Origin of the sequence: Sphingomonas sp. CCH5-D11 (genome assembly GCF_001557395.1) — a bacterium.
In the GTDB taxonomy this organism is placed as follows: Bacteria; Pseudomonadota; Alphaproteobacteria; order Sphingomonadales; family Sphingomonadaceae; genus Sphingomonas.
On sequence record NZ_LSKH01000153.1, the window covers coordinates 1 to 43,698 of the forward strand.

The window sequence follows — 43,698 nt, forward strand, 5'->3', positions numbered from 1 at the left end:
TCGGCGAGGCCGCGTTATCGGTGCTCTAGGGGGACGCCCGATATCGCGACCTCGACGCCTTTCTATACCCTACTAAATACATGGGCAATCACTTCGATCCCGGTCGAAGACGGAACGCCTGCCGCTTGCGACGAAGCGCGACGACAACGATAAGCGGGCCATGCCCAAGTGCCGTGCAGACCAGTTGCTCGTTGATCGTGGACTCGCGGAGTCGCGCACCCGCGCGCAGGCGCTGATCATGGCGGGCCTTGTGTTCACCGGCGATCGCAAGGTCGAAAAGCCGGGGCAGACGCTTTCCGAAGGCGCGACGCTCGACGTGCGCGGGCGCGACCATCCCTGGGTGTCGCGGGGCGGCATCAAGCTTGCCCATGGACTCGATCATTTCGGATGGGATGTCACCGGGGCGACGGCGATCGACGTCGGTTCCTCCACCGGCGGCTTCACCGATGTGCTGCTGACGCGCGGTGCGGCACGCGTCTATGCCATTGATAGTGGGACCAATCAGCTCGCATGGAAGCTGCGACAGGATCCACGGGTGGTGGTTCACGAACAGACCAGCGCACGCGTCCTCACGCCGGATCACGTGCCCGAGCCGGTGGATCTGATCGTTTGTGACGCAAGCTTCATCGGCATCGCCAAGGTGCTCGACGTACCGCTTGGCTTCGCCAAGCCGGACGCGCGGGCACTGACGCTCGTGAAGCCACAGTTCGAGGCCGGGCGAGAGGAAGTGGGGAAGGGCGGCGTGGTCCGCGACGAAGCGGTGCGCCAGCGGGTGTGCGACGAAGTGGCCGCCTGGTTTGTCAGCAAGGGATGGCAAGTTCAGGGGATCGTTGAAAGCCCGATCACGGGCCCCGAGGGGAACGTGGAGTTCTTGCTGGCGGCTGTCCGCATTTGAGCCAATCGCCTGTCACTCGGGCAATTTCATACATTTACCCGTTCCCTGCACCGGGATTATGGCGCCGCGACGGTCAGGGAGGGCTTGTGGGGGGCATTGCATCTAGAGAGCAGCTGCGGATGTCTTTTGCGCGCTGGGCGCTGTTCTGCGTGCCGCTCATCCTGCTGCTTGGATTTTTTTCCGGCCGCAGTGTTCCCGCTGGCGACGATAGTCTTTGGTATCAAAGCCTTGCCAAGCCAGCTCTGACGCCGCCGGGGTGGATGTTCCCCCTGGTCTGGGCGACGCTCTACGTCATGCTGGGACTGGCGCTTGCCATTTTCCTGAATGCGCGGGGAGCGCGTGGTCGCCGGCTCGCCATCGGCCTGTTTGCGGTGCAGTTCGGCCTGAACCTGGCCTGGACTCCGCTGTTCTTCGGCGCACATCGGATCAATTCGGCCACCATCGTGCTGATCCTGATGCTGGCGCTGGCGATCGCCACAACCGTCGCCTTTGGCCGCATCCGGCCGCGCGCTGCCTGGCTGATGGTGCCCTATCTGGTCTGGATCAGCTTCGCAGGCGTGCTGACGTGGCGGATCGGGCAGCTGAACATGGATGCGCAAGCCCTTGTGCCGGGCGCCCGAACCTCCCAAGTCATCGGTTGATTCTCTACCCGAAAGGCTTGGCCCCATGCAGTCCGAAAACCGGCTGTTCGACGATCTGGTGAAATTCGTGAACGGGGCCGCTGGCACGGTCGCCGGCGTTGGCCGCGAGGCGCAGGCCGGCGCGCGGGATCGTGCGCGCGAGTGGATCGGCGGTCTGGATTTCGTCAGCCGCGAGGAGTTCGAGGTCGTCAAGGCGATGGCGGTGGCGGCCCGCGACGAGGCAGATGCGCTGCGCGCGCGACTGGACGCCCTTGAGGCACGACAGCAGGGCGCTGCGCCCGCAGCCGACTGATCCGCGCGCTTTGCGTCATCACCCATTCCCGTGCGATAAGGCGTTAATGCTCGACGAAGCCGATAACGAACAAGAACCCGAAGCCCCGCTCGACATGCTCGAGAGCTATTTCTCGGCGCATGGCTGGTCTTATGACCGGCACGAAGACGAGATCAGCGCCCGCATGAAAGGCAGCTGGACCGACTATGAGCTGCGCGCGCTCTGGCGGGACGAGGATGGCGTTCTGCAGTTCCTCGCCTTTCCGGACGTGAAGGTCGCGGAGCATTCCCGTGCAGCCATTTACGAGACGATCGGTCTGGTGAACGAGCAGCTCTGGCTGGGTCATTTCGAACTCTGGTCGTCCAGCGGCATCCTGCTGTACCGGCACGCGACGCTGGTCGATCAATCGGAGGACGACGCTACCTTGTCGCTGGAAGCGGCGCAGGTGCTGGTCGAGACGGCGATCGACGAGTGCGAGCGTTTCTATCCCGTGTTCCAGTTCGTCCTGTGGGGCGGAAAATCGCCGCGCGATGCGATCGCTGCGGCGCTGATCGAGACGCAGGGCGAGGCCTGACACCATGACATTGCCGAAGTCGCTGTGGCTGGTGGGAGCCGGCAACATGGGCGGCGCGATGCTGCGCGGCTGGATCGCCGCCGGCCTTTCGCCCGATGCGGTGACAGTCGTTGATCCCGGATCGCCGGCCGTTCCCCCGGGCGTGCGCGTTCTGGCCGCGCCAGAGGGACCGGCGCCGGAGGTGATCGTGCTCGCCGTGAAGCCGCAGTTGCTGGATGCGGTGGCGCCATCGCTGGAGCAGGTTCACCCTGCGTTGCTGCTTTCGATCCTGGCTGGCGTCGAAGAGGCCGCACTTGCACAGCGCATACCGGCGGACAGCATCGTTCGCGCGATGCCGAACCTGCCGGTGGCGATCGGAAAAGGCGTGACGGCACTCCACGCGGCCGCCTCCACCGAGGAGGCGCGGGCCACGGCCGAAGCGCTGGTCGCGCCGCTTGGCCAAGTCGAGTGGATCGGCGACGAGGCAATGTTTGACGCGGTGACGGCGCTGTCCGGCTGTGGCCCGGGCTTCGTGTTTCGCTTCGTCGACGCATTGGCAGCGGCTGGCACCGCGCTGGGCCTGCCGGCCGATCAGGCGGCGCGGCTCGCGCTGGCGACGGTGGAGGGCTCGGCGGCAATGGCGGCCGGGGCAGGGGAGAGCCCGGCTGTTCTGGCCGATCGGGTCGCCAGCCCGGGCGGATCGACGCGCGAAGGGCTGAACGTGCTGGATCGCGACGGGGCGTTGCAGTCGCTGTTGAAGGCGACGCTTGCGGCCAGCCGTGAGCGCAATGCGGAGCTCGCCGCGGCTGCCCGGGGCTGAGTCGTGCCAGTGCCTCGGAAAGCCGGGGCGAGGCTCGCCACGGTTTGCGAGCGCTGACAGCAAACCTCAGGCGTTCAGGTTGCGGAACAGGGGTGCCCGGCACAGGCCGCGATGAGGCAGGTTGTCGGGCAGTCGAGAGTGCGAGTGCCCGAATTGCGCCGTTAGACGGCAAGCTGACGAAATCAAACCCTAGCTGCGCAGGGCCTCGACCCGCAGGCGTTCCTCTTCGGGCACCAGGCCTTCCAGCACCGCCCAGAAACCGCTCACCGCGCCTTGGCCGGCTTCCGAATAGGCCGCCGCAAATCGCTCGCGCAACGCGTTGTAGAGATCAGCCTCAAATGCCTCGCCCTCCTTGGTGAGGCGCAACAGCCGCTGACGCCGATCCCGCTCGCCCGGACGCGCTTCCACATAGCCACGATCGGTAAGCTCCCCCAGCACGCGCCCAAGCGATTGCTTGGTGATGCCGAGCAGCGCCAGCAGATCGGACACCGCCATGTCCGGCTTCCGCGCAATGAAATACAGCGCACGATGATGGGCGCGGCCCAGCCCCTTGCGCGCCAGACCCCGGTCGATCGATCGGGTGACTCGGGTGCTTCCGAAATAGAGCAGCTCAATGCCGCGGCGGATTTCGGGCTCCCGCAGGAAGAGCGGGGATGCAGAGGAGGGTGTGGCAGCCATGTTGACCGGCATTGCCATCCGCCCTACCCGACCGCAACCCTCTCAACGGTGCGCCTGTCGCACCCTCCAGGAGCTCCATCTTGTCGACCCCCGCGCCCTTCGTCTTCGAGCCTAACACCGCCCCGGTTCCGGCAACCGAGCGAGCAGGCCGCATTGCGGATCCGCTGTTCGGGCGCGTCTTCACCGATCACATGGCGATCGTACGCTGGTCGGAGGAAAAGGGCTGGCATGATGCCAAGATCACCGCGCGCACGACGCTGACGGTCGATCCGGCAACGGCGGTGCTGCATTACGCGCAGGAAATCTTCGAAGGCCTGAAGGCCTATCGCCACGATGACGGCAGCGTTGCCCTGTTCCGCCCCCATGCCAATGCCGCGCGCTTCCGGGATTCGGCGCGGCGCATGGCGATGCCGGAGCTGCCCGACGACCTGTTCATCGGTTCGATCGAAGCATTGGTGAAGGCCGATGCCGACTGGTTTCCCTCGGTCGAGGGCGGCTCGCTGTATCTGCGCCCGTTCATGATCGCGAGCGAGGTGTTCCTGGGCGTGAAGCCCGCGGGCGAATATCTCTACATGGTGCTGGCCTCTTCGGCGGGTTCCTATTGGAAGGGCGGGGTTCGGCCCGTCTCGCTGTGGGTAAGCCACGATTATTCGCGCGCGGCGGCGGGCGGCACAGGCGCCGCGAAGTGCGGCGGCAATTACGCCACCAGCCTGGTGGCGCAGCAGGAGGCGATCCGCCGCGGCTGTGACCAGGTGGTGTTTCTCGACGCGGCCGAGCGCCGCTGGATCGAGGAACTGGGCGGCATGAACATCTTCTTCGTGTTCGACGACGGATCGATCCAGACGCCGCCGCTTACCGGCACGATCCTTCCGGGGATCACGCGCGATTCGATACTGACCCTGGCGCGCGATGCGGGGCTTACCGTGCGCGAGGAGCTGTATTCGATCGATCAATGGCGCGCGGATGCGCAGAGCGGCCGGCTGACGGAGAGCTTCGCCTGTGGCACCGCCGCCGTGGTGACGCCGATCGGGCAGGTGTCCGGCCCCGACTATAGCTTCACCATCGGCACTGGCGGCACGGGTCAGACGACCAAGCGCTTCCTTGACACGCTGACCGCAGTGCAGCGCGGCCAGGCACCCGATCCGCACAATTGGCTTCACCCGATCGTTTGAGGTGATTGCACTTCGCGCCGGCTCGTTATAGGGCCGCGCGCTCTGCTGGGGCGTCGCCAAGCGGTAAGGCACCGGTTTTTGGTACCGGCATTCGCAGGTTCGAATCCTGCCGCCCCAGCCACGTCTCCCTTGTTGCGATCTTTACACCCCAGGCGCTCCCGCGGTGTGCTGTTCTTCTTCAAGCCATTGCGCCGCAAAGGTGCCGCGTCTCACATAAAGGCTGGTGCCGCCGCCCGCGCATCTGTTATCGATCTGTCATAAAAAAAAAGGCGCGCAGCAGCAGGGACGGATCGGGACACATTCGGGGGCGCTATGAATCTCCGTCACATCGAAGTCTTTCACGCCGTCTATTCGGTCGGGTCGATCAGCGGTGCCTCGCGCCTGCTGAACGTCTCCCAGCCGTCGGTTAGCAAGATTGTGAAGCATGCCGAGTCGCGACTTGGATTTCCGCTCTTCACGCTGGTCCGCGGGCGGCTGACCCCGACCGAGGAAGCGCATATTCTGTTTCGCGAGGTCGACGATCTGCATAGCCGGATCGACACGTTCCAGCGTGCGGCGCGGAACCTGCGGTCGACGTCAGAAGGCAACATACGGGTCGGCGTGCTGCCATCGCTCGCGCTGGCGACCGCGCCGCATGCCATCGCCGCCTTCCGCCGCAAGCTGCCGCTGGTCACATTCGAGGTGTCGGCAATTCACCATGATGAGTTCCGCGAAGCGCTGATGTCGCGGGACTGCGATTTCGTGATCGGGCACCAGGCATCGAACGATCCCGAGATCGCCTCTGCGCGGCTGGGCACAGGACGTGTGGGCGCGTTGTTCGGATCGGGGCTTCCCTGCGGCGACCTGCCGGCCATTCCGCTGGAGGTGCTGCGGCAACATGAGATCATCGGCCTCGCGCCGAGCGTGGCGATCGCGGATCTCGTCTCGCCCATCCTTTCCCGCGCGACCGGCGGGGCGCGGGGCATCCAGGTCAAGTCGGTCTATATCGCCGCGGCGCTTGCCCGGAGCGGGGCCGGGGTCGCGATCGTCGACGAGTTCACGGCCGAAGCGTTTATCGGCGCGGACCTGTCATTCCGCCCGGTCGTGCCGGCCGCGACGTTCGAATTGTCGGTTCAGCACCTGGCGTCGCATCCGCTGTCGCGGCTTGCGCGGAGCTTCCTCGACCTCATGCGCGGGATGATCCAGAACCGGCCGGAAGCGGTTGCCCCGCACGTCAGTTGCCTTAACGCTATGGCCAGCTGCCAACACTGAATGCTTGTTTCCGGGCGCCGGTTCATGTGAATTTTGCCCGTCTGCTGAAAGCGGGGGAGCATATGAAAGAGCGCGCTTATTTCACCGGCATCGTTGGTGCCGCGATGCTTCTCGCCGGGCCGGCACAGGCCGGCCCGCTGGCGGCGGAGGCGCGCAATCAGGTGCTGGCCGGGGTGGATGCCAAGAAGGTCGAGACGGTCGGCCGGGCCGTCTGGGGCTTTGCAGAAACCGGATATCAGGAGCAGAAGAGCGCCGCGCTTCTGGCGAAGGAGCTGAAGGACGCCGGCTTTCAGGTGACGATGGGCGTAGTGGGCGAGCCAACCGCGTTTGTCGCCAGCTATCGCAGCGCGCCGGGACCGGTGATCGCGATCACCGCGGAATATGATGCGCTGCCGGGGCTGGCACAGCAGGCGGTGCCGACCAAGGCGCCGATCGCGGGGCAGGCGCATGGCCATGGCTGCGGCCACAATCTGCTCGGCGCCGCCTCGGTCGCTGCGGCGATCGCGGTGAAGAAGTGGATGGTCGCGGCGAAAGTGCCCGGCGAGCTGCGTGTCTATGGCACCCCGGCGGAGGAGGGCGGCTCCGGCAAGGTGTATATGGTGCGCGACGGCCTGTTCAAGGACGTGGACGCCGCGGTGCACTGGCACCCGTCGGGGGCGAACTCGGCCGCCCAGTCGATCAGCATGGCCAATACGAACGGCAAGTTCCGCTTCCATGGGCGATCCTCGCACGCATCCGGCAATCCCGAGGCGGGCCGCTCGGCGCTGGACGCGGCGGAGATCATGAACGTCGCGACCAATTACCTGCGCGAACATGTGCCGGATCGCACCCGCATCCATTATGTGATCACGAGCGGCGGCGGGGCTCCCAATGTGGTGCCGGATTATGCCGAGGTGTTCTATTACGTCCGTTCGCCCGACCCGCAGGTGGTGCGCTCGGTAATGGCGCGGGTGAAGAAGGCGGGCGAGGGCGCGGCGATCGCAACGGACACGCGGATGGAGTTCGAGCAGGTCGGGGGTGTTTACTCCATGCTGCCGAACGACACGCTGGGCCAGATGATGGACAAGAACCTGCGCTCGCTGGGCGGCATCGAATGGACGGCGGAGGAAAAGGCGTTCGCAGCCAAGATGCGCGAAAGCGTGCCGGACGCGCGCGGCACGATCGAGTCGGTCGCGCAGGTCCAGCCCTATGCCGTGCGCACCGATCCCGATGCCGCCGGGGGCTCGACCGACGTGTCCGACATCTCATGGGTGGTCCCGACCGTCGGCCTTGGCACTGCCACCTTCGTTCCCGGCATGCCCGGCCACAGCTGGCAGAATACCGCGGCGGCAGGGAGCAGCATCGGCACCAAGGGCGCCGTGCTTGCCTCCCGCACGCTGGCGCTGACGCTGGCCGAAATGATCACCAGCCCCGATGTCATCGCGACCGCCAAGGCGGAGATGGAGAAGCGTCGCGGGCCGAACTTTACCTATGTCGCCATGGTCGGCGACCGCGCACCCGCGCTGGATTACCGGAACAACAGTCGCGTGGACTGACGTTTCCACCTCGACAACGCGTAAGCAACAGGAGTTATCGCCATGAATCTCGCGCAATTTGCGCGCCGTCGCTACACGCCCGGCGCAACCGCGATCGAAGCCATGCCGCATCTGACCAAGGCGCTCGGCGGCGCGGAGCTGTTCATCAAGCGCGACGACCAGCTCGGCCTGACCGGCGGTGGCAACAAGACCCGCAAGCTGGAGTTTCTGGTGGCGGACGCGCTGGAGCAGGGTGCCGACACGTTGATCACGGTCGGTGCGGTGCAGAGCAATCACTGCCGTCTGACACTGGCGGCGGCGGTGCGCGAAGGGCTGAAATGCCGCCTGGTGCTGGAGCAGCGGGTGCCCGACAGCTACGATCCGCAGGCGTCGGGCAACAATTTCCTCTTCGACCTTCTGGGCGTGGAGGCCGTAACCGTGGTGAAGCTGGGCGACGACCTGCAGGCGGCGATGGATCAGGTGGCGGCAGACCTCGCGGCCGAGGGACGCAAGGGATACATCATCCCGGGCGGCGGCTCCAATGCGCTTGGCGCGCTCGGCTATGTCGCCTGCGCCGAGGAGATCCTGGCACAGTCGTTCGCCAGCGGAATGGCCTTTGACCGCATCGTGGTGGCGAGCGGGAGTGCGGGCACCCATTCCGGAATCGTCGCTGGTCTGGTCGGCAACAGTGCGGCCATTCCGGTGACCGGGATCAACGTGCGTCGGCCGCGCGCGGAGCAGGAGGGCAATGTCCACAAGCTGGCCGTTGCGGTAGCCGAGCTGGCCGGTGTGGTTCCCGAGATCACGCCGGATCTGATCGAGTGCCGCGACGAATGGGTCGGGCCGGGCTATTCGCTGCCCACGCCAGAAATGGTGGAGGCTGTCCGCATGTTCGCCTCGCTCGAAGGGGTGCTGCTGGATCCCGTCTATACCGGCAAGGCAGCGGCGGGCCTGATCGGACTGGTCCGGTCCGGCGAGATCGCGAAGGGTGAGCGCGTGCTCTTCGTTCACACCGGTGGATCGCCGGCGCTCTATGCCTATCAACCGGTGCTGACCGGCGCCGTGGCTGCCTGATCATGGACGTGCCGCTGACCATTGGCGTGCTCGGCGGCATGGGGCCGGCGGCCACCATCGATTTCATGACCAAGGTCCTGCGCCACTCCCAGGCGGGAGCGGCGCGGGAGCAGGACAATGTACGCCTGATCGTCGACAGCAATCCGGCCCTGCCGGACCGCAATGCCGCGATAGCAGGCACCGGACCTTCGCCGGGGCCGGGCCTTGCCGCCATGGCGCGCGGGCTGGAGGCCGCTGGTGCGCAATTGCTCGTCATGCCGTGCAACGCTGCCCATGCCTTCGCCGACGCGGTTCTCGAAGCAACGTCGCTGCCGTTCCTGCATCTGGTGGACGAAACCGTGTCGGTGGTCGCCAACGACTATCGTTCCGCGCGGCGGATCGGCGTGCTGGCGGTGAACGGGGCAGCGCAGGCACGGCTGTACGAACGGGCGCTTCAAGCGAAAGAGCTTCTGCCGGTCGTTCCCGACCAGCCGGCGCGCGCCGCCTTCATGGAGGCGATCTGGCAGATCAAGGCAGGGGATCTGGCGGCAGGTCGCGCCGGCGTGATCGGCACGGCGAACCGGCTGATCGAAGCGGGCGCAGAGGTCATCATTGCCGGGTGCACCGAAGTACCGCTGGTGATCGGTGCCGACGACCTAGCCGTACCGCTGATCGACTCAACCGACGTGCTCGCTCGGCGGGCAGTCGCGTTTGCACGGAGCGTAATTTAATTACGGTGATTAGCCATTGGGCATGGCTATCCAAACACTCGCTTGGTTTGGAGCGCAACAAAGCGTTCGTGCTCTAAAATCGTGTCGGTAGCATGACGTTCCGGGAGAGGACGGTTTTTCAAACCGACCGGCGGGACGAAAGAAAAGCGCGAAAACGCGCGGGGCAGGTGCCTGCAAGGTCATGACCAGGGGTACCTGAGCTATGCGCACGTTCGTACGTTCCTCGCTTCTGTTGTCCGTCTCCTTGCTAGCGATCGCGCCAGCCCATGCCCAAACGGCTTCGGGGCCGGAGGCAGCCGGCGCGTCGGCCATGTCGCAGGCCCCAGGTACCGACATTCAGCCGGCGCCAGCCGGCGCAAGCGAGGACAATGGCGAGATCGTCGTCACTGCCCTGCGGCGTGAGTCGACCGTCCAGTCAACGCCGCTGGCGATCACGGCTTTGGGCGATGCGGCACTGGCAAATCTGGGCGCCACGACGATTGCCGATGTCGTACGGCAAGTGCCTGGCCTGCAACTGACCGAGAGCGACTCCGGACGTACGCGCGTTTCGATCCGTGGTATCCAGGGCGCGGGCGAGAGCACGGTCGGCCTGTATTATGGCGACACGCCGCTGACTGGGCCGTCCGGCGTGAGTTCGGATCCTGCGGGCGCGACGCCGAACCTGAACCTGTTCGACGTTCAGCGGGTGGAGGTGCTGCGTGGGCCGCAAGGGACGCTGTACGGATCGGGATCGATGGGCGGCACCATCCGCGTGCTGTTCAACCAGCCCGACGCGACCCGGTACGAAGGCCAGGTCGAAGGGCAACTTGCCAATACCCGCTACGGCAGCTTCAGCTATTTCGCCAAAGGCGCCGTCAACGCGCCGTTGATCGAAGACAAGCTGGCGGCGCGCCTGGTGCTCTACAAGGAGCGGCAAGGCGGCTTCGTCGACATGACGTTGCTGGATCGACAGGACACCAACCAGGCGGATCTGGAGGGCGGCAGGTTTCTGCTCGCCTGGAACCCGGCCGATACGGTGAAGCTGTCCGGCATGGCGCTTTACCAGACGCAGGATATCGCGGGCACGTCGCAATGGTCCTCCGTGCTGGGTCCGTACCTGTCGGACGTGCGCGTGCATCAGCCCTGGAAGGACAAGCTGCAGCTCTACACGGGCACGGCGGAAGTGGATTTTGGCTTTGCCACGTTGGTGGCGATCACGTCCAAATATCGCTGGGACGTGGAGAGCACCAACGACAATGTGCGATCCTATGCCAATGTGATCGCGCGGGCCACATGGTGCCCGCTCTACACAAGCGTCGCGCTTGGCACACCCACCACCACCTGCACGGCGGCGCAGCAGGCCACCTATCGCGCCTATGCCAATTCCAAGCAGCCGATTGGCGCGTTCCAGCCGCGCTATGTCTCCAACTGGACCAATGAGGCGCGGCTGAGCTCCAACGGCAAGGGGCCGATCACCTGGACGGTCGGTATCTTCCTGGAAGACCGCACCGATCGGGTCGACACGATCGTTTTCCCCGGCGTGCCGGAGACGGGCGAACCGCGCAGCCCGGTCGAGAATCTGGGCGGTCGGTATGTCACCGGATCGGTGAAGCAGACCGCCTTCTTCGGTGAGGCCGGGTTCAGGGTTCTGGATCCGCTGACGATCACCGTTGGCCTGCGGCATTATGATTATACCAAGACCGTTGGCGGCGAATATCAGGGCTACAACTTCTTCAACGGACAGGAGCCGCGCGCCTATCAGGAGACCAGCGCGGATGCGACCGGATGGGTCGGAAAGTTTAATGTCGATTTCCAGCTATCCGACAACGTCCTCCTGTACGGAACGGCGGCGGAAGGCTTTCGCCCGGGCGGGGCGAACAACATTCCCAACCTGCCCGATGCTTATCTCGTCTACGGACCGGACTCGCTGTGGAACTATGAAATCGGCGCAAAAACCAGCTTCTGGGACCGGCGCGGCACCTTCAACGTCGCCCTGTATCGCACCGACTGGAAGGATGTTCAGACATCGGTGTCCACGCTTCAGACCGGCGGCGGCAACTTCAGCTTCATCTACAATCTCGCCGGTGTGACGGTGGAAGGCGTGGAGGTGGAGGGATCGCTGCGCCTGCCCGAAAACGTCCGGCTCAATGCATCGTACAATTACAACAATGCCCGGCTGGATGGCGATCAGGTGGATCAGACCGGCTTCATCGTGGCGCCGGGCCTGGATGGCGACAAGCTGGCCTATATTCCGAAGATGACGGCCTCGGCAGGCGCGGAATGGACCCCGCCGATCAATGACGAAGTCGACGCGCTCTTCCGCCTGGACTGGACCTATACCGGCAAGATGAGCACGGAGCTGCGGCCGACCAACGCATTCTACCGCGAGGTCGGCAACTTCAGCATCTTCAACGCGCGCGCCGGGATCAACACGGAATCGGATCTCAGCGTTTCGGTGTTCATCAACAATCTGTTCGACAAGCGCGGCCTGAACCGGGTCAGCGCCGCGACCGGCGTGCCGGATTTCTATGTCTCGACGCGGCCGCGGACGGTGGGCATCAATGTACGTAAAGGTTTTCGGTGAGGGGCTCGCAGACATGAATAGATTGATGACGCTGGCGCTGCTGGCGGCCACGGCGAGTGTGCCGGCACAGGCGGTGGCACAGAACCGGGACGCTGAGGCGAAAAAGCTGCTCGCCAGCCCCAAGTTCGCCGCCGCCAAGGCGAAGCTGGCAGCGGATCACGAACGGATCATCGCCGACGTGATCAAGCTGACCGAGATCGAGGCGCCGCCCTTCAAGGAAGCGACGCGTGCCGCCGCCTATCTGGAAATGCTGCGCGCCGAAGGGCTGACGGATCTGACGACGGATGCCGAGGGCAATGTGTACGGCATGCGCAAGGGCACGGGCGGCGGGCCGCTGATCGTCATCACCGCGCATCTCGATACCGTCTTCCCGGCAGGCACCAACGTAAAGGTGCGGCGCGAGGGCAACATGCTTTACGCGCCGGGTGTGGGGGATGACACGTGCAGTCTGCCCGTGCTGCTCGCCTTTATCCGCGCGATGAAGGCGGCGAACTATTCCACGAAGGCCGACATCATCTTCATGGGCAATGTCGGGGAAGAAGGCCCGGGTGACCTGCGGGGCACACGTTATCTCTTCACCAAAAGCCCGCTGAAGGACCGCATCAACTATTTCATCTCGCTGGAGCCCGGCCGAGCCGGTCGGATCACCAACGCCGGCGTCGGCTCCAAACGGTACAAGGTGACCTTCACGGGCCCCGGCGGCCATTCGATGGGCGATTTCGGCATCGTGAACCCGGCTTATGCCATGGCCAATGCAATGGTTGAGTTCGGCAAGATGAAGGTGCCGACCGAGCCGCGCACCGTCTATAACGTGGGGCTTCTGGAAGGGGGTACGTCGGTCAATTCCATTCCCTTCTCCACGGCCATGACCGTGGACATGCGATCCGCGGGCAAGGCAGCGCTGGACGCGGAGGAGCAGGCATTCCTCGCAATCCTGCCGCGCGCGGTGGATGCGGAAAATGCCGCCCGCTCCACCGCAAAGGGCAAGATCGGCTTCGAGGCCAAGAAGGTGGGCGATCGCCCGGTCGGCTCGACGGCAAAGGACGTCGACATCGTCGAAATCGCGACGGCGACGACCAAGGCAGCCGGGTTCACGCCGGCTTATGGCGTGGGATCGACCGACTCCAACATTCCGATGAGCATGGGCATTCCGGCGGTGACGCTTGGATCGGGCTTCCAGACGCAGCGTGCGCATTCGCTGGAGGAAGCCATGGTGATCGACAAGGACAAGGATGTCGACAGCATGGCGGTGAGCCTTGCCACGTTGCTGATGCTTGCGGGCGCGAAATAGGGGGGAGGAATCAACATGCGTGCATGGATGCTTGCGGCGACGGGAATGTCGCTCATCATGGCCACCGGAACGTCGATCGCGCAGTCTCGCCCGATCACCGATCCGGCCGCCGTGTTCAAGGTGAAGCCCGGATCGGATTACTTCCTGGCCAATTACAAGCAAATCACGGACTGGCTCCAGCGCGTGTCGCAGGAAAGCGACCGCATCAAGCTGGTGAGCATCGGCAAAACCGCCGAGGGCCGAGAACAATATATGGCGATCGTCTCCTCACCGGAGAACATCCGGAACCTGGAGCGATATCGCGGCATCTCGCAGCAACTGGCCCTGGCCAAGGGGCTGACCGACGATCAGGCCAAGGCCCTGTCAGAGCAGGGCAAGGCCGTCGTATGGATCGACGCCGGCCTGCATGCGACCGAAGTGGTCAATGCGCAGAGCCATGTTCAGCTGATCCATGAAATGCTGACCCGCAATGATGCGGAAACAACGCGCATCTTGAACGACACGGTTGGTCTGTACGTATTCGCCAACCCCGATGGACTTGATCTTGTCGCCGACTGGTACATGCGTCCGACGGACAAGGCCAAGCGGGACAGCGGCAGCATTCCGGTGCTCTACCAAAAGTATATCGGGCACGATAACAATCGCGACAGCTACGCGTCGCACCAGCCCGAAACAACCAACATGAACCGCGCCGCTTATCGCGAATGGTTCCCGCAGATCCTCTACAACCAGCATCAGACCGGGCCGGTCGGCACGGTGGTGTTCATCCCACCGTTTCGCGATCCATATAATTTCAACAACGAACCATTGGTGATCAATCAGACCGATGCGGTCGGCACGGCGATGCACGCACGGCTGATCGCGCAGAACAAGGGCGGATCGGTGTCGCGTTCCGGCGCGCCCTATTCGACCTGGTTCAACGGCGGCGTGCGGACCGTCGGTTATTTTCACAACCAGATCGGCATCCTGACCGAAATCATCGGCAATCCGACCCCGATGGAGATCCCGCTGGTGCCCGGCAAGCAGCTGGGCACTCAAGACGCGGCGATGACGATCGCGCCGCAGAAATGGCATTTCCAGCAATCGATCGACTATGTGAAGGAAATGTCGCGCGCGATCCTCGACTATGCGTCGCGCAATCGCGAGGTCGTGCTTTACAACCGCTATGTCATGGGTCGAAACCAGATCCAGAAGGGCAGCGAGGACAGCTGGGTCGTGACGCCCAAGCGCATCGAAGCGGTCAAGGCGGCTGCGGAAAGCATGAAAAAGGACGGCGAGGGCAGTCCATTGGACGATCTGGCCGGCTATAACAGCCGCGATATCGTGCCCACCTCGCTCTACAAGACAGTGCTGCAGGATCCGCAATACCGGGCACCGCGCGCCTTTGTCATCCCGGCCGACAAGCAGGCGGATCTTCCCACCACGGTGGCGTTCCTCAACTCGCTGATAAAGACCGGCATCGAGGTGGAACAGGCGCCGCAGGCGTTCAGCTACGGTGGCAAGCGCTATGCCGCGGGTTCGTACATTGTGCGGGCAGATCAGGCGTTCCGACCGCACGTGCTGGACATGTTCGAACCGCAGGATCACCCGCAGGACTTCGCCTATCCCGGCGGCCCGCCGATCCGGCCCTATGACATCACCGGCTATACGCTGGCCTATCAGATGAACGTCACGTTCGATCGATTGCTGGACGGCGCACCGCAGCACTTCCCGCAGGTGCCGGACGTGATCGAGACCCCGCCGGCGGGCAAGATCATCGGCAAAGGCGCGGCCGGTTATGTCGTCAGCCACGCCACGAACAACAGCTTCATCCTGACCAATCGCCTGCTGAAGGCCGGCGCGCCCGTATACTGGCTGAAGCAGGGAACGACCGTCGGCCGTGAAAGCCTTTCGCCCGGCGCATTGTGGATCCCGGCCGGCGGCGCGGCGAAGGGGATCGTCGACACTGCGGTGCAGACGCTGGGCATCGATGCCCATGCGGTAGCCGCCAAGCCGGCCGGCGACACGGTGAAGCTGAAACCCGTTCGGATCGGGCTGGTGGATCACTACGGGGGCTCCATGGCCTCCGGGTGGAATCGCTGGATCTTCGAAAAGTACGAATTCCCTTACACCCGCGTCTATCCGCAGGAGCTGGACGCTGGTGGCCTGAACGCCAAATATGACGTGCTCGTCTTCCAATCGGACGTGCTGGGGCGCGAAGGACGTCCGCCCCAGAGGCAGCCGGCCGCCGCCGACCTGCCGGCGCAATGGCGTTCCGCGCTGGGCCATGTGACGACCGAGAAGACGGTTCCGCAGCTTGCCAGCTTCGCCAAAGCGGGGGGCACCGTGATCGCCGTCGGCAATGCCACGCGGCTGGGGCCGGAGCTTGGCCTGCCGGTCTATAATGCGCTGTCCACGGCCGACGCAGCGGGGAAGCGGACGCCGCTGCCGGGCACCAAATTCTACGTGCCGGGATCGGTGCTTCAGGTGAAGGTCGATCCAAGCGACCCGCTGGCCTATGGCCTGCCCGACACGATGGATGTCTTCTACAACAACAACCCGACCTTCGCCTTCACGCCTGGCCAACCCGGTGTGCGCCGCGTCTCGTGGTTCGCCAGCGATGATCCGCTGCGGTCTGGCTGGGGCTGGGGCCAGAAGGCGCTGAACAACACCACGACCGTGGTCGATGGCACGTTAGGGAAGGGCCACGTTTACCTGCTCGCCCCCGAAGTGACGCAGCGCGGACAGCCATTCCCGTCGTTCAAGTTCCTGTTCAACGCTGCCCTGTTCGGGCCGACACAGGTTGGCGTGACGACGGCGGCCGACGATTGAAACGGTCTTCGCGGGACGCCGGTCTATCTCCCGGCGTCCCGCTTGGTCGATCAAGCGTGGCCGGAGCTCGGATAGGCGATGCTCCGCGCCAGGCCGCGCCGGTCGAACGGTTTCCAGTCATCCTCCGGCTGCGCCAGTCGATCGGCAATCGCGTACAGCACCGCAGCATTGACCGGCAGGCCGAAGTGGCTGCCGGATACCTCGATGTTGTCACTGGTGGCGCAATAAGGCTCCACGCAATTGGCCCAAGGCACGATCCCCTCGTTGCGGCTCCAGATCGCGGTGGCGGGCACCGGCAACGGCATGCCGCCTTCGCTCAGATAGGATAGCGACTGATCGTCATCGATGCGGTGGCCGGACAGCATTTCGTACAGCCGCCAAACGCGGGTCGCGCGCGGCGTACCGGCAAAGGGAGCGCCAAGGGTGATCACCTGGCGTACCTTGTCGGGCATCCGCCGGCTGATGACCCGGGCCATGATGCCGCCAAGGCTCCAGCCGACCAGGCTGACGCGACTGTGATCACGGCCATGGATAGCCTCGATCCGCTCGATCAGCTTCTCGCCCCCGTCACCGATCGTCCGCGGCCCGCGGTTGCGCCCGAGATCCCAAGTGTGCGCGTCATAGCCCATCTGACGCAGATAGAAGCGCAGGATACGGGTCGATCGATCCGATGCGTTGAAGCCGGGGATCACCAGAACCGGATGGCCGTCGCCGCGAGGCAGGCTGGCCAGCGCAGGCGCGGCGATCGGTAGCATCCCAGCTTCCATCAGGGCGCGCGGCAATTCCATAAGAGCCAGGAACGGGGAAGGTGGCTTGATCGAATAGTCCAGTGCGGCCGTCGCCATTGTAGATGGATCTCCTTAAAGTCCGCCGCACAACGTGTCGGAGGGCGCAAGGTTCTGGCGGCGGTAACCTTAACTGTTACTGTACCATGACATTATGATGGATGAAAGGTTACTGCCGGCCAGCCGGCTGTGGGGCGGGAACGGCACCGGTCGCCTCCACATCAAGTTGGGAATCCCCACCAAGCGTGCGGTACAGCGTCACCAGATTGGTTGCGCGCACCAGCCGGGTCTGCACGACCGATTGCTGGGCGGCGTAGAGCGACCGCTGGGCATCGAGCGTGGTGAGGAAAGTATCGATGCCGCCGCGATAGCGAGCCTCCGACAGGCGATAGGTATCTGCCGCCGCGGTGGCGAAGCGTTCGTTTGCCGCCAGCTCCTCGCTGATCGTGCCGCGCCGCGCCAAGGCGTCTGCCACTTCGCGAAATGCGGTCTGGATTGTCCCTTCATAGGTGGCGAGCGCCGCGCGCTGGAGCGCGGTCGCCTGCTCCACCCCCGCGCGATCGGCACCGGCACGGAAGATCGGATAGGCGATATTGCCGGTCGCCGTCTTGGTCAGCGAATCCGCCTCCAGCAGTGAGGAGAGCGCCGTGCTCGCGAAGCTGAACAGGCCGGTGAGCGAGATTGTCGGGAACAATGCCGCGCGGGCCGCGCCGATTTCCGCATTGCTCGCGCGCAGTTCGTATTCGGCCTGGACCACGTCCGGCCGGCGCAGGAGGATGCGGCTGTCGAGCCCCGCGGGCAGTTCCGCGACCGTCTTTGCCGCTTCTTCGATCGGCGGGGGAAGCAATGCCCGGTCGATCGGCGCACCGACCAGCAATTGCAGCGCGTTCACGTCCTGCGCCAGCGCAGTTCGCTGGCTGGCAATGTTTGCCTCCGCCGTGGCGAGGATTTGTTCAGCCTGACGCAAATCGGTGCGCGGCGCGACACCGCCCGACACACGCGCCTGGGTGAGCGACACGGAACGGCGAGCCGCAGCGGCAGTGTCCTCCGCAAGCTTCAACAGGCTCTGATCGGCGGCATAGGTGAGCCACGCGCCGGCGACGTCGCCGGTGAGCGTCAGGCGCACGGCGCGGGCGGCGGCCTCCTGCCCGTAATAGCGCGCGAGCGCGGCGTCGGTGAGCGAGCGGTTGCGCCCGAACAGGTCGAGCTCAAACGCGCTGACGCCGATGGTCGCCTGATACGTCGTCCCGCCAACAGCGAAATTGCCGCCTGCGGCGCTGGCGCCGATCTCCCGGCGCGTGGTCGTACCGCCGGCGTCGATCTGCGGGAACAGCTCGGCACGCTGAATTCGGTACTGAGCGCGGGCGGCGGCGATATTCTCGACGGTGGCGCGAAGATTGCGATTGTTGGCGAGCGCCTGATCGATCAGCTGCTGCAAGCGCGCGTCGAGGAAGATGTCGCGGTAGGTAACGCTGGGCAGCGTTGCCTCGCTCTGCCGGAGGTACGCGTCGCCGACCGGCCAGGATTGCGGCACCGGCAGTTCCGGGCGGACGTATTTGGGCGCCATGCTGCACGCCGTCAGCGCGGACGCCAGGAGGAGAGGAGCAAGTACCCGCATCACGATTGCTCCAGATGCGGTGTGCCGCCGGGCGGTTGGTTCCGCTCCTCAGGTGGGTGAAAGCCGGGCTCCTCGCCGCGGATCTTGGCCAGACCGTCGCGGAAGCCGCGGCGAACGATGACGAAGAACAGCGGGATGTAGAAAATGGCGAGGATCGTCGCCGTCAGCATGCCGCCGATCACCGCCGTGCCGATGGCGATGCGACTGTTCGCGCCGGCCCCGGTGGAAAGCGCCAGCGGCAGCACACCGAAGATGAAGGCAAGGCTGGTCATGAGGATCGGCCGCAGACGGATGCGGGCGGCGGTGAGCGCGGCGTCGATGACGCGTGCGCCCTTCTTTTCCTCCTGTTCAGCAAATTCGATCATCAGAATGGCGTTCTTTGCCGCCAGCCCCATGGTGGTGAGCAGACCGATCTGCAGGTACACGTCATTGGTGAGGCCACGCAGCGTCACGAACACGACCGCGCCGATCAGGCCGAGCGGAATGACGAGCAGCACCGCAAGCGGGATCGACCAGCTTTCGTAGAGGGCGGCGAGGCACAGGAAGACAACGATGATCGAAAGGCCGTAAAGCAAAGGGGCCTGACCGGAGGACAAACGTTCCTGATAGGAGATGCCGGCCCAGGCGACGCTGGTTCCGGGGATCTGGCTGGCGAGTTCCTCGATCCGCGCCATTGCATCGCCCGAGCTGCCGCCGCCGGCCGCCTGCCCCTGAAATTCAAATGACTGGATGCCGTTGAAGCGCGACACGGTGGTTGGCGCTTGCGACCAGTTGGTGGTGGCGAAGCTGGAGAAGGGCGCCATCTGCCCGTTCGAGCCGCGAACGAACCATTGGTAGAGCGACTCCGGATTGTCGCGATACGGCGCGTCGCCCTGAACGTAGACGCGCTTCACGCGGCCGCGATCCAGGAAATCGTTGACGTACCGGCCACCCCACGCGGTTGAGAGTGTGGTGTTCACGTCCGTCTGCGAGATGCCGAGCGCAGCGATCCGCTGAGCATCGGTGTTCACCCGAAGCGTGCCGATATCCGGTAGCTCACTAAGGCGCACGCCGGTGAGGCCGGAATCGGCATTGGCGAGGGCGAGAAGCTTGTCACGGGCGGCGGCGAACTGTTCCGTGCTCAGGCCGCCCGTATTCTGCAACTCCATGGTGAAGCCTTCGGACTGGCCTAGGCCGCGGATCGCGGGCGGAATAAGGGCAAACACCTGCGCATCGCGGAAGGCGCGGAAGGCGGCCGCAGCGCGCGCCACGATGGCGTCCGCCGTATTTTCCTCACCCTCTCGCTCGGCCCAGTCCGTCAGGGAGATGAAGCCCTGGCCGGTATTCTGCCCCGACGCGCCGCCACCACCGCCCGAGACGGTCAGCATGGTGCGGACGTTCGCCTTCTCATATTTCTGGAAGTAGCCCTCCACCGCCTTCTGCACGTCCTCGGTCCGCGTGCGTGTCGCGCCAGCGGGCAAGCGGAACTGGACGGACGCGCCGCCCTGGTCCTCGGTAGGAAGGAAGCCGGTGGGGAGCCGCAGGAACAGCACCGCCAGCAACGCCACAACGACGAGGTAGACGCCGAGGAACAGCCACTTGCGATCGACAACGCGCGCCACCCAGCCGACGTAGCGTTCCGTGCCACGCTCAAAATTGCGATTGAACCAGTCGCTTGCCCGTTCCAGCCGCGATGACACACCGCTGAACCGTCGTTCGAACCAGCCCCGATGCTCTTCATCACCGGTCCGGTGGTGCTGCTTGAGCACAGTCGCCGTCAGCGCTGGCGAAAGAATGATCGCCACGGCAACCGACAGCATCATCGCGGAGATGATGGTCAGCGAAAATTGACGGTAGATGACGCCGGTCGATCCGCCGAAAAACGCCATCGGCAGGAAGACGGCCGAAAGCACGAGCGCAATCGCGACGAGCGCCACGGTTATCTCGCGCATCGACTCGATCGTCGCCTCGCGCGGGGTCATTTCGGGATTTTCCTCGAGCAGTCGCTCGACGTTCTCCACGACGACGATGGCGTCGTCCACCAGCAGACCAATCGCCAGCACGAGCCCGAACAGCGTGAGCGTGTTGATCGAAAAGTCGGCGAGATAGAAGATGGCGAAGGTGCCCAGCAGCACCACCGGCACCGCGATCGTGGGGATCAGCGTCGCCCGCCAGCTTTGCAGAAAGACGAACATCACGATGACGACCAGGATGATCGCCTCGATCAGGGTCTTCACCACCTCCTCGATCGACAGCTTGATGAAGTCGGTCGAGTCATTCGCGTAAGCGACGCGGATGTTGGCGGGGTAGGTCTTCGCGATGCGCGCGATCTCAGCCTTGACCAGTTCGGCGGTCTTGAGCGCGTCGGCGCCCGGAGCGAGGAGGATGGCGATGCCGGCGCCCGGATGCCCGTTGATGCGGCTGCTGGCGTTGTAGTTTTCCGATCCCAGCTCCACGCGGGCGACATCCTCGACCCGCACCGTCGCGCCGGAAGGCAGAACCTTCAGGATGATGTCGCGAAACTGCTGGGGCGTCTGAAGCCGGGATTGCGCCGTCACCGTTGCGTTCAGCATCTGATCGGACGGCATCGGCTGACCGCCGATCTCGCCCGCCGCAACCTCGGTGTTCTGCGTCTGGATGGCGGAGACTACGTCGCCGGGCATCAGCTGGTAACTGGCAAGCCGCGCCGGATCGAGCCAGATGCGCATGGCATATTGCGAACCGAACACATTGGTGTCGCCGACGCCCTGAACGCGGCCAAGCGGATCCTGCAGCGTCGACGTCATCAGATCCGACACGTCGCGGTTGGTCATCTGATCGCTGCTGTCATAGACGCCGGCGATCATCAGAAAGTCCGGGTTGGACTTTCGAACCACAACGCCCTGTTGCTGGACCTGCGTCGGCAGGCGCGTGATGGCCTGCTGCACCTGGTTTTGCACCTGGACCTGAGCGATGTCCGGGTCGGTGCCTTTTTCGAACGTGGCGGTGATCGATACCGAGCCACGCGAAGTCGAGGAGGACGCGAAATACAGCAGCCCGTCGATGCCGGTCAGCTGTTGTTCGAGGATCTGAGTGACGGAGTTCTCGATCGTCTGCGCATTCGCGCCCGGATAGGTGGCGCGAATGGAAACCTGAGGCGGTGCAACGTCCGGATATTGGGCGATCGGCAAGCCCAGGATCGCACCCACGCCGGCCATCATGACGATGATGGCGAGCACCCATGCGAAGATCGGTCGATCGATAAATACGCGCGACACGTCAGCCCGCCTTGTCCTTGGCCTTCTGCTGCTGTTCCAGCTGCTCCGGCGAGGGTGGCTTGGGCTGCTGCGGCGCCGAAGCGGGTACCGGGCGAATTTCCGCATCCGGGCGAAGGTTTGCCGTTCCCTGCGTGATCACCTTGTCGCCCGGACGCAGCCCACCGGTAACGACCCAATTAGCGCCCTCGGCCCGGACCGCCTGAACGGTGCGCTGCACCGCCTTGTTGCCACTGCCGACGATCCAGACCGTGGCATCGCCCTTTGGATCGCGGGTCACGGCGGTCTGCGGGACGAGGAAGGCGTTAGTCTCAATCGCCTGTGCAAACACCGCGCGCACGAACATGCCCGGCAGCAGCAGTCCGTTAGAATTGGGGAAGCGCGCACGCAACGTGACGGTGCCGGTCTGTTGATCAACCACGACTTCGCTGAACTCGACCGTGCCAGTCGCGCCGTAGTCGCTGCCATCCTCCAGCTTCAGGCGCACCGTGGCGCTTGCCGGCAGAACACCGCCGCTCGCCAGGCGACGACGCAGCTGAAGCAGCGCGGCCGCGGACTGCTGAATATCAACGTAGATCGGATCAAGCTGCTGGATGGTCGTCAGCGGATCCGCCTGGCTAGCCGTTACCAAGGCACCGACCGTGAATAGCGAGCGGCCGATGCGGCCGGTGATCGGCGCGGGAACAGTGGTGAAGCGTAGGTTGATCCTGGCAGTTTCAAGCTGGGCGCGGTTCTGCGCGATGGTGGCTTCGGCCTGCCGCTGGGTGGCGAGCGCGTCCGTATAGTCCTGCTTGCTGACGGCTTCGATGGCGGCAAGCGGGCGGAATCGTTCAGCCCGGACGCGGGCCGCTTCGGCGGTCGCCCTGGCGCTGGCGACATTGGCGGTCGCCTCATTCACGGCAGCGCGATAGATGCTCGGGTCAATCTGGTAGAGCGGCTCTCCGCGGCGGACGATCGTCCCTTCCTCAAAGAAGCGTTTCTGGATGACGCCGCTAACCTGCGGGCGGACCTCGGAACTTTGGAAGGCGACAGTGCGGCCGGCAAGCTCCGTGACGAGCGGCACGCTGGTTTGCTGCACCACGACGAAGCCGACCTGAGCCGGCCCGCCGCGCTCCCCTCGCGCTCCTCGATCACCCGCCTGCTCGGCCTGATTGCTGCACGCGGCGAGTGCCGCCGCGCCGACAAGGGCAAATGCGCGCGCGTTCATGCGCGATCCGAGGCTTGCTTGCTCACCAATTCGTAGACCAACCCCGCGGCGCCGGGGCGCACGAACTGTCACGCGATGCATTATAACGTGATCTCCGCAAGGTGCGATGAAGAGGAGGACGGCAGGGCGCCGTTCCGTAGGGAAGGGCGGGTAGTCACTTTTGAGATGGCTTGCCACCCTCAACATGTCGCAACATGTCGCAGGCATACAGGTTCCGGTAGGAGGAAACCAATCCTCAAAGAAGGCGTTAGACGGAACGGGGTCGTATCGAAAGGTCGGGCGCCCCGAGTGGAAAAGGGGCAATCGTGAGTTTCAATTCGGGGTGTCACCGCTGGCTTGCCTTTGCGCTGATAGCCACCTCGTCCGCGGCGAACGCGCAGATGGCACAGCCAGGTACCGCGCCTGCGCGCGGGCCCGATGCGCCGCGCGAGGAGGTGAAGCGGGCGCCGACCGCCGATCCGGACGGAAACACTCCGATTGTGCCGGACGCCGCATTCGACGCTGCTCTCCCTTCCTTGTCCGACGATATCAACGCGCCGCTTGAGCCGCTGCCTTCAAGTGAGAGCCCCGGCACGCAGGCGCCCGTCGCTGGTTCGCCCGGCAGCATCCCACCCGCTACCAGCGTCGATCCCGAGCTTGCTCAGCCGCTGCAACCGCTGGCGACCACCAACACCGTGCCGTTGCAAACCGCCGAAGACGTGGCGGAGACCGATCGGCCCGAGATCCGATATGAGCTGGCGGTGCGCGGCCTGGAAGAAATCGGGCTGGAAGATGAGTTCAAATCCTTGTCCGCGCTGGAAGATGGCGACGGCAAGGCCACCAACGCCACGCAAGTGAACGCGCGCGCGAAAGAGGATGAACAACTCGCTGTCCGGCTGATGAAGTCGCTGGGCTATTATGACGGGGTCGCCAGCTCCGTAATCGAGACGGTGGGCACCGAGCCCGGGCGGCTGCGGGCGGTGCTGACGGCAACGCCTGGTCAACTTTACAAGCTGGGCGCGATCAACGTCGTCGCCGATCCTACCGATCCGCCCAATCTGGTGCGCGAACAATTGCCGCTGAGAACCGGCGACCCGATCGAGGCGGCGCGTGTTCAGGGTGCGGAAGCGAACCTTGCACTCGTTCTCCCGCAGCGCGGCTACCCCTTCGTTAAGCTCGGCGACCGGGACATTCTGCTCGATGATCAGACGCTTACGGGCGATTACACACTGCCGGTGGAAACCGGACCTCGCGCGTCCTTTGGTGTTTTGCGGACCGAAGGCGATGCCGTCTTCGATCTCGACCACCTGAGCGTCTTTCCGCGGTTCAAACAGGGTGAGTTGTACGACACGCGCAAGCGTGACGATCTGCGCGAGGCACTGGTAGCGACCGGGCTGTTCGACACGATCGGCGTGGAGCCCGTCCGCACGGGTCAGCCGGGACCCGACGGCACTGAGCAGGTCGACCTGCTGGTACGCCAAACCAAGGGGCCGTGGCGCAGCCTTGCCGGCAGCGGCGGCTATGGAACGGGCGAGGGCATCAAGGTCGAGGGAAGCTGGACGCACCGCAACCTGTTCCCGCCGGAAGGCGCCCTGATCCTCACGGCGATCGGCGGAACGCAGCAGCAGGGTGCCTCGGCGACGTTCCGTCGGCAAAATGCGGGGAAGCGTGATCGCTCCTTCTCTGCCGGTGTATCGGCCAACCATGCAAATTACGACGCCTTTGATGCATTCACGGGCACCGCGTTCGTGCGATGGGCGTATGACTCCACGCCGATCTGGCAGAAGCGCTTCACCTATGCTTATGGCGCGGAACTGACGGGCACAAACGAGCGGGTCTTCGACTTCGCACGAAACGAGGCAGTGCGGCGTACCTATGGCATCGCTGCCCTGCCGGCGCAGGCGGTCTGGGACACGTCGGACGATCTGCTGAACCCGACGCGTGGCTATCGCCTGAAGCTGAACGTCAGCCCCGAGACTTCCGTGCAGGGGTCGGTCCGCCCCTATGCGCGTACGATGATCGAAGGCACCTTCTATTATCCGGTGAACGACAAGCTTGTGATTGCCGGCCGGGCTCGGGCGGGCTCGATCTTTGGCATCGACCGGGACGATCTCGCACCCTCTCGCCGCTATTATGGCGGCGGTGGTGGATCGGTGCGCGGATATGGGTTCCAGCGCCTCGGGCCGTTTGAACCCTTGTCCTCGCTGGTCCCGAACGAGGACGGGGAGATCGACATCGGTGATCTTCGCCCGGTCGGGGGACGCAGCCTGAATGAGTTTGCGATCGAGGCCCGATACCGGTTTGGCAATTTCGGCATCGTTCCGTTCATCGACGCTGGCAATGCTTATGAAAGCACCTTTCCCAAGGGATCGGATCTTCGCTTCGGCGCTGGTATCGGTGGTCGCTTCTACACCAATTTCGGGCCGCTGCGCGTCGACATCGCGACGCCGTTGAACCCGCGTGAGGGCGACGGCCGTGTCGCGCTCTACGTCTCTATCGGGCAAGCGTTCTAATGGCTGAAGAAACCGCCCCCGTTCAGACGGTGATCGTCCGTCCGCCGCTGTGGCAGCGTATCCTCAAATGGCTGGGCATCGCCATTGCGGCGCTGCTGCTGCTGCTGCTGGCGATTGTATTCGGCATCAACACCGATCCCGGTCGCCGCTTCGTCGCGGATCAGCTTGGCGACTATAACACGGCGAGCGGCCTGAACATCAAGGTGGGCCGGATCGACGGCTCCCTATATGGGCGCATGGTGCTAACCGACGTCCGGGTCAGCGACCCCAAGGGCGTGTTCATCTCCTCGCCGCGGCTGGACGTAGACTGGCGGCCGTTCGCGTTTCTGAACAACCATGTCGACGTGAAGAGCTTGCAGAGCGAGCTCATCACCATGTCACGCAACCCGCAACTGATCCCGCAGCCGAGCGACCCAAATGCGCCGCTGCTGCCGGATCTGGACATCGATATCGATCGGCTGCGGGTGTCGCGCTTCGTCATGGAGCCACCGGTCGCGGGCAGCCGTCATATCGGCCGTATCGAAGGTGCCGCGCATATCGCCGACCGGCGCGCCCAGCTCACCGTCAATGCGGCCGCGTTGCGGGGCCCGGGCGTGGCGGGTGGCGATACGCTTCGTCTGCGCCTGGACGCCGTGCCGGAACAGAACAAGCTGGACGTGAACGCTAGGCTAGTGGCGCCCGCCGGCGGTCTGGTGGCGTCCATCGCCGGAACGAAGGCGCCGCTGACCGCGACAGTCAATGGCACGGGCAGCTGGGCCTCGTGGCAGGGCAAGGCACTCGCGACGCTGGGCGGCGGGCAACTCGCCAACCTCGACGTGCGTGCGCGCGACGGCCATATCGAGATGCGCGGTTTCACCCGGCCGGGCCTCTATCTTGAAGGACCCGTGGAGCGCCTGACCGCACCACAGCTTGATGTTGCCGTTGATACCACCCTGCAGGAACGACGTGCCGATACACGCATCAAGCTGAAGTCCGACGCGCTTGCCGTCGACGCGGGCGGCCTGATCGATCTGGCGAACAGCCAGTTCGGCAACTTCGCCGTGGACGCAGAGCTGCTCACGCCAGGTGCCATCGCGCCTAACCTGCGTGGGCGTGACGTGCTTGCGCGCGTGGTGCTGAACGGCGCCTTTGCGACGCCCACGGTGGACTACAAGGTGCGCGCTACCGCGCTGGGCTTTGGCGCCACTACCGTCGAGAACCTTTACGCCGAGGGCCTGGCGCGGGTCGACTCCGATCGGATCCTCGTTCCCGTGAAGGCGCGTGCGCGCCGTATCGCCGGCCTCAATCCGGCACTTGGCGGGCTGACGACGAATGCGCGGATCGACGGCGATATCGCCATCGATATGCCGACGATCCTGTCGGACAATCTGCGCATCCGGTCCGACACCATCGATGCGACTGCGATCATCGCCGCAAACATGGAGACCGGCCGATACACTGGCGCAATCAAGGGACGGGTTAACAACTTCCGCGTCGACGGGGTCGGCATTATCAATCTCGATACCGACGCGGAACTGGTAACCAAGCCCAACGGCGGCTTTGGCATTGTCGGACGCGTCGGCATTCAGACGCGCGAAATTTTCAATGAGGGCGCGCGCACGTTCCTGGGCGGCAACGCCGTGGCGGTTGCGAACATCGGCTATGACACCGACGGGCTGGTGACATTCCGCAACCTGAGAATGACGGCGCCATCGTTCCGGGTGACGCGCGGCAATGGCCGCTATGATCTGAACACTGGTGCCGTGCTGGTCGAGGCAGACGCCTATTCCGCCCAATACGGCCCGCTGTTCGCCCGCGTCACCGGCAGCGCAACAGCGCCCGTCGTCAACCTTCGCGCGCCGCGGCCGGGCCTGGGCGTCGGGCTGGCGAACCTCAATGCGCGCGTGGTTGGACGTGGCGGTGCTTACGCGGTGACGGCGACCGGCGGAACCACGTACGGTCCGTTCAACGCGGACGTGCTCGTGACCCCCGGCGCGCAGCTGGCGGTGGATATCCGCCGTGTCGTCTTTGCCGGCGTGAACTTCGCAGGGCGGGTCGTGCAGACGGCAGCAGGCCCATTTGCCGGACGCGTCCAATTCGCAGGCTCCGGCCTTTCAGGCGCGGCGCGGCTTTCGGCGCAGGGACGATATCAGCGGGCGGACGTGGATGCGCGTGCTTATGCCGCGCAGATCCCCGGCGAGATCGACTTCGTCATCGGGCGAGCGATCGTGAAGGCCAGCATGGTCCTTTACGACAATCCTCAGATCGTGGCGGACGCGCAGGTTGCGGATCTTCGCTACGGCCCGACCGTGATCCAGACGGGTCGCGTCAAGGTGAACTACGCTGGCGGTCGCGGTACGGCGCAAGCAGTGCTGACCGGTTCCAACAGCGTTCCCTTCCGCCTGGCGGCCAACGCCCGCCTGTCGCCGAGCGAGTATCTGATCGCGCTCCAGGGACAGGCGAACAACATCAACTTCCGCACCGGCAACCCGGCCCGGATCACGTCCGATGGCGGCACCTATCGTCTGGCGCCGACCCAGATCGTCTTCGATCAAGGGCGCCTGCGCCTGGCCGGCAGCTACGGCTCGGGCGTTTCCGCTCAGATGCGCCTCGACAGCCTGGACCTGTCGATTGCGAATGCGCTGGTGCCGAACCTCGGACTCGGTGGCAAGGCGACCGGTAGCCTCGATTTCACGCAGAGCAGCCCAAGCGCCTTCCCACAGGCGGATGCTCGCATGACGATCACCGGCTTCACCCGATCCAGCCTCGCGAGTGTATCGTTGCCCGTGGACGTCGCGGTTGCGGGCCGGCTCGTGCAGAATGGCGGCGAGATGCGCGCGCTGATCAAGCGTGGTGGCACCACCGTCGGCCGCGCGCAGGCGTTCCTCCGTCCGGCTGGGACGGGCGGCTCCTGGGCATCGCGGCTGATGGCGGCGCCGCTTAGCGGCGGCATACGGTACAATGGCCCGTCCGGCGTTCTCTTCAGCCTGGCTGGCTTGGCAGAGCAGCAACTGAGCGGGCCGATCGTGGTGGCCGCCGACTTTGGCGGGCGTGTCTCCGCGCCGCAATTGAACGGCGTCATCCGGGCGGACAGCCTGACCTATGACAACGAGACGTACGGAACCCGATTGTCGAACATGGCGATAAGGGCCCGGTTCACGGCCGATCGCCTGCAACTGGACAGCCTGACGGCGAAGGCCGGTGACGGGTCGGTCCGGGCACAAGGTTATGTCAGCCTTGCCGCCGATCAGGGCTATCCCATGCAGATCGACGCGCGACTTGATGATGCGCAGCTTGCGCGTTCCGATGCGATCGGCGCGACGGCGAGCGGCACTGTTTCGGTTACCAATGGCCGTGGCGGTGGATTGATCAAGGCGGACCTTACCATCCCCGAGGCACGCTATGAGATCATCCGCCAGGGTGCCGCCGAAGTGCCGGAGCTTACCGGCGTGCGGCGCAAGAGCGACATCAGGCCGGCACGGATCACCGATCGTCCTGCGCCGGCGTCCCCCCCGGGCCTGTTCCGGCTCGACATGCGCGTTCGGGCCGACAACCGGCTGTTCGTTTCCGGCATGGGGCTGGAGAGCGAATGGGAGGCCGACATGCGGATCGGCGGCACATCCGCCGCCCCGTCGATCACCGGCGGGCTGGATCTGGTTCGTGGCACCTATTCGTTCGCCGGCAAGCGCTTCGAGGTGGAGCGTGGTCGCGTTCGCTTCCGTGGCGGCGAACTGACCGATCCCGACATCGATATCCGCGCCACTACCGAGAATGATGGCGTCACGTTCATCATCAACATCACCGGCACGGGCCAGCGGCCGCAGATCGCCTTCACGTCGAACCCGTCGCTCCCGCAGGACGAGGTGCTGAGCCGTCTGCTCTTCGGCACCAATCCGGAGAACCTGTCGGCCACCGAAGCTATTCAGCTGGCCGCTGCCCTGAACTCGCTGCGTGGCTCGGGCGGCGGACTGAACCCGCTGGGCAAGCTGCGCTCAGCGACGGGCTTCGATCGCCTGCGGATCCTGGGCGAGGATGAGGCGAGCGGGCGCGGGACTGCGCTGGCCGCGGGCAAATACCTGACCGACGACATCTATATCGAGATCGTGACGGACGCCCGCGGGTTTACCGCAACGCAGCTGACGATCGCCCTGACAAAGTCGCTTAGTGTGCTGACGCAGGCGGGCTCGTTCGGCGGGTCGAACGCTCAGCTACGCTACTCGAAGGACTATTGAAGACGGCGGCGGGCGCCCGATCGAACGGGTGCCCGCTGTTCGGCCGACGCCGGCATCTGCGGCGCGGTGGATGCGGGGACAAGCCCGGCACGACGAGAGTGCCTTGCGAAGGCTTCGCGAGGATTGGACGGGCGAGACGGTGATTGGCGCGCGCAACGGCAGTCGCCGTTACGCTTCAACCTGTGCCCAGCACTGACGGACTACCGACTGGATTGAGCCGGCTGGGAATGCGGATGGCCGGAACCTTGAAGTGACACCTGCGGCTGGTGCGCGGGGTCGGGCCCGGCGCACCAGCGTGCTGATCAACGGATCGGCGAGTTCGGGTCGAGCCGCATGTCCAGGTAATTGTCGACCGACGTCATCAGGTCGCCCATCTCATGTTCGAAGAAATGGTTCGCGCGCGGGATCACGTCATGGTGAATCGTGATGTGCTTCTGCGTGCGTAGCTTGTCGACGAGCTTCTGGGTTGCCGGCGGGGTGGCTACCTCATCCTCAGCGCCCTGAATGATGATGCCCGAAGAAGGGCAGGGGGCAAGGAAGGTGAAATCGTAGAGGTTCGCCGGTGGAGCGATCGAGATGAAGCCGCGAATTTCGGGCCGGCGCATCAGCAATTGCATGCCGATCCAGGCACCGAAGCTGAAACCGGCGATCCAGGTGGTGGACGCCTCCGGGTGAAAGCTCTGCACCCAGTCAAGCGCGCTCGCCGCATCGGACAATTCGCCCACGCCATTGTCGAACGTACCCTGGCTCTTGCCCACGCCGCGAAAGTTGAAGCGCAGGGTCGCGAAACCACGGCGCTGGAACGTCTTGTAAAGCGCCTGAACGATGTGGTTGTTCATGGTTCCGCCAGCAGTCGGATGCGGATGAAGGATCATCGCAACCGGTGCGCGCGGCTTCGGAGCGGGGGCAAAACGCCCTTCGAGGCGGCCTTCTGGGCCAGGAAAGATGACTTCGGGCATCGATACTCTGTTAGTTTGGTGCCGCGGATGTGGCGCGTGGAACGAAGCGCTATATAGGGATCGCACCCGAATATGGAACGAGTTTTGCCTCAGCGTCTCTATCTGGATCACGCCGCCACCACAGCCATGACCAGCGCGGCAAGGGCGGGGCTTCTGCGCGGCGTGGAAATGTGGGCGAACCCGTCATCTCCCCATGCCGAAGGCCGCGAGGCACGGGCAGGACTGGAGCAGGCGCGCAAGGAAATTGGCGCAGCTTATGGTTGGACGGGCGAGATCCTGTTGACCAGCGGTGCCAGCGAATCATTGTGGATCGCACTTCGCCGGGGCATCGGCGGGCGCCGCCTGGTCTCTCGCGTGGAGCATGATGCGGCCATGCGCGCGGCCGGGGAGCGAGCGGACTTTATCGACGTCGCGGCGGACGGACGCGTTTGCTTGACCGACTTGCGCAACAAGCTCGCGCTCGGCGCTGCTGGCGATGCGATGACTGCGGCTGAACGCCCGCTGGTCTGCATTCAATGGTGCAACAGCGAGACGGGCGTGCTGCAGCCGATCGCGGACGTTGCGCAGATCGTGCATGAAGCGGGCGGGCTCTTGCTTGTTGATGCGGCGCAGATGCCCGCGTCTCCCGCGCTCGCCGATCTCGCCGACTTTGTAGCATTGTCCGCTCACAAGCGCGGCGGGCCGCCGGGCATTGGTGCGCTGCTGGTACGAAATCTCGCGACTCTTGTGCCGACCGGCGGACAGGAGCGCGGCTATCGCGCGGGGACGGAAAATTTGCCGGCCGCGCTGGGCTATGCCGCAGCGCTGGACGAGCCTGAGCCGGATCACACCACGCTCCGCCAGCGCCTGGATGATGCCATACGCCGCTCTGGCGGGATCGTCGTGGGAGAAGGATCCCCACGGCATCCGGCGATCGGCAGTTATCGACTGCCCGGTGTCAGTGCCAATGCCCAGCTCATTCGCCTGGACCTGGAGGGGATTGCCGTTTCGGCCGGCAGCGCCTGCGCCAGTGGCAGTCTGAAGCCGAGCCATGTGCTGCGCGCCATGGGGTGGACGGAAGAAGACACGCGCGAAGTGATCAGGGTCAGTTTCGGCCGGAATACAACGGAGGCCGACATAGAGCGCTTCATCCAAGCTTGGCGCAAGATGGCGCGCGGCGCCCGAATGCTGGCGGCATGATCTACCTCGATTATCAGGCGACGACGCCGCTCGCGCCGGAGGTGTTCGAGGCCATGGTGCCGTGGCTTCGCGACCAGTTCGCAAATCCGCATTCCGCCAGTCGGCTGGGGCGCGCCGCCAAGGCAGCCATCGAGGTGGCACGCGAGCAGGTCGCGGCTTTGCTGCCGAGCGGCGGGCGCGTGGTATTCACGAGTGGTGCCACCGAGGCGCTTAATTGGGCGGTCAAGGGCAGCGGCGGCTCCATGGTCACCATTGCCAGCGAACATGCCGCGGTTCTCGACACCGCACGAGCCGAAAGCGGACGGGGGCGCGAGATCACGGTTCTGCCGGTTCGTCCCGATGGCCGGATCGACTTGTGGGTGGCGCGCCGGGTGCTGGGGCAGGGGGCCGGATTGCTGGCCGCCATGCTGGTGAACAATGAGATCGGCGTTATCCAGCCGATTCCGGAGCTTGCGCGGATCGCACGGCAGAACGGCGCGCTGGTGCTGTGCGATGCGGTTCAGGGATACGGCCGTATCGCGGTGCCGGACGCGTGCGACATGGTGGCGATCTCCGCGCACAAGATACACGGGCCCAAGGGCGTGGGTGCGCTGTGGATCAGGGACGGGGTCACGCTTGCGCCGCTGCTCGACGGGGGCGATCAGGAACATGGCCGCTCTGGCACCTTGAGCCCCGCGCTGTGCGTTGGTTTCGGCGTTGCCGCCCGGCTGATGATGGAGCGGCGCGACGCGGACCTGGCACATGTCGACCGTTTGTGGGCCATCGCCACCGAACTGCTGGGCGGTTGGACGATCAACGGATCGGAAGAGCATCGCTATCACGGCAATCTCAACGTCCGGCGGCGCGGGCTGGACGTGAACAGGCTGATGAGTGATTGCCGAAACGTCGCCTTTTCAGCAGGTTCGGCGTGCGCGAGCGGCTCGGGCCGGCCTTCCCATGTGCTCAAGGCAATCGGCCTGCTCGATGCGGATGCCCGCTCCTCGATCCGGCTTGGCTTCGGGCGGTACACGAGCGAGGCGGAGCTTCGGGAGGCGTTGGCGACTATCGTCGCAGCCGCCGATGCGCAGCAGGTCGCCGCGTGAAGGTTCGCTTCGAGACGACGGACGGCGCGATCGTCGAAGCGGAGGCTTCGCCGGGTGAGCGATTGCTGGATGTCGGCCAGCGGATCGGCATGCCGCTTGAGGGCACGTGCGAGGGGCAGATGGCCTGTGCTACCTGCCATGTGGTCGTGTCGCCCCGCGACTTTGCGCTGCTGCCACAAGCGGCCGAGGAGGAGGAGGACATGCTCGATCTCGCGCTCAATGCGGCTCGGACCAGCCGGTTGTCATGCCAGATTGTTCTGAAACCGGAGAATAATGGCCTGACCGTTCGCATCCCTTGACGCTTCATGCTTGGGCTTGAACAGGTGGCGTCGCTCGGCCATATGGCGCGCGGGAGTCGGGCGGACGTGGTCGTCGCCAACCTGGTCAGATCCTGACGGAAGCAGCCACAACGATTTCGCCGCGGGTCGTTCCGGCTCCCACCCCGCATCCCCTCATCGATGAGACGAACGAAGCTGCCGCGATATCGTGGCGGACTTTGCCGCCCGATGCTCGCCAGCGATGCGCACTGGCTTCCCCCTTCGACAACCATGGTCGGTGCCCCTAGATAGGGAGCGATGACCGACTCCCTCCTTGGCCTAGACGAACCTGTTCAGCCGAAGCGCGGCGGCGATGCCTATCGCGTGCTTGCGCGCAAATATCGGCCGCAGACGTTCCAGGCTCTGATCGGCCAAGAGGCGATGGTGCGGACGCTGGAAAATGCGATTCGTCGGGACCGGATCGCCCATGCCTTTCTGCTCACCGGGGTGCGCGGCGTCGGCAAGACGTCGACCGCACGGCTGATCGCCAAAGCGCTCAATTGCATCGGACCGGACGGCAGTGGCGGGCCCACGATCGATCCTTGCGGTGTCTGCGAGCCGTGCCGCGCGATTGCCGAAGGGCGCCATATCGACGTGATCGAGATGGACGCGGCGAGCCACACGGGCATCGACGATATCCGTGAGATCATCGAGGCATCACGCTACGCCGCCGTGTCCGCGCGATACAAAGTGTACATTATCGACGAAGTTCACATGCTGTCCAAGGCCGCGTTCAACGGCCTGCTCAAGACGCTGGAAGAGCCGCCGGGCCATGTGAAATTCCTGTTCGCCACGACAGAGGTGAACAAGGTGCCCGTGACGGTCCTTTCGCGCTGCCAACGGTTTGACCTTCGCCGCATTCCGGCGGACAAGCTGGCGGAGCATTTCGCCGCCGTCAGCGGGGCGGAAAGCGTATCCGCCGAGGCGGAGGCGCTGGCGCTGATCGCGCGCGCCGCGGAAGGATCTGCGCGCGACGGCCTGTCGATCCTCGACCAGGCGATTGCCCATGCCGATCTGCAGGGTGGCGGCGTCACTGCCGAAGCCGTTCGTGAGATGCTGGGCCTGTCCGACCGCAGCGCGGTTCGCGATCTCCTGGCGTTGTTGTTGGCGGGCGACGCGCCCGGAGCGCTGACTGCGCTGCGTCGCCAATATGATTTCGGCGTCGACCCGCAAGGCGTGCTGCGTGCCCTGCTCGAGGCGGTGCACGGCGTTACGCTGTCCAAGGTTGGCAGCGCAGAAGATCCGGCGCAGCCTGCCGAGGAGCGTGAAGCCTATCGCGAGTGGGCGGGCAAGCTTTCCTATCCGATGCTCCATCGCCTGTGGCAGCTGCTGTTGAAGGGCCATGACGAGGTAGCGAAGGCCGCGCTGCCGATCGAAACGGCGGAAATGGCGCTGCTGCGTATCGTTCATGCGCGCAGCCTGCCGGACCCGGGCGAGCTCGCACGCTACCTCAGCGAAGGCGGGCCGACGCAGCCAGTGATGGCAGCGCCGCCCGCTGCTGTTCCAGCGCCTGCACCGGCACCAATCGAGAAGCCCGCGCTGCCCACGGCCTTTACCTCGCTGGTGGAGGAACTGGAGCAGCAGGGGCATCATCTGCTTGCCGTGCGCCTGGCCCATGGTGCGCGCGTCGTGAACTATGCGCCGCCGGAGATCGTGTTCAGCGGATCACGCCCGATCGCGGCTGATACGCTGGCCGAAGTCGCCGCGGCCTTGCGGACGATGACGGGAACTGCCTGGAAGCTTTCGCTGCTGGACGCCCCCGGGGAGCCGACCTTGAAGGAGGCGGCAGACGCGGCGGCCGAGGAGGAGCGGCAAAGGGTGCTCGCGTCGCCGCTGGTGAAGGCAGCATTCGAAGCCTTTCCCGAGGCGGAACTGATAGACTGGCCAAAGAAGAGGAATCACGCGTGAAGGATATCAACGAACTTCTCGCCGCAGCCCAGAGCGCGGCGGAGAATGTCCAGAAGCAAATGGACGAGGCACAGGCAACGCTCGACACGATCGAGGTGGAGGGCGTTTCCGGCGGCGGTCTGGTGAAGATCAAGGCGACCGCCAAGGGCCGGATCCTGACGGTCGCGATCGACGATTCGCTGATCGTGCCTGCTGAAAAGCAGATGCTGGAGGATCTGGTTGCCGCAGCGTTCAACGACGCACGCGCAAAGGCAGATGCCGCGTCGTCGCAGGAGATGGCCAAGATGACGAGCGGCCTTCCGCTGCCGCCGGGGTTCAAGCTGCCGTTCTGAACCCACGTGCATAGAGGAACGGGTGGGTTCCACCCGTTCCGCCACGGGAACAACCATGTTGGACGATACGTTTCGGCTCATCGGTAACGATGGAGCGTATCATGACCGACGAACGTGTGACTGAAACGTCGACGCCAAATACCACGATTATCGAGCGGCGTAGCGGTGGCGGCAGTGGTGTCTTGATCGGACTGGCCGTTCTACTTGCGGTTATCGTGGCAGCGTTCTTCCTGTTCAATCAGTCGAAGAATGAGGGCCTGGAGACAAAGGCGATCACCTCTGCCGCCCAAAGCGTCGGCGAGACCGCCGACAAGGCCGGCGCGGCGATCGACCACGCCACCAAGTAAGCGAGGCGCGGCGAGCAGGTCAGCGCAAGCAGTCGTCCAGACCCTCGCGACGGACCACGCCCACATGCCGGGCGATGGCATTGCCATGGCGCCGCACGAAGCCACTCGGATCCACGGCCTCCCGCTTCTTCGGTAGCGGGAGGACCGCGGCGATGCGGGCTGCCTCCGTTGGCGTGAGCTTTTGTGCCGAGTGGTTGAAGTAGCGGATCGCACCTGCCTCTGCGCCATAGGTGCCGATCCCCGTTTCAGCGACGTTGAGGTAAACCTCCATGATGCGGCGCTTTCCCCAGATCGCCTCGATCAGGACGGTAAACCATGCCTCGACGGCTTTGCGGAGATAGCCGCCGCCTTGAAACAGAAAGACGTTCTTGGCCGTTTGCTGGCTGATCGTAGATCCGCCGCGGATCTTTCCACCCTGAGCATTGCGGTAGGCGGCGCCGGCGATGGCGCTGAAGTCGAAGCCGTGATGGCTGCAGAACTTGGCATCTTCCCCCGCGATTGCCGCTCGCGCCATGTCCGGATCGATCCGGTCGAGCGGGCGCCATTCCTTGGTGATGGAGCGGCCGGACAGGAGATCGCCGATCATCGTGAAAGTGATCGGTGGTGGGACGAAGCGGAACAGCAGCACGAGCGCCAGGGAAACAGCCACGAACCAGAGTGCGATCTTGAGAAACAGGCGAAGGAAACGGGTGACCATCTGCCGTTGCTAGCCTTGAAGGATCAACCAAATCAACGATGGCGGAGCGCTCGCGCGCGACGATCAAAAAAGTGTTTGGCGGCGATCCGACCGATATTCTGCACCAACGGCTCAGCGATGTGGCGCTGCGACCGATGCGCGGAGCCTAGCCCGGCACCATTGCGCGTTCTACGATACTGTTCGTGACGCCGAGCGCGCGTTCTACAACAATATCAAGCCAGACGAGGCCGACCGGAAGGTGTGATGATCAGGCGACCCTGCTGGCGACGCGCTCGAACACCGCGGCATAGCGCTCCGCCACCTCGATCGCCGTCAACGGCGTCGGCAGTGCGGCTTGAAGGTGCGTGTAGAGATTTTCGTCCGAGGCTTGCATGATCCGGTCTGCGAGATCTGCGGGATCGTTGCGAGCGAAGTGCAGGCCGGTCTGGCCGTGGATGACCTTTTCGGCCATGCCGCCGATCCCGGTGCAGATGACGGGACGGCGCGCGGCGAAAGCCTCTTGGATCACGACGGGAGAGTTCTCCCACCAAGTGCTGGGCATCACAACATAGTCGCAGGCAGCCATCAACTGCGCCACGCTGCCGTTGTTGTAGGGGCCAAGATAGGTGAGGAAGGGATATGCCTCCACTGCCGCGTTGAACCGGTCGATAAAGGCGGAGGACTGGCCGACGAATTGGCCGTGAACGGCGATCCGCACGCTTGCTGCACGCGCCGGATCCTGCGCCAGGATTGCGCAGGCATCGAGAAGCACGCCGAGCCCCTTGAACGGATTGATCTGGCCGAAATAGCCAAATTTCCAGGTACGATGCGGCTGTCGCGGTTGCTCTGGTACTGGTGCGGAGAGCACGCCGTTCTCGATGACGGTGATCCGATCATGCGGCACGCACTGTTCGACCATTTTCTCGGCGAGAAAGTGGCTTGGCGAAACGAATGCCGACACGTGGTCGAACGCTGCCTCGACATGCTGCTGCCGGACGGCAAATTGCTGGCGGCTGTGCTCCGGATAGCATTTGTGACACGAAGAAGGGGAGGGCCCCTGGCAAAGCATCTGCCCTTGTCGCGTTACGAGTTGCCCGTGATTGTGACAGATCGCCAAATATTCATGTAACGTGACCACCACATCGATGCCCGCCGCGGCGATATCGGCAAATGCGCCAACGCCGATGTGCAGAAAGTGGTGGGCATTGAACAACGTGACCTTCTGCTCCTGCAGCAGGCGCAGAAGTGATCGGCGAACGTCGCCCGAGGCGATGTGATAAAAGTGATCGTAGAGCCAGCCGCGCACCGGCAGCGCAAATTCGTCTGGGCCCAGGCTGATTTGATCCAGAAGGTCCTCATCGCAGGCGGCGACAAGGATCGCATCCCAGCCAAGATCGCGCAGTCCGCGAAACAGATTGTAGGCCGAAATCTCCGCGCCGCCCGATGTGATGGACGGGTGCGTATGGCTGAAAATCGCAATCCGCCCGCCATCGGGGAGCATGCGCGCCTCGCTTCTATCCATGAGCACGGCGGGCAGCCTCATTGATCTTGAGCGTGAAGGGTGAGCCGAGCGGGGGCTGGAGCCACTCGGCGGCGTGGCTCACTGCGGGCAACTCGATCGACTGCGTTGGTAGACGAACCCCACCGATCTGGGGAGGAGCCAGCGAGTAGATGCGGCGCCATTCCGATATGTCTGCTACGAAGGCGTGGAGTTCCCCGCCCGGCCCAGTACCTCCGCCCATGGCGTCGTCGGTGGCGAGCAGAACCATGGCATTCGTCACGCGACCGAGTTCGTGCCAACCGCGCGCAGTCAGGGACAGGTTCCCATCGACCCAGGCAAAGCGGGTGCACGAAAGCTTGGCTGCCACTTCATCAATAACGTCGGAGGTCGGCTCCGCGTCACTCATGAAAAACAGGCTGCACGGGTGGGAGGCGGTGCGCTGCAATTCCGCGAACAGCGTCAACACCAATCCGCGATTCTCATCCGCACTGGCGATGATGGCCAGGCCCCAATCGACCGGCAGCGATGCAGCATGCCGGGCGGCCCGATCAAACAGCAGAAAGATGTCCGACCTTTGCCGTGGCGCGGCGAGCAGCACGGCCGATGCGACCGGATTGATGTCATAGCCCTGCACCCGACTTGACTGGAAACGCGCCTGTGCTGCGGCTTGATAGGCGAAATCGGCAAAGAAGCGCTCCGCTTCGAGTGCCGGATAGAAGCGTCGAATGGAGTCGAGAGGCACCGTCAGCCCGAGCACCCGGACCATCGCCGGCGGTACGGAGACAATGGTGCTGGATCCGTCATCCCATCCAATCTTCAGCGTCAGTCGCTCCACTGCGTCGCGATGGAGATCGCCTCGAAACAGCGTGACAAAGGCGGCGCTTTCCAGAGCCTGCGCCACATTCGGAAAGGTTTGGGAGATGTCGCTCCTGGCGAAGCGAAACTGACTCAACTGATCGGCCGCGATGACGTGATTGCCTGCCTTTAGGACGAAACTCTCCGCCCGCTTGCAGGGGCTGAGCGCCCATCCATTCACAAAAGCGCCAAAGCCGGGAAGGAATGCGACTTCGTCGATCTGCACTCGTTCTAAGGTGTCGTCACCTGACGGGCGGAGCCGGTTTGCCTGAAACAGCGCCCGCATGGCGGCACGATGCGGGCCAGATGAACGTTCCAGAATGTCTCGAACAATGGGGAGAACGGCCTCTGCGGATGTCACCGGCCAGGGGCGAACCGGCTCCAGAAACCGTCCGCTTCCGTCCGCAAACACAAGCTGCGGCGGCAGATCTGAACCCGCCTGCCAATCGGCCCGGAGCACGGCCACGAACGCCTTTGCGTCAGGCCCGAGATCAGCCCGCGGCGCAAAGCTTACCGCGACGCCTGCGGCGTGCCTCGCCGTGTCAAGCACGAAGACCGGACGGTCCACCACAGCGTCCTCGATCATCCATCCGACCAGCCAGATCAGACCGGACCAATCCGCCCAGACGCCCTCCAGATAGCCGACCTGGCTCGACGGCTGCGCATCCTGCGGCTGTTGCAGCAAGCCCCGCGCCTGTGACACGTGCTGTTCCAGGCGGACAAGTAATGGCTGGGCAATCCCGTCACTTGTTGGAGCAGTCGACAAGCTCATTCCGGATTTCCATAGGAATGTGGGCACGAGCGGATCCGGTCTTCGATCATCCGGTCATCCGATCCGGTCGCCGCGGCTGCGTCGATCCGCTATCGGGACTGACTACCTGAACTGGACCTTGGACCCCGCTGTGCGCGGCGTTGAAGGAGATCGCCGGACCGGTGCGCAGCCCCGTGGGTGGCAGTGACGCTCGGCGCTTGCCGCGAACAGTCCCTTGGACGGGAGAGCGTGACGGCGCGTTCTGTCGGAGACGGGCGACAGGGAAGTGAGACGGCCTTTTGGCAATCGACATCCCGGCCGGTTCGGCGGTCATGCCACCGTCTCCCTTGCACAAGGCGGCAAACAGGAAGGCGGCGACATATTTGTCAAGTGCTGCACACCATAACTGATTGCGAAGACGCCGGCACCTAACGAGCCATCCTGGCTCTCGCTAGCTCTATTCGCGCCCGCGTTCCAGCCGCATCGCGCGCGAATGGCGTGTGTGCCAAGCTATCACTTGTCGCTTTCGCTGCGGGAATGAATTGGTCGGGGAAAGAGGATTCGAACCTCCGGCCCCTGCGTCCCGAACACAGTGCTCTACCAGGCTGAGCTATTCCCCGACCAGATGCCAACCGGTTGTAGCCAGCGGCAGGCGGCGGCTTATATCAGCGAATTCAGGCGCAGCAAGAGGCTTGTGGCAAGAAATGACATCTTCGCGGTAGTCGGCCTGTCGGCCATTAACTTCAGTGTTGAAACAGAGACTTAGAGCATTCGCAATCTTCTGCACTGGTTCAATTCACTCGTCGCGAGACGCTTTGATGAACTGAAAGCCCGCTGCGGGAAGCGGAATCGGCGTGCGGTGCCGATCCCGCCCATTGTGTCACCAGATCCGCGCCCTCACTGCGCGCGTGGTGCGGCAGCGGCCGCATTGTCCGGCAGACCGCCGAGTTGCGACACCAGCTTCGTATAAGCGTCGAGATAGCTCAGCACGATGATCTGGCCGATCGCCGTGTCCTGGTAGCCGCCGCCAGCGGCCCCGCCGAATGTACCGCCGGAAAATACGCCTCCGCCCCCACCGAAGCTGATGTCCGACTTGCGGGCATAGCCCTCCGTCATCGCCTCCTCCTCGGTGGTGCGGGCATTCACCAGACTGAGCGTGGTCTTGGCTTCACCCTTCTTCACGTTGATGCCACCCGCGATGGCGCCGATGGCGCTCCCCGCGCCGCCGAACAGGCCGCCCACGCCCCCGAGTACCCCGCCCAGGCCGCCGCCGCCCGAGTTGCGGTTTGCGGTGACGATGTCGGGCTGCAGAAAGTAATCGGCGGCGCGTACCTGGCCTTTGCCCAGGTTCGAATTGGCCTGGAGCTCTCCCGAGTCGGCCATCGCGCGTTCCATGTTACGACTGGCCATCGCGCGGCCACGGTTTACCATGGTGAAGCAGCCGGATTTCTGCACGAAGATCTTGATGATGGCCTCTGGGCTGCCAAGGTTCAGCTCACGCCACCATTGGTTGTCGGGCTCCACGATTGCCAGCGAACCCAATCGCTTGGTGCACACGGGGATCTGCGCCTCACCCTTCTGTTGCGCCTGATGAGCGGACGAACCCTTGTTCTGCGCTGTAGCAGGAAATCCGGCGAGCAGTGCGGCTGCTGCGGCAATAAAGATGGGCGTGCGCATCCTGTAATTCCCCCTAATTTGCTTTCCGCGATTGTTCCTGATCTGCGGTTTGCATGACAATTTCGTGTGAAGCGATCTTATCACTGCACGACATCACTCGCCAGCGTGGACCGATCATGCGAGCTGTTGAACGAGCGGCGCTGCGCTGAAATCCGTCGACAGCGTCGGCGCGAGGCAAAGGGCGCTGGCGGTGACGGCGGCGACGAGTGAGAAGAGGGTGCGGGTCATGGGTTTGCTCCTGATCTGATGACGCGCATCTAGCGGCGGCGGTGCGGCGCGGCGTGCGCCACGCGACGGGTGTGCTTTGTGCGCGACGAAGCTGCGGCAGCGCACGACGAAGGTGGCGCTTTGGCATTGCCGCGCATGGTGCTAACGCGCGCGGCATCACTCAAGCTGGCAGAATTTCGTGGCGACTGAGCTTTCCAAGATCCGTAACTTCTCGATCATCGCGCATATCGACCATGGCAAGTCGACCCTGGCGGACCGGCTGATCCAGCGCACCGGGGGCCTCTCCGAGCGCGAGATGAGCGCGCAAGTGCTTGATAACATGGAGATCGAAAAGGAGCGGGGGATCACCATCAAGGCGCAGACGGTGCGCCTGGAATGGAAAGGCCATGTCCTGAACCTGATGGACACGCCCGGCCACGTCGACTTCGCCTACGAAGTCAGCCGCAGCCTCGCCGCGTGCGAGGGCGCGCTGCTCGTCGTGGACGCGGCGCAGGGCGTGGAGGCGCAGACGCTCGCCAACGTCTACCAGTCGATCGAGCATGATCATGAGATCGTGCCCGTCATCAACAAGATCGACCTGCCCGCGGCCGAACCCGAAAAGGTGAAGGCCGAGATCGAGGAAGTGATCGGCCTGGACGCGAGCGGCGCGGTGCTGGCCAGCGCCAAATCCGGCATCGGCATCGAGGAAATCCTGGACGCGGTGGTCGAGCGCATCCCGGCACCCAAGGGCGACGCCAACGCGCCGCTGAAGGCGATGCTGGTCGACAGCTGGTACGACCCGTATCTCGGCGTCGTCATCCTGGTGCGCGTGATCGACGGCACGCTGAAGAAGGGCCAGCAGGTCACCTTCATGCAGGCCGGCACGCAGCATCTGGTGGACCGCGTCGGCTGCTTCCGCCCCAAGATCGAGCAGCTGACCGACCTTGGCCCCGGCGAGATCGGCTTCATCACCGCACAGATCAAGGACGTGGCGCAGGCGCGCGTCGGCGACACGCTGACCGATGCCAAGAGGCCCGCGGCCGAGCCGCTGCCGGGCTTCAAGGAAGTGCAGCCGGTGGTGTTCTGCGGCCTCTTCCCGGTCGACGCCAACGATTTCGAGAAGCTGCGCGAATCGATCAGCAAGCTGCGCCTGAACGACGCCAGCTTCTCCTTCGAGATGGAGACCAGCGCCGCACTCGGCTTCGGCTTCCGCTGCGGCTTCCTGGGGCTGCTCCACCTGGAGATCATCCAGGAGCGGCTGACGCGCGAATATGACCTGGACCTCATCACCACCGCGCCGAGCGTGGTGTATGAGATCGAGCTGACGCACGAGGGCGGGCAGATCGAGCTGCACAACCCGGCCGACATGCCCGATCCCAACAAGATCGAGATGATCGCCGAGCCGTGGATCGAGGCGACGATCTACGTCCCCGACGAATATCTCGGCTCCATCCTGAAGCTGTGCCAGGACCGCCGCGGCATCCAGAAGAACCTGACATACGTCGGCGGGCGCGCGCAGGTGACCTATGAACTGCCGCTCAACGAAGTGGTGTTCGACTTCTACGACCGGCTGAAGAGCATCAGCCGCGGCTACGCCAGCTTCGACTATCACCAGATCGGCTATCGCGAGGGCGACCTCGTCAAGATGAGCATCCTGGTGAACAACGAGCCGGTCGACGCGCTGAGCATGATCGTCCACCGCGGATCGGCGGAAACGCGCGGGCGCGGCATGTGCGAGCGGCTGAAGGACCTGATCCCGCGGCACATGTTCAAGATCCCGATCCAGGCGGCGATCGGCGGCAAGGTGATCGCGCGCGAGACGATCGCGGCGCTGCGCAAGGACGTGACCGCGAAATGCTATGGCGGCGACGCGACGCGCAAGCGCAAGCTGCTGGAGAAGCAGAAGGAAGGCAAGAAGCGCATGCGGGAATATGGCTCGGTGAGCATCCCGCAGGAGGCATTTATCGCGGCGTTGCGGATGGGCGACGACGCCTGAGGCTAGGGAGGTGATTGCGCCAGCAATCGCCGAGCTAGGCGAGGATCAGCGCAAGCCCGGCCGACGACCGCCCGGGCTCACCGGGCGTGTCGATCGACGACGCGGCTTTGCCGCGGCGGGG

32 protein-coding genes, 2 tRNA genes and 1 other RNA gene are annotated in these 43,698 nt (G+C 64.5%); 24 read left to right on the top strand and 11 right to left on the bottom strand.

The annotated features are described in order from the left end of the window. Positions 1–160 precede the first annotated feature (160 nt). The 5 genes from AX702_RS09820 (at position 161) to proC (ending at position 3,180) form a co-directional block, all read left to right on the top strand. On the top strand, positions 161–895 hold the full coding sequence (locus AX702_RS09820; RefSeq protein WP_066778889.1) for a TlyA family RNA methyltransferase: 735 nt from the start codon (positions 161–163) through the stop codon (positions 893–895). 119 nt (positions 896–1,014) lie between these two features. Continuing rightward, complete coding sequence (locus AX702_RS09825; protein ID WP_066778890.1) at positions 1,015–1,536, top strand: TspO/MBR family protein; 522 nt, start codon at positions 1,015–1,017, stop codon at positions 1,534–1,536. 25 nt (positions 1,537–1,561) lie between these two features. Beyond that, positions 1,562–1,828 carry an accessory factor UbiK family protein gene (locus AX702_RS09830; protein WP_066778891.1) on the top strand — a complete coding sequence of 89 codons (267 nt, stop codon included), beginning with the start codon at positions 1,562–1,564 and terminating at the stop codon, positions 1,826–1,828. A gap of 46 nt (positions 1,829–1,874) precedes the next feature. Beyond that, entirely contained in the window at positions 1,875–2,381 is a 507-nt protein-coding gene (locus AX702_RS09835; protein ID WP_066778892.1) for a YbjN domain-containing protein, read from the top strand. 4 nt (positions 2,382–2,385) lie between these two features. Beyond that, positions 2,386–3,180, top strand: a complete 795-nt coding sequence (gene proC, locus AX702_RS09840) for a pyrroline-5-carboxylate reductase (RefSeq protein ID WP_066778894.1) — start codon at positions 2,386–2,388, stop codon at positions 3,178–3,180. Between the two features lie 189 nt (positions 3,181–3,369). Here the strand turns inward: proC and AX702_RS09845 are convergent, their stop codons facing one another. Beyond that, positions 3,370–3,876 carry a MarR family transcriptional regulator gene (locus AX702_RS09845; RefSeq protein ID WP_066778896.1) on the bottom strand — a complete coding sequence of 169 codons (507 nt, stop codon included), beginning with the start codon at positions 3,874–3,876 and terminating at the stop codon, positions 3,370–3,372. A gap of 62 nt (positions 3,877–3,938) precedes the next feature. Here AX702_RS09845 and AX702_RS09850 point away from each other — a divergent pair, with 62 nt between their 5' ends. From AX702_RS09850 to AX702_RS09890, 9 genes are all read left to right on the top strand, one after another. Next, a complete protein-coding gene (locus AX702_RS09850; protein ID WP_066778898.1) occupies positions 3,939–5,030 on the top strand; it encodes a branched-chain amino acid aminotransferase in 1,092 nt (363 codons plus the stop codon). A gap of 46 nt (positions 5,031–5,076) precedes the next feature. Beyond that, positions 5,077–5,151, top strand: a tRNA-Gln gene (locus AX702_RS09855). A 191-nt stretch (positions 5,152–5,342) separates the two neighbouring features. Next, positions 5,343–6,281, top strand: coding sequence for a LysR family transcriptional regulator (locus AX702_RS09860; RefSeq protein ID WP_066778900.1), 939 nt, complete (start codon positions 5,343–5,345; stop codon positions 6,279–6,281). 62 nt (positions 6,282–6,343) lie between these two features. Then, positions 6,344–7,816: an amidohydrolase gene (locus tag AX702_RS09865; protein WP_066778942.1), complete on the top strand. Its 1,473-nt coding sequence runs from the start codon at positions 6,344–6,346 to the stop codon at positions 7,814–7,816. Positions 7,817–7,858: 42 nt separating this feature from the next. After that, positions 7,859–8,869, top strand: a complete 1,011-nt coding sequence (locus tag AX702_RS09870) for a D-cysteine desulfhydrase (RefSeq protein WP_066778902.1) — start codon at positions 7,859–7,861, stop codon at positions 8,867–8,869. A 2-nt stretch (positions 8,870–8,871) separates the two neighbouring features. Next, a complete protein-coding gene (locus AX702_RS09875) occupies positions 8,872–9,579 on the top strand; it encodes an aspartate/glutamate racemase family protein (protein WP_066778903.1) in 708 nt (235 codons plus the stop codon). 310 nt (positions 9,580–9,889) lie between these two features. Beyond that, entirely contained in the window at positions 9,890–12,142 is a 2,253-nt protein-coding gene (locus AX702_RS09880) for a TonB-dependent receptor (protein ID WP_197420550.1), read from the top strand. 13 nt (positions 12,143–12,155) lie between these two features. Next, on the top strand, positions 12,156–13,433 hold the full coding sequence (locus tag AX702_RS09885) for a M20/M25/M40 family metallo-hydrolase (RefSeq protein ID WP_082746186.1): 1,278 nt from the start codon (positions 12,156–12,158) through the stop codon (positions 13,431–13,433). 15 nt (positions 13,434–13,448) lie between these two features. Further along, entirely contained in the window at positions 13,449–16,244 is a 2,796-nt protein-coding gene (locus tag AX702_RS09890) for a M14 family metallopeptidase (RefSeq protein WP_066778906.1), read from the top strand. 50 nt (positions 16,245–16,294) lie between these two features. Here the strand turns inward: AX702_RS09890 and AX702_RS09895 are convergent, their stop codons facing one another. The 4 genes from AX702_RS09895 to AX702_RS09910 form a co-directional block, all read right to left on the bottom strand. After that, positions 16,295–17,089, bottom strand: coding sequence for an esterase/lipase family protein (locus AX702_RS09895; protein ID WP_066778908.1), 795 nt, complete (start codon positions 17,087–17,089; stop codon positions 16,295–16,297). A gap of 109 nt (positions 17,090–17,198) precedes the next feature. Continuing rightward, complete coding sequence (locus AX702_RS09900) at positions 17,199–18,647, bottom strand: efflux transporter outer membrane subunit (protein ID WP_197420552.1); 1,449 nt, start codon at positions 18,645–18,647, stop codon at positions 17,199–17,201. After that, positions 18,647–21,826 carry a multidrug efflux RND transporter permease subunit gene (locus AX702_RS09905; protein ID WP_066778948.1) on the bottom strand — a complete coding sequence of 1,060 codons (3,180 nt, stop codon included), beginning with the start codon at positions 21,824–21,826 and terminating at the stop codon, positions 18,647–18,649. Before AX702_RS09905 ends, AX702_RS09900 begins: the two co-directional genes overlap by 1 nt. 58 nt (positions 21,827–21,884) lie before the next feature. Further along, positions 21,885–23,087, bottom strand: coding sequence for an efflux RND transporter periplasmic adaptor subunit (locus tag AX702_RS09910; RefSeq protein ID WP_066778912.1), 1,203 nt, complete (start codon positions 23,085–23,087; stop codon positions 21,885–21,887). 380 nt (positions 23,088–23,467) lie between these two features. On the opposite strand from AX702_RS09910, the gene AX702_RS09915 reads away from it, so the two are divergent. Next, the gene (locus AX702_RS09915) at positions 23,468–25,579 is read left to right on the top strand and encodes a BamA/TamA family outer membrane protein (RefSeq protein WP_082746188.1); all 2,112 of its coding nucleotides are present in this window, start codon (positions 23,468–23,470) and stop codon (positions 25,577–25,579) included. Continuing rightward, on the top strand, positions 25,579–29,790 hold the full coding sequence (locus AX702_RS09920) for a translocation/assembly module TamB domain-containing protein (protein ID WP_066778916.1): 4,212 nt from the start codon (positions 25,579–25,581) through the stop codon (positions 29,788–29,790). The genes AX702_RS09915 and AX702_RS09920 overlap by 1 nt, the downstream gene beginning before the upstream one ends. A gap of 302 nt (positions 29,791–30,092) precedes the next feature. Here the strand turns inward: AX702_RS09920 and AX702_RS09925 are convergent, their stop codons facing one another. Further along, on the bottom strand, positions 30,093–30,749 hold the full coding sequence (locus AX702_RS09925) for an alpha/beta hydrolase (RefSeq protein WP_066778918.1): 657 nt from the start codon (positions 30,747–30,749) through the stop codon (positions 30,093–30,095). A gap of 72 nt (positions 30,750–30,821) precedes the next feature. Between AX702_RS09925 and AX702_RS09930 the strand changes: the two genes are divergently transcribed. From AX702_RS09930 to AX702_RS09960, 7 genes are all read left to right on the top strand, one after another. Continuing rightward, complete coding sequence (locus AX702_RS09930) at positions 30,822–31,928, top strand: cysteine desulfurase family protein (protein WP_066778920.1); 1,107 nt, start codon at positions 30,822–30,824, stop codon at positions 31,926–31,928. Then, a complete protein-coding gene (locus AX702_RS09935) occupies positions 31,925–33,010 on the top strand; it encodes a cysteine desulfurase family protein (RefSeq protein WP_066778950.1) in 1,086 nt (361 codons plus the stop codon). Before AX702_RS09930 ends, AX702_RS09935 begins: the two co-directional genes overlap by 4 nt. After that, complete coding sequence (locus AX702_RS09940; protein WP_066778922.1) at positions 33,007–33,309, top strand: 2Fe-2S iron-sulfur cluster-binding protein; 303 nt, start codon at positions 33,007–33,009, stop codon at positions 33,307–33,309. The genes AX702_RS09935 and AX702_RS09940 overlap by 4 nt, the downstream gene beginning before the upstream one ends. A gap of 48 nt (positions 33,310–33,357) precedes the next feature. Beyond that, positions 33,358–33,455, top strand: an RNA gene (gene ffs / locus AX702_RS09945) — signal recognition particle sRNA small type. 130 nt (positions 33,456–33,585) lie between these two features. Next, entirely contained in the window at positions 33,586–35,235 is a 1,650-nt protein-coding gene (locus tag AX702_RS09950; protein WP_066778924.1) for a DNA polymerase III subunit gamma/tau, read from the top strand. After that, positions 35,232–35,567 carry a YbaB/EbfC family nucleoid-associated protein gene (locus tag AX702_RS09955; RefSeq protein ID WP_066778926.1) on the top strand — a complete coding sequence of 112 codons (336 nt, stop codon included), beginning with the start codon at positions 35,232–35,234 and terminating at the stop codon, positions 35,565–35,567. Before AX702_RS09950 ends, AX702_RS09955 begins: the two co-directional genes overlap by 4 nt. A gap of 101 nt (positions 35,568–35,668) precedes the next feature. Then, complete coding sequence (locus tag AX702_RS09960) at positions 35,669–35,914, top strand: hypothetical protein (RefSeq protein WP_066778951.1); 246 nt, start codon at positions 35,669–35,671, stop codon at positions 35,912–35,914. 19 nt (positions 35,915–35,933) lie between these two features. Here AX702_RS09960 and mtgA read toward each other — a convergent pair whose 3' ends face one another. From mtgA to AX702_RS09985, 5 genes are all read right to left on the bottom strand, one after another. Then, a complete protein-coding gene (gene mtgA, locus AX702_RS09965; protein ID WP_066778928.1) occupies positions 35,934–36,611 on the bottom strand; it encodes a monofunctional biosynthetic peptidoglycan transglycosylase in 678 nt (225 codons plus the stop codon). Between the two features lie 247 nt (positions 36,612–36,858). Beyond that, complete coding sequence (locus AX702_RS09970) at positions 36,859–38,133, bottom strand: glycosyltransferase (RefSeq protein WP_066778930.1); 1,275 nt, start codon at positions 38,131–38,133, stop codon at positions 36,859–36,861. Then, entirely contained in the window at positions 38,105–39,649 is a 1,545-nt protein-coding gene (locus tag AX702_RS09975) for a hypothetical protein (RefSeq protein ID WP_066778932.1), read from the bottom strand. The genes AX702_RS09970 and AX702_RS09975 overlap by 29 nt, the downstream gene beginning before the upstream one ends. Positions 39,650–40,240: 591 nt before the next feature. Then, positions 40,241–40,317: transfer RNA gene (locus AX702_RS09980), tRNA-Pro, on the bottom strand. A gap of 277 nt (positions 40,318–40,594) precedes the next feature. Beyond that, complete coding sequence (locus AX702_RS09985; protein WP_066778935.1) at positions 40,595–41,374, bottom strand: CsgG/HfaB family protein; 780 nt, start codon at positions 41,372–41,374, stop codon at positions 40,595–40,597. A gap of 406 nt (positions 41,375–41,780) precedes the next feature. Here AX702_RS09985 and lepA point away from each other — a divergent pair, with 406 nt between their 5' ends. After that, positions 41,781–43,577: a translation elongation factor 4 gene (lepA, locus tag AX702_RS09990; RefSeq protein WP_066778938.1), complete on the top strand. Its 1,797-nt coding sequence runs from the start codon at positions 41,781–41,783 to the stop codon at positions 43,575–43,577. Positions 43,578–43,698 lie beyond the last annotated feature (121 nt).

What these genes read in the sequence shown, in the direction of transcription:
- AX702_RS09820 (WP_066778889.1), top strand. Translation starts at nt 161, where the DNA reads ATGCCCAAGTGCCGTGCAGACCAGTTGCTCGTTGATCGTGGACTCGCG.
- AX702_RS09825 (WP_066778890.1), top strand. Translation starts at nt 1,015, where the DNA reads ATGTCTTTTGCGCGCTGGGCGCTGTTCTGCGTGCCGCTCATCCTGCTG.
- AX702_RS09830 (WP_066778891.1), top strand. Translation starts at nt 1,562, where the DNA reads ATGCAGTCCGAAAACCGGCTGTTCGACGATCTGGTGAAATTCGTGAAC.
- AX702_RS09835 (WP_066778892.1), top strand. Translation starts at nt 1,875, where the DNA reads ATGCTCGACGAAGCCGATAACGAACAAGAACCCGAAGCCCCGCTCGAC.
- proC (WP_066778894.1), top strand. Translation starts at nt 2,386, where the DNA reads ATGACATTGCCGAAGTCGCTGTGGCTGGTGGGAGCCGGCAACATGGGC.
- AX702_RS09845 (WP_066778896.1), bottom strand. Translation starts at nt 3,876, where the DNA reads ATGGCAATGCCGGTCAACATGGCTGCCACACCCTCCTCTGCATCCCCG.
- AX702_RS09860 (WP_066778900.1), top strand. Translation starts at nt 5,343, where the DNA reads ATGAATCTCCGTCACATCGAAGTCTTTCACGCCGTCTATTCGGTCGGG.
- AX702_RS09865 (WP_066778942.1), top strand. Translation starts at nt 6,344, where the DNA reads ATGAAAGAGCGCGCTTATTTCACCGGCATCGTTGGTGCCGCGATGCTT.
- AX702_RS09870 (WP_066778902.1), top strand. Translation starts at nt 7,859, where the DNA reads ATGAATCTCGCGCAATTTGCGCGCCGTCGCTACACGCCCGGCGCAACC.
- AX702_RS09875 (WP_066778903.1), top strand. Translation starts at nt 8,872, where the DNA reads ATGGACGTGCCGCTGACCATTGGCGTGCTCGGCGGCATGGGGCCGGCG.
- AX702_RS09880 (WP_197420550.1), top strand. Translation starts at nt 9,890, where the DNA reads ATGTCGCAGGCCCCAGGTACCGACATTCAGCCGGCGCCAGCCGGCGCA.
- AX702_RS09885 (WP_082746186.1), top strand. Translation starts at nt 12,156, where the DNA reads ATGAATAGATTGATGACGCTGGCGCTGCTGGCGGCCACGGCGAGTGTG.
- AX702_RS09890 (WP_066778906.1), top strand. Translation starts at nt 13,449, where the DNA reads ATGCGTGCATGGATGCTTGCGGCGACGGGAATGTCGCTCATCATGGCC.
- AX702_RS09895 (WP_066778908.1), bottom strand. Translation starts at nt 17,089, where the DNA reads ATGGCGACGGCCGCACTGGACTATTCGATCAAGCCACCTTCCCCGTTC.
- AX702_RS09900 (WP_197420552.1), bottom strand. Translation starts at nt 18,647, where the DNA reads ATGCGGGTACTTGCTCCTCTCCTCCTGGCGTCCGCGCTGACGGCGTGC.
- AX702_RS09905 (WP_066778948.1), bottom strand. Translation starts at nt 21,826, where the DNA reads ATGATGGCCGGCGTGGGTGCGATCCTGGGCTTGCCGATCGCCCAATAT.
- AX702_RS09910 (WP_066778912.1), bottom strand. Translation starts at nt 23,087, where the DNA reads ATGAACGCGCGCGCATTTGCCCTTGTCGGCGCGGCGGCACTCGCCGCG.
- AX702_RS09915 (WP_082746188.1), top strand. Translation starts at nt 23,468, where the DNA reads ATGGCACAGCCAGGTACCGCGCCTGCGCGCGGGCCCGATGCGCCGCGC.
- AX702_RS09920 (WP_066778916.1), top strand. Translation starts at nt 25,579, where the DNA reads ATGGCTGAAGAAACCGCCCCCGTTCAGACGGTGATCGTCCGTCCGCCG.
- AX702_RS09925 (WP_066778918.1), bottom strand. Translation starts at nt 30,749, where the DNA reads ATGCCCGAAGTCATCTTTCCTGGCCCAGAAGGCCGCCTCGAAGGGCGT.
- AX702_RS09930 (WP_066778920.1), top strand. Translation starts at nt 30,822, where the DNA reads ATGGAACGAGTTTTGCCTCAGCGTCTCTATCTGGATCACGCCGCCACC.
- AX702_RS09935 (WP_066778950.1), top strand. Translation starts at nt 31,925, where the DNA reads ATGATCTACCTCGATTATCAGGCGACGACGCCGCTCGCGCCGGAGGTG.
- AX702_RS09950 (WP_066778924.1), top strand. Translation starts at nt 33,586, where the DNA reads ATGACCGACTCCCTCCTTGGCCTAGACGAACCTGTTCAGCCGAAGCGC.
- AX702_RS09960 (WP_066778951.1), top strand. Translation starts at nt 35,669, where the DNA reads ATGACCGACGAACGTGTGACTGAAACGTCGACGCCAAATACCACGATT.
- mtgA (WP_066778928.1), bottom strand. Translation starts at nt 36,611, where the DNA reads ATGGTCACCCGTTTCCTTCGCCTGTTTCTCAAGATCGCACTCTGGTTC.
- AX702_RS09970 (WP_066778930.1), bottom strand. Translation starts at nt 38,133, where the DNA reads ATGAGGCTGCCCGCCGTGCTCATGGATAGAAGCGAGGCGCGCATGCTC.
- AX702_RS09985 (WP_066778935.1), bottom strand. Translation starts at nt 41,374, where the DNA reads ATGCGCACGCCCATCTTTATTGCCGCAGCAGCCGCACTGCTCGCCGGA.